This window comes from Cohnella cellulosilytica (genome assembly GCF_042431195.1).
In the GTDB taxonomy this organism is placed as follows: Bacteria; Bacillota; Bacilli; order Paenibacillales; family Paenibacillaceae; genus Cohnella; species Cohnella cellulosilytica.
The window spans coordinates 288,358-346,028 of record NZ_JBHMDN010000010.1; the positions used below are offsets into that span (position 1 = coordinate 288,358).

Consider the following 57,671-nt stretch of genomic DNA (forward strand, 5'->3'; position numbering starts at 1 on the left):
GAACCTGTTCATTCCCTTTCGGGAGCCGCCCCTTCCTCCTCTTATTCCGGGCCACGATGTTCTACAAAATCGGTTATCTCCGCGCGAATAGCCCCGTTCCGGGCCGCGATGTTCTACAAAATCGATTATCTCCGCGCGAAAAGCCCCTTTCCGGGCCGCGATGTTCTACAAAATCGGTTATCTCCGCGCGAAAAGCCCCTTTCTGAGCCGCGATGTTCTACAAAATCGGTTATCTCCGCGCGAAGAACCCCTTTCCGGGCCGCAATGTTCTACAAAATCGGTTATCTCCGCGCGAAAAGTCCCTTTCTGAGCCGCGATGTTCTACGGGTTACTCATCGGCTATCGGCTATATGCTCTAGATCGTTCATCGCCGGCGTCACAATCTTTCCTTGCTCCATTTGCTGAATGGACTGCTTTAACCGTTTGAGGTTGGCCGGATTGTAGAATGGATCGGTTTGAGTCGTGATTTCAAAGGGAATTCCACCCTGACGCAACGATTGTCGAACAAAGATATTGAACGCAGTCGTCCTATTTAAACCTAACTCCGAAAAATGCGATTCCGCTTCTTTCTTCAGATCCTCGTCCATTCGAGTATTGATATTCACAAAGGAATACAAAGTGCGCACCATTCAGAAGTTAATGTCCGGCAAGCCGATCGTACAATTCCGGTCTCCGGTCATAGAAAGGAGCGACGGCGCCGCGAGCGCGGTTCTCGTGCAGCTGGTGGTAATTCAGCTCCACGAGAATCGTCGAATCGACGTTCTTCTTCCCCGTCTCCAGAATGCCGTCCGGGTCGAACGGGAAGTCGCACGGCGCGAAGGCGCCCGCCTGACAGTAGCCCGTATCGACCTGCGGACGGTCCTCGGACAGCGCCCCGACGAGTCCGCTCAGCACGACGAACACTTGATTCTCGACCGCGCGCGCCTGGGCGCAGAACCGTACCCGGTGATACCCGTACGCGCTGTCGGTGTAAGACGGGCACAGGATCGTCTCCACGCCCCGGAGCGCAGCGGCTCTCCCCAGCTCCGGGAATTCGATGTCGTAGCAGGTCAGAATCGCCATCTTGCCCCACTGCGTATCGAACACGTTTAAGCTCTCGCCCGGCACGAGCGGCCAGCGAATCTGCTCCTCCGGCGTGAGGTGGACTTTGCGCTGCCTCTCCAGCCTCCCGTCGGGGAAAAACAGAAACGCCTCGTTGACGTACTCCGCGCCCGAACCCGAAGCTTCCCTCCGACTCGAATTCGAGCTCGAAACCGGGACCGCTCCCGATTTTTTCCCCGTACTCGCTTCGTCGCTCCCTTCGTCCCCGATTCCAGCGCCCGTACGGGCGCCCTCTTCCCACGTCCTGTCCGCCCGGCAGATATGCGTCCCCGCCAAAATCGCGATCCCCGCCTCGCCGCTCAGCTCGCGAAAAAACCGCTCGTATTGTTCGGACTGCCCGTCCAGGTAGGCGCAAGCCTCATCGTGCAGCATCTGCGGCCTCAGGCTGAGCAGATGCGCCGTCACGTATTCGGGGAACAAGATCATCTCCGCTCCCTCGGCGGCCGCTTTCCGGACTTTGTCCGCGATGCCGGCCCAGAACTGCTCTTCGGACGTAATGTCCTTCAACCCGTATTGGGTCGTGGCGATGGTCAGCTTTTTCATGGATGCTCTTGGATGCTCCTTTGCGGGTCTATGTTCGAATTTTCAAGGAATAGAGGTCCGTCCTGCGATCCTGGAACGACAGCGTGTCCTGCGACTTCCGGTATCGTTCCAGCACTTCCATGTCGACTTCGGCCATGATGACCGTCTCCGTGTTCTCGCTGCATTCCCCGGCGATTCCGTCCCGCGGGAACGAGAAGTCCGCCGGCGCGTAGATGCCCGATTGGGCGTACTGGATGTCCACGTTGTCCACATGCGTCAGATTCCCGACCGTCCCCGCCGTCACGACGAACGCCTGGTTCTCGATCGCCCGGGCTTGCGCGCAATATTTGACCTTCAGGAACGTCTGCCTGTCCTCTGTGCAGAAAGGCACGAAAATAATCTGCGCCCCCTGCTCGGCCATGATCCGGGAAAGCTCCGGATACTCGATGTCGCCGCTGAGCTGGATGGACACCTTGCCGCAATCCGTATTGAATACGCCGATGGAGGACCCTCCGTTAATGCCCCACCATTTGCGCTCGTTCGGGGAGATGTGCAGCTTGTACTGCTGTTCAATCGTGCCATCCCGGCGAAACAGATGCGCGACGTTGTACATCCGGTTGTTGTTCTCGATAAAATGCGAACCGCCGACGATGTTGACGTTGTACTTGACCGCCAGATCGGAGAACAGCTCCATGTATTGAGACGTAAACGTGCTCAGCTTGCGGATCGCCAGGCTCGGAGACCGCTCCTCCAGGAAGGAGAGCAGCTGCATGGTGAAGTTTTCCGGAAAGACGGCGAAGTCGGATTTATAGTCCGAGGCCACGTCCACGTAGTGCTCGCATTGGGTCGCGAACTCTTCGAAAGAATCGATCTTCTTCATCATGTACTGGACGACGCAGATGCGGACCGGGAACGACATCTTATAGTGCAGCTTGTCGATGCTCGGCTTGTATTCGATATTGTTCCATTCCAGCAGCGCGGCATAGTTCTTGGAATCGGCGTCGTCGGACAAGTAGCCGGTAATGATCCGCTTCAGCGTAAATCCGTTCATCATCTGGAACGTCAGCACCGGATCGTAGATGTTCTGCTGCAGCACCTCTTCGGCGTACTCCTTGGGCGTCATGCGGTCGCTGTAATGGTGGTAGCCGGGAATGCGCCCGCCGACGATGATGCTCTTCAGGTTCAGATGCTCGGCCAGCCGCTTGCGCGCCTCATAGAGCCTTCTGCCGATCTTCATGCGCCTGTAGTCGGGGTGCACCATAACCTCCATCCCGTACAGGTTGCCCCCGCGCGGATTATGATTGCGAATATAGCCCTTGTCCGTAATCTCGGTATACGTATGCTGCTCGAAATAATCGTCGAAGTTCACGATCAGGCTGGAACAGGAGCCGATGATCTCTCCGTCGAGCTCGACGCAGATTTGCCCCTCCGGAAAAATGCGCACGTGACTCTCCAGCTGCTCCGGCAGCCAAGGCGACATATTCGGAAAACAGCTGCTCTGAAGCTCGATGATTTTGGCGAAGTCCCGGCGCTCGATAGTACGGATAATGACCTTTTTCTCGAATTGAGAGAGTGGATCGGTTGCCATGAGGTTGTGCCTCCAAATCGAACGTTTGCCTCTATTGTACCATGACATCGCCGCTCATATAATCCGGCCCCTTCGCGATTTTGCACTTTGTTTGACGAATGGCCACTACCTTTGTCGTGCCCGCAGGGGGACGGAAACGAATCTCGAATAGGGTAAAAAAGAATGCCGCGATTGGAGTGAATGGTGATGCGCAACCTGAAAACGAAAGAGGCCGCGGAACGGCTCGGCGTCAGCCAGACGACCGTCAAACGCTGGGCTTCCCATTATCCCGCATCCTTCCGCAAAGACCCGTTGGGACACTATGTGTTCTCCCAACGCGAGTTCGGCCTGCTGCAGTCGATTCAAGCCGAGATCGAACGAGGCCGTACGCTGGAACAGATCGTCCTGCCCGCCGCGTCGACTCCGGACGAGCCGGCGAGCCGGCCGGCCGACGAAGCCGCCGCGGAGCGCCGGAGAGAGCTGCAGCTGCGCCTCTGCGAGATCGAGCGCTCTCTCGACCAGAAAGCCGACGAGGTCGTCTCCGTGCAGGTGCGCCAGCACCGCGACGAGCTGGACGAGCTGCGCCGCGTCGTCGCCCAGCTGGCCGCCGCCGTCGAGACGTTGGAGAGCCGGGCGACGGCGATGGTCGAGACGGCGAAGAACGAGGAGATTCGCCTGCCGACCGCCCAGCCCCTCGCCCTGCCGGAGCGAAAAAGAAAGCTGTTCCGCACCTTCTTCTGACCGGAAACGTTAAGACCGGGCCTCCGACAAAAAGATTTAAAATCCTTGTCGAATTCCTCTAACTTTTTCCCCGCTCTTACGTCTAATAGGATAACCAAAGAGAACGGATTGCAAAATCGGTCCGGGCGGTCGGGGATGGGGATCCCGGCCGCGCGGATTCTCCCCAGGCGCCTCTCTTTTCTGGTTGGGAAGAGGAGATTTGGAGGATAAGGCTATGCGGGGAAAACGAAATCGATTCGGGCGGGCCGTACTCGGCGCGCTTGGTATTGCGATGCTGTCGGCGGCGCTGACCGGGTGTTCTCTGATCCGGGAATGGCAGCTCGTCGGCATGACGGGAGGCGGTTCGGCCGATGCGGCGACGAGCTTTCCCGTCGAGGAATCCGATGTGGAGACGGCTGTGCACGCGGACGCCGGTCCGAATGACGGGCTGCCGGACGCGAAGACGACCGACCTGCCTCCGACGCAGGCAGTCAAGCCTCCTCCGACTCCCGGGAAGCCGAAGGAAGAGGTCAAGCCGCGACATCTCGTCGCTTTGACCTTCGACGACGGTCCGGACAACAAGTACACGGAGCAAATTCTGGATGTTCTGAAGGAATACGACGTCCAAGCAACCTTCTTCCTCGTGGGCACCCAGGTCAAGAAATATCCGGACATGGCCAAGCGCATTGTCGAGGAAGGCCATGCCATCGGCAACCATACGTGGTCCCACGGCGATCTGACGAAGCTGTCGGTCGAGCAAAGGGCCGAACAGATCGACAAAGCCCGGCAAATCATCGAGCAAGCGACCGGCGTGACTCCGCGCTTGATGCGTGCCCCTTACGGCGCGCTGTCCGAGGACGTGCTGGCGACGATTCACGACGACGAGATGAAGCATGTCGCCTGGACCGTGGATACGAGAGATTGGGCGGGCAGTTCCGTAGCGGACATGTACAAGAACGTCATGGCCAACACCCGTGACGGCGGAATTATTCTGATGCATTCCTTCGGCGGACGCAAGAACGCGCTTGAGCATACGGTCAAGCTGCTGCCGAAGATTATCGAAGACTTGAGAGCCAAAGGCTATGAGCTCGTCACTGTGGAAGAGATGATCGATTCCGGCGAATACAAAGCCTCGGTAATTAAATAATAGCGCAAGGAGCCGTCCCAAGGTCGACGCAGACTGACCTGCAGGGCGGCTCCTTTGCGCTATTTTCCGTACACGTATACCCGCGTCCGATACAGGTCTCCGCACGTGACGACCCGCTCCGGCCGCCAATCCGGAATCGCGAAGCATACGCTGACGACGCGGGCGCCGGGGGCGAGCTGCTCCTTCAGCAGCGGAGCGAGACGCTTCATCGCGCCCGGATACAGATAACAGACGACGGCTCGCGCTTCCCGGTAGGAGACGCTGTAGATATTCCCCTTGCGGAACGATACGGATGATGACTCTCCGAACGCGCGCGCCTTCCGCCGCTTCCCGAAGACCAGCCAAGCCGCGAGCCTGGACACGGCCAGCGGCAGCGGCGAATTCTCCACGCCTTCTATCGTCCAGCCTTCGCAGTTCTTTCCGAGATGGATGCCGAGCGTCCCCCATCCGGCCCCCGCTTCCACGAGCAGCCCTTTGCTTTCCAGACGATTGATCTCCCCGGCTACGGCCTTTCGCACCAGGGCCGACGACGGCATCGGCGAGATGCCGTTCCGCCAGCTTGTCCACACAATGGAGCAGGCGGCCAGAAGGGCCGCTGCCGCCACGGCAAGCGAGATCGCCGCATTTACGCTTAATTCCATAGGGCCTCCTTGCGCTCGTCCATTCGTCGATAACGTTACCTTACACGCCTTCGCGATTTCGCGCAAGAACACCGGGCCCTCTCGCTCCTTCTACCTCGTATGCGGCTTTAATGGCCTCCACGTCCGTTTCGCTCGGCAATCCCTCCGGAAGGAAGATGCCGGCATTGTTGACCAGAATGTCCAGCCTCCCGAACTTGGACGCGATGCGCTCCCTGGCAAGGTCAACCGTTTCCTGGACGGTTACGTCCAGCTCGACGGCATGGGCCTCGATTCCTTCGGCGGCAAGCTTGTCCGCCGCTTGCCCGCCCTTGCCGCCGTTCCTGGCTCCTACGATTATCGTGATTCCGCGCTCTCCCAGCTGCCGGCATATTTCGAACCCGATGCCTTGATTGCCGCCGGTCACGAGCGCGATTCTTGCATGGTCCATCGTTCCCCATCTCTCCCTTGCCCTGAAATGATGCCGCCTCCCCATTATATTTTCAGTTTTTCAACGTTTATAGTGATTGCGGTCATGACTTCGGTCATATAAAAAATGACATCGCTCATAGAACCAACCGCAAACGAAGCTGCCGCCCGCGCCCCCGCAGACTTCGCGACCCGTCCGACGGGCGCGCAGCACAACCGAACGATTGCCTCTTTACATTGACGTTGGGACAACGTTTAGAATAGAAGCGGAAGGAGGGAATCGGCGTGAACATTAAAGAGGCGGCCGACAGGCTGGGCATTACGCCGCGGGCTATTCGCTTTTACGAGAAAAAAGGGCTGCTGTCGCCCGCCAAGCAGGAGTCCAACCGTTATCGCTCGTTCTCGGATCAGGATATCTGGCGGCTGCAGACGATCGTGTCGCTGCGCGAAGCCGGCATGTCGTTGTCCGACATCAAGCTGGCGCTTGAAAAATGGGAGGTCGACGGCATGGGGGAGCTTCAGTATTATTTGGAGCTTCAGAGGTCGATCCTGATGTCCGAATGGCTGCAGCTGCGGCAAATTCTCGACATGACCGATCGCATGATCGGGCTGCTGAAGGACGAACGCGGGCTGCCGATCGAGCATATTTTCGGCCTGGCTGCCGCTTCGAAACGGCTCAGGGAGCAGCGCGGAAATTGGCAGGACCGCTGGAACTTCAACCGCTTGGCGCCGACCCATGACGAACGGGTAGCCGCCGGATCGGGGAATTACGCGGATTACGCGGAAGCGCTGGAGAAAATCGTCCGGCTGGTCGTCCCGGCAAAAGGAGAGCGCGGGCTTGACATCGGAACGGGAACGGGCAATCTGGCGGGCAAATTTCTGGAACGGGGATGCGTCATGTCCGGGGTCGACCAGTCCCGCGAGATGCTCCGGCTGTGCCAGACGAAGCATCCGGGCATGGAGACGAGGCTCGGCAACTTCCTTGCGCTCCCCTATTTGCGAGAGCAGTTCGACTTCGTCGTCTCCAGCTTCGCGTTCCATCATCTGTCCGGAGACCAGCAGCGGCTGGCGCTGGAGGAGATGGACCGAGTGCTGAAGCCGTCGGGGCGCGTCGCCATCGCCGATCTGATGGTCCCCGCGGCGGACGACGAGGCCCACGCGGGTTTTCCCTCCGCCAGCAGCCTGGTCCGTTGGTTTCTGGAACACGGATATACCGCCGAACTCCGCCGTCTGAACGAACGCCTGCACATTCTATATGCCCGCAAGGAGGAATGAAAGATGCCGAATCACGAAGCCATCTACGCAAATGAAGCCGCGCAATACGATGAATTGATTGCCAGACAGCCGAGTCTGCTGCCCGTGATCGAGGAGCTTGTCTCCGTTCGGGGATTGGATATCGTCGATATGGGAGCGGGAACGGGAAGATTGTCGGCCGTGCTCGCCCCCGCTGCCGGCTCCCTGGTCGCCATGGATGCCGCGGAGGCGATGCTCCGCCTAACGGCCGAACGGCTGCGGGAGACGGGGCTCGATCACTGGTCCGTCCGGGTCGCCGATCATCGCGAGCTCCCGCTGCCCGACGCCAGCGCCGACCTGGTCGTCTCGGGCTGGAGCGTCTGTTATCTCGCCGCCGCCAACGTCCCGCAGTGGGAGCGCAACCTGGAGCGGGTCATGGGCGAGGTCGAGCGCGTCCTTCGCCCGGGCGGCACGGCGATCTTGTTCGAGACGATGGGCACCGGCTGCGAAACGCCGTCCCCGCCGGATTTCCTGCTTCCGTACTATCGCCAGCTGACGGAACGCTACGGTTTCGCTCATCGCTGGATTCGCGCCGACTATGAATTCGACAACGCCGAACAGGCGGAACGGCTGACACGCTTCTTCTTCGGGGACGAGCTGGGAGACCGGGTCGCCGCCGGCAGGCTTGTCCGCGTGCCCGAATGCGCCGGCGTCTGGTGGCGGAAGCGCCCGGGCGGAGGCTAAATCATTCTCTCCAGCGCGATCGACCCTTCCGCGCTCAGATCGATATATTGTCCGTCCACCTCGACGACGGGGCGGACGGGATCGGCGGCGCTCGCCATCACAATCCTGCCCTCGCGCCCGTCCGTCAGCACGACCCGGTTGCCGATCAGCATATCCATGATCCGCTTCAGGAACGCGAGCGTGATTCCCGGTTCGAGCGATCCGTAGACGTTGTCCGCCAGCTCCTTCAGCACCTGACAGAGCGGGAGCGGACTTTTGTATACCCGTTTGGACATCATCGCATGGAACACGTCGGCCACGGCGACGATTTTGCTGAACTGATCGATCCCGTCTCCTTTGAGCCCCAGCGGATAACCGCTGCCGTCCTCGCGTTCGTGATGCTGCAGCGCTACGTAAGCGTGACGATCGGGCACCCCCTCCGAGCGTTTCAGAATTTCATAGCCGAACACCGTATGCTCCTTCACGATGCGGAACTCTTCTTCCGTCAATCTTCCGGGCTTGTTCAGAATGGCTCCGGGAACTTTGGATTTGCCGATGTCGTGAAGGAAACCCGCGATCGTCAGCTCCGTCAGCTGCGCCTCGTCGAATCCCTTGACCTTGCCGATCAGCCTCGACAAGAGCGCCACGGCTACGCTGTGGCGATAGACATATTCGTCATAGGTTTCCAGATAACGAAAGGTCTGGTTCAGATCCGGATGATTGCTAAGCTCCAGAATCAGCGGAACCACCTTGTCGCGAACCCGCGCGAACGGGATTCGGTCGGTCTGCTTCGCGAATTCGAACAGCTCCCGCACTTCCCGGATCGCGGACTCGATCAGATAAACGATCGACACCGCCTCCACGTCCTGCTCGCACAGGGTAACGCCTTGTCTCGCGAGCAGCCGAATATCGCGATCCGTCAGCACGCGCGAGACGGGAACGATCAACGTTCCGCTCTCGTTGTAGATGTTGCGGTTGACTCTTTTTCCGATGTAGGCCTTCATTTGACTCCCCAGCATGTTTATCCCACCATCTGCTTATCTTTAGGTTTGCCTCGCGTCATCCGATCCGTTATGTCTCTTCAAAGCCGGAATGTCGAACACCGTCTGCCCGATCGGTTCGAAAATATCCTTGCAATACCTTCCGACGCACACCCGCCCGGAATACATCTTCTCCACCTGCACTTTGCGCCTGGCCTTAAGCACCGATATCGCTCCGGTCTGGCCTCCGACGGTGATCGCCCGGATGCTGTCGCCGGCGTCGAGCCGCGATCCGCGGCAGATCGCCTGAGTCGCGAGGAACACGATGTTCCGGGCCGAGTACAGCTCGCAGAGCAGCACGCCGTCCCGATGAATGACGATGTCGCCGTTGGATTTCAGCTCGCTTCCCTGACATTGGTTGATGCTGATCTCCACCTGCTCCTCCTGCATTCGCGCCACCTCTCCGTGGGTGTCCTGCAGCAGCGCGAGAAAGCCTTGCACGAACTCCCGGGTCGCCGACTCGATCAGCTGCGTCGGCTTCGTGAAGATTTCCGAAATCTCTTTCAGCTTCTCGTATTCCGTCTGCCGAATGTTGCGTATGTTCGAGATGACGGATTGCAGCTCCTTGATCGCCGGAAGAATGTCCTTCATCTTCGTCTCCAGCAGCAGCTGCACGATCTGGCCGAAGCGGACCGGCTGACGCTTCGCTTCAAGCGCGCCCTCCAGCAGCCTGGACGCCTCGAGCAGCTTCTCGATCGAATCGCACAGCTGCTTCGACGTATGGTAGAGGCGATTGAACAGCACGCCGAAGTAACCCGAATACAGCCGGCTCGAAATGACGTTGCCCCGTACGTTAATGCTGCCCGTCGCCGTAATCGTGGAATTGAACACATTCCCGTATACATAGACGTTGCCCAGCGACTCGACGATCATATTGTCGGTAACGTCCCCGCAGACGATCACGTCTCCGGAGAAAACGATGTTGCCCGTCGAGATGTCCACGTTGCCCGATACGACGTACGAGGTCGAGACGTCGAACGTCTTGATTTTCCCGCCCGTAATTCGGGGCCGTCCCTGCTTGCGCGCGATCACCTGGCCTTCCGGAGTGAGCTCCACGTTCGGCTTGGCCAGAATAAACAAGTCCTTGGGAGGCGTCGGCAGCGTCACGTTGCCCAGAACGTCGTACCCGGCGGTGCCGTCCACCATCGGAATTTTGCGGGCCATCAGATCGCCCTTCTGCACGGTCGGAATCCGCAGGTGATTGCGGAAATCGATCGCGCCCTCGACCTCGAAAAACTCGCTCCGCACCTGCTGGTCGAAGTAAATTTCCAGCCTGGCGTCTTCCCCATCCGCGGGAGCTTTGCCGCTGGCCACGACGATCGGCTCGAACGTGGGCCGGAGCAGCTCCTGCTGGATGGCGGCGAACTCGATCCGCGATTTGATCGACATCGCCTCCAGCTTCGCCACCACGTCGGCGAGCTGGACGGTCTTCAGCACGATGCTCTCGTCGTCCTCCGCCCGGACGGTCACCCTCCGCTCGGGGCCGTCGTCGACAATTCTGGCCGCGTATCGCTCCGTCGCGAACAGCCGCAGATAAGCAAACAGCTTGTCCTCCGAGACGGTAATCTCGAACAGCGGCTGCTCTTCCACTTTCCAGACGATTTTGTCCGAGGCCCGTACGGGAGCTTCCCATACGACTTCCTCGTCGTTAACGAACAGCCGGACGGGGCTCATCGGATAAATGACAGCGTATTCTCCGCCGGCAGCGGGGTCCTGAACGTAGATTTGCTGGTTGCGAATCCGTATCGTTCCGTCCCGCGCGGGGCCCTGCCCGTTCCCGTCCGGCTCGCCGGACACCGACAAGGCGTCATCGTCCGCTTCCCTGCCTTCGCTGTCGATGTCCAATTGATGGATCAGCTTCTTCAGCTCGGCTTCGGATATTTGCCTCTTCAAGCTCAACACCTCTCGACAACAAAAAAGACACCTCCCGAATGGGAAGGTGCCTTAACGCTCCATTCGGCGGCCTGGCAGCCATTGAACTGGGGAGTTCTTTAGGCCCATAGCTTTGCGTCCCCTTCTTTCGAAGGGTTTGCCTTTTCGTGTGTGCGTCTCCTCGATGTATATTTAACTAGAACAAATGAATATCTCCGCCTATTTACGTCACGCTTCGATATCAATTATAAGTCTATAGTCGCAACAATTTCAAGAGATTTATCGCGTGCCGGCCTATTCCAGCTTCACGACCCACCCGAACGGATCCTCGATCGCGCCTCTTTGGATGCCGGTCATGAAGTCGTACACTCTGGCCGACAGAGGCCCCGTCCGTCCCCCGTTCAGCGTCAGCTTGTCGCCCTGCCAGTTCAGTTCCCCGATCGGAGAAATGACGGCGGCCGTTCCGGTGCCGAACGCTTCCTCCAATGTCCCTTTCCGATACGCCTCGACCAGCTCGTCGATCGAAATCGTTCTCTCCTCGACTTCCACGCCCCAATGCTTCAGCACCTGGATAACGGAATCCCGCGTAACGCCGTCCAGAATGCTTCCGTTCAGCGCCGGCGTGACGACCTTGCCGGCGACTTTGAAGAAGACGTTCATGCTGCCGACCTCTTCGATATATTTGCGGTGCACGCCGTCCAGCCAGAGCACTTGGGAATAGCCTTTGCCGGAGGCTTCCTCCTGAGCTTTAAGTCCCGCCGCATAGTTGCCGCCGGTCTTGGCGTTCCCCACCCCGCCGGTAACCGCGCGCACATATTCCGACTCCACGTAGATGGTGACCGGGTTGATGCCTTCCGCGTAATACGAGCCTACCGGGGACAGAATGATCATGAAATAGTAGCTTTCCGACGGGGATACGCCCAGCGTCGCCTGCGTCGAGACGACGAAGGGACGAATGTACAGCGACGTGCCTTCGTCGGTCGGAATCCAGTCCTCGTCGACCTTGAGCAGCTGCTTCAGAGCGGCCATCGCCAGATCCTCGTCGATCGGCGGAATGCTCAGACGGGCGTTGGAGCGGTTAAGCCGCTGCAGATTTTTGAAGGGACGGAAGAGCAGCACCGGTCCTCCCGGCGTCTTGTAAGCCTTCATGCCCTCGAAGACGGTCTGGCCGTAATGGAACACCTTGGCGGCCGGGTCCAGCGAGATCGGCTGATAAGGAACGACGCGGGGATCGTGCCATCCTTGGCCCGAATTGTACTCCATAATAAACATGTGGTCCGTAAAATGCTTGCCGAAAACGAGCGTCGAAGCGTCCGGCTTCGCCTTGGATGCGGTCGTCCGTTCTACCGGGATTGCGTGTGCCATGTCCGAATAGTCTCCTCCTTGATTGAACGCGCTTTATAATTGAATGATACCAGAGTGCGATGTATATTGATAATATCTGTTTTATCGGTGATGCATACCTTTAGAGTATGGGAGGAATCGAGATGGACATGCGGCAGCTCCGGTATTTTCTGGCGATCGCGCACGAGGGTCAGATTACCCGCGCGGCCAAGCAGCTGAACATGGAACAGCCCCCGCTCAGCCGCCAGCTCAAGCTGATCGAGCAGGAGCTCGGCGTCGTGCTGTTCGACCGCAACGGCAAGCGGCTGCAGCTCACCCAGGCGGGCGAAATGTTAAGGGACAGAGCGCTGGTCCTGATGAAGCAATTCGAGGATACGATAACCTACGTGCAGGAGCTGGGAGAAGGCGTGCAGGGCGTTCTGTCAATCGGAGCCGTCGTCTCCTGCGTCTCCCTGCTCCCTCCTGTTCTGCGCAAATTTACCGAGAAATATCCGCAGGTGACCTTCAAAATCCAGGAAGGAGACCACTTCCTGCTCGGAGAGCTGCTGGAGAACCGCGATCTCGAATTTATCGTCACCCGTCTCCCGTTCCAATCCGATTTTCAGTCGCAGCATTATTCCGTTCTCCCGCTGCCCTCCGACCCGTTCGTCGCCCTGCTTCCGAGCGAATGGTGTCCTCCCGGCCAACGTGCGATGACGATGGAGGAGCTGGCGGGCTTCCCTTTTCTAACCTTGAAAACGGACCGGACCACGGGGATGCACCTGCAGGTGTTCCACGAATTCAAGCGATTCGGCCTGGAGCCCCGGATCGTCAGCGAGTGCTCCAGCGTGGCCATCGCCATTTCGCTCGTCGCCGCCGGAATCGGCGCGGCCGTCCTGCCGAATTCGGTCATGCGCTCGTTCGCGCCCCCGAGCATTGCGAAAGTCGCGATCGCGGACGCCCATTTCCACAGCGAGATCGGCGTAGTGTGGCTCCGCGACCGCCATCTCTCGAAGAGCGCGAGGCATTTGATGGAAATGCTGGTGGAGCAGATCTGATCGGCAAGCGCAGAGAAAGGATGCCCCGACCTTCCCGGTCTGGCGGACACCCCCTCTAGCGCTTCGTTTATTTGGCTACGAATTGCTGCGTCCAGCAAGGCTGGCCGTTATTCGCGGTATACCCGACGCCCATATGCGTATAGGACGAATTCATAATATTGGCGCGGTGTCCCGGCGAATCCATCCAGGCCTGGACGACCTGCTGGGGCGTCGGCTGCCCTTTGGCGATATTTTCTCCCGCGGACTGGTACTGCACGCCGAAATTGCGCATCATGGCGAACGGATCTCCGTAAGTCGGGGAAGTGTGCGAGAAGTAATTGTTTTTCGCCATGTCTTCCGACTTGGCTCTCGCCGAGCGGTTCAAGCTCGTGTAATCGCCGGAGAACGGCTGCAGTCCGGCCTTCTGACGCTCCGCGTTGGTCAGGTTCAGCACGTCGAGCTCGTAACCGGTCATCGATTCGTTGGAAGGGATCGTCACTTCCTTGTCGTTCGGAAGCGGTTCGTTCACCCCGCCCCCCGGGGAGCCCGTCCCGTTCTGAGGGTCGGCCGTCCGGCCTCGATCGGGATTCTGCGCCTCTTGGCCCTGCCCGCCCGGAGCCGGGTTTCCTCCGCCGTACCCGCCGCCAATGAGCCTGGACAAGTCGGGATTCTCCCGCAGAAGATCTCCGATGCTCACATGGTAACGATCGGCGATCTCCTGTGCCGACTCGTTGTTCTTCACGACGTATTTGTTGCCCGGAACCTCCGTATCGGTCGCGCTCACCTGAAGCTTCGTCTGCTTCCTGGCCTGCTGCTTCATCTGCTGCTGCTTTCCTTCGGAAGCGTGGTTGCCGCATGCGGCGAGCAGGGCGATGCATACGAGGATAACCCATCTTTTCATCCCGATTAAGACCTCCTTTATATCGCTTGTCCCTTTTACGGTTCCCGAAGCGCGGGCAAACCATCCGACCGCTTTTTCTGTTGACCAAACAAACATTATAACGTTATATTGTCTATGACGACTTTACTTCCAAACAGAAATCGGGTGATCGCTTTGCAGAGGCTGGTATGGCGAAATCTCAGACGGCCGGACGAATCGCTGGTCGATATTGCCGTGGAGAACGGCATCATCGCGGAGATTTCGCCGGCTGGAACGCGCGGGGAGCCCGGAGAAGGGACCGACTGCGAAGGTCGGCTGTACGTCTCGAGCGGCTGGATCGACCTGCACGTCCATGCCTTCCCGGAATTCGAGCCTTACGGCGACGAGATCGACGAGATCGGCGTCAAACAGGGTGTCGCCGTCGTCGTGGATGCCGGGAGCTGCGGAGCCGACCGGATCGGAGAGCTGCTCTCCGCCGGGAAGAACGCCGCTACCCGTCTGTTCGCGTTCCTGAACATTTCGCGAATCGGCTTATCCAGAATCGACGAGCTGTCAAGGCTGGAATGGATCGATCCGGCTCTGGCCGCCCGCGCCGCTTCCGAGCATCCGGACTCTATCGTCGGCTTTAAGGCGAGAATCAGCCGCAGCGTCGTCGGGAGCAGCGGACTGATCCCGTTGCAGATGGCGCGCAAGCTGTCCGACGATACGGGATTGCCGCTCATGGTGCACATCGGCTCGGGACCGCCGGACATTCGGGAGATCGTTCCCCTCCTGTCGGACGGGGACGTCCTTACGCATTGTTTTCACGGGAAGAAGAACGGACTGTTCGACGAAGCCGGACAGCCGCTCGGCGTGCTGCGGGACGCGCTGAAGCGGGGCGTGCGTCTGGACGTCGGGCACGGCACGGCCAGCTTCTCGTTCCGGACGGCCGAGGCCGCAGGAAGAGCCGGAATTCGTCCGCATACGATCAGCACCGATATCTATCGCGGCAATCGGAGCAACGGGCCGGTCTACAGTCTGGCGAACGTGATGACGAAATTCCTTCATTTGGGCTATTCGCTGGAGGAGGTGGTCTCCTCCGTCACGGATCGCGCCGCGAGCTGGCTCGGGAAGCCCGAGCTGGGGAGAATCCGGGTCGGCGATCCGGCGAATCTGACTCTGTTCTCGATCGAGAACGGCCGAACGACGCTGATCGATTCCGAAGGAGAAGAGCGAATCGCGCATACGAGAATCGAACCAAGAGGAGTGGTGACAGGTGGGCAGTTCCTTAAATGCGAAGTACGGACTTAAAAGAGTCATTAACGCCAGCGGGCGAATGAGCATTCTCGGCGTATCCGCGCCGACCGACACGGTGATGGAGGCGATGAAGCGCGGCGGCCAGCAGTATGTGGAGATCGCCGATCTCGTCGACAAAGCCGGGGACTATATTGCGGGCCTGCTCGGCTCCGAAGCGGCCGTCGTCGTCAACTCGGCCTCCAGCGGCATCGCGCTGTCCGTCGCCGCTCTCGTGACGAAGGGCAACCGCCGTTTAAGCGAGCAGCTGCACCGGGAACCGATCGCCGCCAACGAAATTATTATGCTGAAAGGCCACAACGTGCAGTACGGCGCTCCGGTCGAGACGATGGTGTATTTGGGCGGAGGCAGGGTGATCGAGGCCGGGTATGCCAACGAAGGCAAGCCGCATCATATCGAGGAGGCGATCGGTCCGAATACCGCGGCCATTCTGTACGTGAAATCGCACCACTGCGTGCAAAAAAACATGATCTCCGCGGAGGAGGCCTGGGAGGTCGCGCAGCGCCGCGGCGTTCCGCTGATCGTGGACGCGGCGGCCGAGGAGGATCTGCAGAGGTACGTCCGCTGCTCGGATCTGGCCATCTACAGCGGCTCCAAGGCGATCGAAGGCCCGACCTCCGGCATCGTGGCCGGCAAGCGCGAATACGTCGAATGGCTGAAGACGCAGCTGCACGGCATCGGCCGAAGCATGAAGGTCGGCAAGGAGTCGACGTTCGGGCTGCTGCAGGCGCTGGACGAATACGCGGACCGGAAAGACAATAGCGAGCGGGAGAAAGCGGCGCTGCAAGCGCTGATGCCGCTAAACGACGTTTCGGGCGTGCAGGTGTCGATCGTGCAGGACGAGGCCGGACGGAAAATTTACCGCGCGCGCGTGAAGATCGATCCCGCCGCGTCGGGAATGAGCGCCGAACAGGTTGCCGCGGGATTGCAAGGCGGCGACATTGCCGTCTACACCCGGGATTACGGCGTAAAGCAGGGTTACTTCGATATCGATCCCCGCCCGCTTCAAGGCGACGATATCGAAGTGATCGCATCGAAAATTCGCGCTCTTGCGGGAGGACGCTAACATGATGAACTTATCCAGGCGCTTGTACAAAAACCGTGTCGCGCTGAACGTCTTGGCCAAAGATATCGAAAATGCCAAGGAGGTGTTCGAGGCGGCTGAAGGACACGTTCTCGTCGGCGTTCTGTCCAAAGCTTATCCGAACGCGGAAGAGGCGGCCGCCGCGATGAAGCGTTACGGCGAGGCGATCGACGACGCCGTATCGATCGGTCTCGGCGCGGGCGACAATCGTCAAGCGGCCGTCGTCGCGGAGATCGCCAGGAGCTATCCGGGCAGCCACATCAACCAGGTGTTTCCGGCCGTAGCGGCGACCCGGGCCAATCTCGCCGGGCGCGAGAGCTGGATTAACGCGCTTGTCTCGCCGACCGGGCGGCCGGGCTTCGTCGACCTCTCCACCGGGCCGTTCAGCGCCGCTCATACGGAGCATGCGATCGTGCCGGTAAAGGCCGCAATCGCTCTCGTGCGGGATATGGGCGGCAACGCGCTCAAATATTTTCCGATGAAAGGGCTAAGCCGGGCGGACGAACTGCAAGCCGTCGCCCTCGCTTGCGGAGAGGAAGGCTTTGCTCTGGAGCCGACCGGCGGCATCGAGATGGACAACTTCGAGCGGGTGCTGCAAATCTGCCTGGATGCCGGAGTGCCGCAAGTGATTCCGCACGTCTACTCCTCGATTATCGACAAGGAGACGGGCAGGACGAACGCCGCCGACGTGAAGAAGCTGCTGTCCATCGTGAAAAAGTTGACGGAGCAGGCCAATGGGTAAACGGGTCGCGGCTTTCGGGGAAGTGATGATGCGCCTGCAGGCGCCGGGATACGATCTGCTGTCCCAGGCAAGCACGCTCGGCTATTCGTTCTCGGGTACGGGCGTGAACGTGATCTCGGCGCTGGCCCGCTTCGGACACGACGGCTATCTGGTCACCCGTCTGCCGGACAATCCGCTGGGCGACGCTGCGGCGGCGAATCTGCGCAAGCTGGGCATCGCCCAGCGACTCGTCGTTCGAGGCGGCAGCTCTATCGGCATGTATTTTCTGGAGAACGGCTTCGGCGCGCGCCCGAGCCGCGTCACCTACACGAACCGGCTGGAGAGCAGCTTTAACACCGCTCCCGAGGACGCCTACGACTTCGACGGGATTGCCGAACAGCTGGATGCCGTCCACTTCTGCGGCATTACGCTGGCGATGAACGACATGACGAGAAGCCATATGCTGCGCTTCGCGGAGGCGATGAAGGCTCGTGGCGGCCTCGTCGCGTTCGATTGCAATTACCGCCCCTCCCTCTGGGGCGAGGACGGGTACGGCAGAGCCAAGCCTTACTACGAGCAAATGCTGAAGCTGGCCGATATCGTGATGCTGAACGAGAAGGACGCGCTGCATATCCTCGGGATGCCCGCCAGAAGAACGACGCGGGAGGAACAGCTGGAGGAACTGGTGCCGGAGGTGGCCAGCCGATATGGCATCTCCGCGGCGGCGGGAACGCATCGCTCCGTGAACGGGGACAACACGCATGGTCTGCGCGGCTACTTGTACAAGGACGGAAGCTTCCGCTATTCCGATACGCTGACCTTCGCCGTTTATGATAGAATTGGGGCTGGAGACGCCTACGCGAGCGGCATTCTGCACGGCGAGCTGTCCGGCTTCGAGCCGGAGCGGACGGTCCGTTACGCGGCCGCCGCGGCCATGCTGGCGCATACGACCGCAGGCGATACGCCGATGGCCTCGGAGCGCGAAATCGTGCGGGCCATGACGCAAACGTCGGGCGACGTAGAGAGGTAGGATTCATTCGCGATGACCTTATCCCGGAACCGGAAGCCGCTTTACCTGCAAATTAAAAACAGAATCAAAGACCGCATCCTGCACGGCGTCTATCCGCTCGGAGAGCTTATTCCGTCGGAGCCGCAGCTGGAGCGGGAATTCAAGGTCAGCAAAATTACGGTCAGGAACGCGGTTCAGGAGCTCGTTCAGGAGGGTTACCTGGAGAAGGGCAGCGGCAGAGGCACGAGGGTGCTGCGCAACACGGCCACCTCCAAGCTGTCGAAGCAGAAGAGCTTCACCGAAATTCTCGTCGAGGACGGCCACCGCATTCGCAAGCGGCTGCTTCGGGCGGAGACAATCCGCCCCGAAGCGGGCAGCGAGCCGTTTCGTCTGTTCGGGGAGCGGTGCGTATGCATCGAACGCCTGTATTACCTGGACGACGCGCCCTATATCCATTACACGCATTATTTGACCCCGCGCATGGGCGACGCGGCGGCCTTCGACTTCGGCGAGCAGTCGCTGTACGGCTTGCTGGAGGAGCAGGAGATCGTGCTGGCGCATTTCCGCGACCATTTCGAAATCGCCCCTGCGACCGCCCGCGTCGCCGGGCTGCTGGAGCTGGAGCCGGGCGCGCACCTGCTGCGGCGCTCGCGCTATTCCCGCGAGCCGTCCGGCGACGTCGCCGAATACAGCGTCGGCTGCTACAATACGGCGCTTCAGCCGTATCTCGTCAATTACGAGGCTTGATTCCGGGCGGCCTTCATTCCTTCACGCCCCCCAGCTGCAAGCCGGAGACAAAATGCCGCTGCAGGAACGGGTATACGAACAGAATCGGCACGGATGCCACAATCGTGATGGCGGCCCGCATCGACAGCGGAGTAATCATCGTCGCGGTGTCCTTGGCCGCCGTCGACGACAGGCTCGGGTTGGCATTGGAGTTCACCGTCGAAGACAGCATCTTCATGAGCTCGTATTGCAGCGTGCTGAGCTCCTGTCTCGACGAGGCGAAGATGAACGTGTCAAACCACGAGTTCCACTGCCCGACAGCCGTAAACAGGGAGATCGTCGCCAGCACGGGCATGCACAGAGGCAGGATGATGCTCATGAATACCCGGAAATCGCTCGCCCCGTCTATCTTGGCCGATTCGATCAGGCTCTCCGGCAGCGTGCGAATGTAAGTGCGGACGACGAGCATATTAAACGCGCTGATCAGGCCCGCTCCGGCTCCCGGAAACAGAATATAGACGAGAAACGTGTTTAACAGATTCAAATCCTTAATCAGAAAATACGAAGGAATAAGGCCGGCGCTGAAGTACATCGTGAGCACGAAAATGAGCGTCACCGGCTTGCGGAAGATATACTCCTTGCGGCTGATCGTATACGCCAGCATGGCCGTCAGGAACACGCTGGATACGGTGCCGAGCACGGTCCGGGCGACGGACACCCAGAATGCGTGGTACACCTTCCCGCTTGCGAAGACCGCATCGTAGTTTTTGAAGGTCCACTCTCGCGGCCACACGTAGATACCGCCTCGCGTCGTGTCGACGCCGGAATTGAAGGAGATCGCCAGCGTGTTAAGGAACGGGTACAGCGTGACGGTCGCGACGAAAAGCATGATCAGAACGTTAAACGTATGGAACAGGAACGGCTCCGTCTTGAATTTTCCGATGGCCGTTTGCATGCGGAGCCCCCCTTAGATCAGTCGTTCTTCGCCAAGGCGCTTGGCGATGAGATTGGCGCAGTAGAGTAGGATGATGCTGACAACCGTCTTGAATATGCCGGCCGCGACGCCGAGCGAGTAGTTCCCGAGTCTGAGGCCGTATTTCAGAACGAAAATATCGATCGTCTCCGACCAGTCGAGCACTTGTCCGTTGCCGAGAAAATACTGAATATCGAAGCCGCCGCCGTTCAGAATCCAGCCGACGTTCATGATGAGCAGAATGACGATAACCGGCCTGATGCCGGGCAGCGTAATGTTCCATATTTTGCGGTAGCGCCCCGCCCCGTCTACTTCCGCCGCTTCGTACAACGACGGGTCCACGGATGCGATGGCAGCCAAGTAAATAATCGTGTTCCACCCGACTTCCTTCCAGACGTTGGTCAGCCCCACAATCCCCCAGAAATACTTGCCCTCGCCCAACCATAGAATCGGCTCTTTGATGAGATGGAGCTTCACCAGAACGATGTTCACGATGCCGCCTTCGGTGGACAAAGACATGGAGACGAGTCCGGTTACGATAACCCAGGACAGGAAGTGCGGAAGATAGGAGATGGTCTGGATCAATCTCTTGAAGCCCGTTTTTTTGATTTCGTTCAGCAGCAGCGCCAGGCCGATCGCCGTGGCAAACCCCAGGATGAGCGAGATGAAGCTCATCGCGATCGTATTGCGAAGAACCCGCGTAAAGCCTTCATCCAGGAACAGAAACCGGAATTGATCCAGTCCGACCCACGTCTGATCGGTGATGGAGAAACCCGGCTTGTAGTTCTGGAATGCCATCAACCAGCCCCAGATGGGAGCGTAAGCAAAAAGAATGACGTAGAACAACATCGGGAAGGACATAAAAACAAGCTGCCGTTGGCGGATCAAGCGGTTCCAGAAAGATTCGATCCGCCGTACCGGCCGAGGTGCGATATCAACCATAGGGACCGTATGCTGCGGCATCGGTTCCGCCTCCTGTCTCTAACGAGCGGAAGGCCGGAACATTCGCTCCAACCTCCCGCCCTTCTCGCTTTATTTGCTGGTCCAATTTTCTACTCGCCATTGGAGCTGTTCGTTGATGCGTTCCAAATAGGCCTTCGTATCCACTTTGTCCATCTGCGCGACATATTCGGACCACACACCCTCGAAATCTTCCGGCTTGCTCAAGATCGCTTTCGGCAGGTACTTGAAATCCAGATCCTTCATCTTCTGGTTGGCGACTTTGGCCGCCGAGCCTTCGAGGAGGTCGATGTTCCATGCCGGGTACGACACGCGGTTCTCCGGCGGCGTCGAGAAGAAGTCGGTCCACGTTTTGTATCCGTAGGCGGTTAACAGCTCCTTGTCGATGTCCTTCAGGTTCGAGAAGAATTCATCCGGCTGGTTGCCCGGACCGTCGGCATTGCCGTCCGGATAATTGCCTTCCAGTTTGGGGAGATAACCCCAGAGCGATTCCGCTTTGTACTTTTGCTTCCAGGTAACGTCCTCTTGCTGCGTGCGCATCTCCGGCGTCCGATAGTAGAGGCCGTTGTCGCCGACGAGATAATCGACGCCTTCCTCGCCCCAGTTGAGACGTTTCTGCCACTTCTCCGTCAGGATCGTGTCGATGAACTTGATGATCTTAACCGGATCCTCGGCATTGACCGTGATGCCGAATCCGTTGCCCAGGTTCAGCGGCGGACGGTCCAGATAGTAGTCTCTCGTGTTCACGTCGTAGACAAGCGGAAAGCCGACGTAAGTGCGTTCGAACTTGCCTTGAGAGACGAGCGAATCATGGGCTTGCCCGAAGTTCCAGCGTTGGTCGAACATGCCGAGCACGCGGCCGCTGGACAGCTTCGCCAGATACTGGTCGTAGTTTTGCGCGAACGCTTCTTTATCCATCAATCCTTTGGCGCTGATCTCATTCAGTTTCTTATAGTACGGCTTCGCCGTATCCGTGGCGGCGAACAGCGTCGCGACGTTCGTGTTCGCATCGACGAGGACGCCGCCGTCGTTCGGATGGCCGGCCAAATGCTGCGGCGCGTTGCGCAGCCCCCAATCGCGCCAGTCGAACGCGAGCGACGAGAAGCCGATCGTCGGTTGACCGTCTATCTCCGGATACTTGGCCGCATAATCTTCAATCAGCTTGAAGTATTCGTCCAGCGTCTTGAATTTCGGATAGCCGTATTCTTTGAGAACCGCCTTTTGGATATAGAATGCCGGTCCTTGATACTCCGTCGGCTTGTAGTCGCCTTGATAGACCCCGTAATTCGGCAGCCAGTAGATGTGGCCGTCCTCCGGATCTTTCAATTGCTCCCATACTTTTGCGAAATGCGTCTTCAGGTTCGGCGCGTTCTGCTCGATCAGGTCTTCCAGCGGAATAACCGCTTTCGCCGCCGTCAGCTTCGTGTTCGCCGTAATCATGTCCGGATAATCGCCGCCGGCGATCATAACGCCGAGCTTCTGCTCGATATCGCCGACCAAATACTCTTCCTTCAGCGTGACGCCGAGCTGTTCCTTGATTTCCTGGTAAATCTTGTTGTCGTCCGTCGGGATCGGTCCTGTTGCAGCGGTAAATAAGGAGATGGTAAACGGCTCCACCGTCTCTTCGGGCGTGCTTGCCTCGGGCGAGGAAGCGCCGGAGCTCGGCGACGCGGGCGAAGACGAGCCTCCTTCGTTGTTGCCGTTCTTGGCGCAGCCCGCCGCAACGATACTGAACGTCAGAATCAGCATAAGCAGCATAAAGGCCGCTTTCCTGGCAGAAACCCCCATGTCTAATCCTCCTTAGCGGATATGGCGCAAGACGGCGCGCTTTCATCTTGCTTTACCTATGTTAGCGCTTTCTAAAGCGGGGTTTCAATTCACGGATTAAATGGGGAACCCCCTTAAAAATCGGTTTCGCGCGCCGGTTGATTGCCTGCCTCCCGCCCTCCGGCCGCCCGGTATTCCGCAGGCTTCCTGCCCATCCGCCGTTCGAAATGCTGCAGGAAATGACGGTAATGCGCATAGCCGACCCCTTCGGCGATCGCGCCGATCGGTTCCGCCGCGCTTCTAAGCCGCTCGCACGCCTCGGCGATCCGCAAATCGTGCATCCGCTCCAGCAAACCGCGGCCGAACTTATCGTGATAGGCCTTCCCCAAATATACGGGATTCAGATAGAACAGCGCCGCTACGCCGCGGACGGACAGCGGGCTGCGATAATGCTCGCGCACGTACCGGTCGACCTCCGCCACCGTGCTGCCGGGTCCTCGCCCGCGAATCGCTTGCACAGCGCCAATCGCCTGCTCCGCATAAGCCAGAACACGCATCCGTGCGGACAACGGCCCGGCGGAATCCGCATCCGTGCCGAAGGTATCCGCGCCTTGGCGAAGACGCGGCAGCACAGCCGGGTCCTCGCCCAATTCGCGAATCAGCTTGCTGCACTGAACGGCCAGAGCGCCCGCGAACAGTCCGGTCCACGCCGCCGAACGGCCCTGCATTTCCAGAAACAGACGATCGATCACGTCCTCCGCCCGATCCCGGTCGGCATCTTCGATCGCCTGCAGCACGTCCTTCATCCGCTGCGCCGCCTCTGCCGGCAGCGACGCCTCTTCGCCGCCCTCGTCCGCCGTCCGCCGGGACGCCTGACGGGCATCCAGCCGCATGCGGATCTGCTGCAGCACCTCGGCCGCTTCTTCTTCGACAACCGGCTTCATCAGGTAGTGCTGGACGCCGAGCTGCATCGCGCGCTTGGCGAACGCGAATTCGCCGTAGGCGCTGAGCAGAACGACTTCGGCCGGACTCCTCTCGTCCCGCTCCCCGTTTAATTGCTTGATCATCTCCAGGCCGTCCATCTCCGGCATCCGGATATCCGTCACGATCACGTCCGGCATCGCTTCGCGCGCCGCCGACAGTGCCTCTTCTCCGTTCTCGCAGACGCCGCAGACGCGGAAGCCGAGCGTCTCCCAATCGACGAACATGCGCAGCCCTTCGATCGCCCAGGGCTCGTCATCCACCAGCAGCACCGTATACATCTCTTCTCCCCCTTTCATCCGCCAAGCATAAACGGCTTACGCCGTCCTTGGGATCGGCGGGATAACGTTTATGTCGGAGACGATACAGACAAGGATAAGGGTGAAACTTATAAATTCTGTATCGTGGACAAAGCGGGAATGCGAAATCCGATTCGCGTCCCTTCGTTCGGACGGCTGTCGATGTAGAAATCGACGCGCTCCCCGTAATGAAGCCTTAACCGCTTATAGACGTTGCGCATGCCCACATTGTCGTCCGAATCGAGACTTCCGTTCATCAGGCCGCGGATTTCGTTCAAGCGGTCCTCGTCCATCCCCTTGCCGTTATCTTCGACCTGCACATGCAGGTACGCGTCCGTTCGCCGGGCCTCGATGCGAATGACGCGCTGCCCTTTAACCGTCTGCAGTCCGTGCTTGCACGCATTCTCGACCAGCGGTTGAATGCACATTTTCGGAACCAGACAGCTTCCCGCTTCCTCTTCGATCTCGAAGCGATAGTCGAACCGGTCGGCAAACCGGAACTTTTCGATCCGCAAATACATCTCCGTAAAATGCAGCTCGTCCCGCAGCGCGACCGCGGCGTCGGACCAACTGAGCATCCGGCGAAGCAGCTGGGACAAGTTGCGGATAATGTCGCTCACCTCCGTATAGCCGTTCTTCACGCTGACGACGAGCAGGGCGTTTAACGTATTGAACAGAAAATGCGGATTAACCTGACTCTGCAGCAGCTTCATCTCGGCGCGAATGCGCTCCAGCTCCATGTCCTTCTGCTGGATTTCGAGCTTGTAGACGTCGTTGATGAGCAGCTCGATCTGGGCGACCATCCGGTTATAGCTGCGGATCAGTCCGCCGATCTCGTCTTGGCCTTCGCGCATCACGATCAAGTCGAACTTCTCGTTCTTCGCCTTCTCCATATGGCGCGACAGCCGGCGAATCCGGTAATTGTACGAACGCAGCATGACGAAAATAAGCGTCGTCGGCAGCAGCGTGCTGACGGCGGCCAGCATCCAGATGAACCGGTTCGAGCTCTGGATCGCCGTGTTGAAGCGGTGCTCCTCGGCGAGACCGACGAGCGTCCAGCCTTGAATATACGACGGGTTGCCCAGCGGGCTTCTGAACACCAGCCGGTCGTCCTTGCCGCCTTCCGCCGCGGCGGCCGGCTTCTTGTGCTGGGAGGAGGGAAACAGCACCCGGCCTTGCGCGTCCAGCATGCTGAGCGACAGGTAGGGCTTCTCATCCTCGAGAATCTCGTCGAAGCTGCTAAGCTTAAGATCGATCCGCAAGTATTTGGCATATCGTCCGTACATCTGGTAATCGTTCAGCTTGCGCACGATGCTGAAATACTCCTTGTCGGCTTTCGCGTTCATGGGGTCGGGGTTGGCGTACATAAGAACTTGAACGGCCGACGCGGACCGCGAGGCCGCCTCGTACCAGGGACTGCGCTTCTCCTCCTCGTCCAGAACGAAGAAATTGCCGCCGCTTACGACCGTCTCGTTTTCCGTAAATACCGAAATATTCTCGACGTACGTGTAAGCGGACATAAACGGCCTCATCTTGCCGGCCAGCACCTCGTTAAAGCTTTCGTAATAATCGACGATACCGGCGTATTCCTTGTCCAGCACCTCGTACAAGGCGCGGTCCGTCGCGACGGAGTGGCTGAGCGTAACGCCGCCTTCGATTTTGTCCATCGCCTCCCTGGCCGCCCGCTCGATGGCCAGTTGAAGGTTGTTCTGCTCCTGGGACTGAATGTTCCCCGACAGCTGCCGGTAGAAGAGAACGTTGATCGTCACAATCGGCAGCAGCACGCAAAGCAGGTAAATAAGCGTAAACTTCCATTTGAGCGGAATATTGTTGACGAAACTCATCCAGCCGATCGGCTTGCGCATGCCGGACGCCTCCTTCGGCTTATCCGTTCTTGTATTGGGACGGGGTCATCTCCATCCATTGCTTGAACTTCGCCGCGAACAGCTCGGGGTCCTCGTAACCGACCTCCCGGGCGACGTCGGCGATTCTCAGGTTCGTGCGGCGCAGAAGCTTGCGGGCCGCCTCGACCCGCGTCCGGTGAACGTAATCGAGGAAAGAGATTCCCAGCTGCTTCTTGAACAGCTGCCCCAGGTACGCCGGCTGAAAATGGAGCATTCGCGCGATGGTCTGCAGCTGAAGCGGCTCGCGATAGCGCTCCCGGACGAAGCGGGCCGTCTCCCATGCAGGCCCGGTCGCGGAGCGCTGACGCGCCAGCTGCTCGGACGCTTGTCGGGCGAACGACGCCATGACCGCGGGCCAGCGGTCCGCCCTGTTCGGCAGAATCGGAAGCGAAAGAGGATGCTCGACTTCCCCGTCCGGGTTCGCCGTCTCTCCCTCGATCACCTTCCAGATCAATTCCAGCAGGGCGTTCGACAAGAAGGCCTTGGCCGCTTCCCCGTCGCCGCCGAACGAAATCTCCAGCTGCCGGCACAGCCGTTCGGCCGCCTCTCCGATCCCCTCCGCGTCGTCCGCCTGGATCGCCTGCATCAAACGATCTTCCGCATCGAACAGCGGATCTCCGGCTTCCGGAACCGCCCGCTCCTCTTCCTGTGCCGAGGTCGCAAGCAGCGGTTCCGCATCATAGTCTTCGTCCGGACGCGGCCAATGCCCATGAATTTCCCGAAGCGCGGCATGAATCTCCTCGGCGTCGATCGGCTTCAGCCAATAATCGAGAACGCCGCACGCAAGCGCCTGCCGGGCGAAGGCGAAGTCGTCGTGCCCGCTCAGAATCACGAATCGGCACGGAGCGTTCAGCTCCTTCGTACAGTGCTCGATCAGCTGCAGCCCGTCCATGACGGGCATGCGGATATCCGTCACGACCAGGTCGGGATTCAGCGTCTGAATCCGCTCCAGCGCTTCCTCCCCGTCGCAGGCTTCGCCGCAGACGCGGAAGCCGTGGCCTTCCCAATCGATCATGAACGTCAAGCCCTCCAGAACGAGCGGTTCATCGTCTACAAGCAGCACGGTGAAGATCGGAATCCTCTCCCCTTCCTAAATTATCCTTATTATACCACTCGTCATGAATGCGGTTTCATGAAAATATTTGCAAATGCGCGGCGGCGGCTCCGGGATTGCTCCCCGAAGCCGCCGCTTTTTCTTGCACGGAGGGTTAAACCTCCCGTATAGAGCCGGAGCTTGCCTCCGCGCCAGCCGGTTGCATTAAGCTTTAATGTTCTCGAGCTCCTCGATCCGGGAAGCGATCGCTTCGGTGAGCTTCTGAGCCGTCTTCGGCACGAACGACTTGAGAACGGAGTTGACCATGGCGCCCGCCCATCGCGCCTTTGGCCGTAATGTCCAGGCAGCCGGTCATTGTCGTCGTATTGCCGCCCGCGGTCTCCGCCTCGAAATATCCGCTGCCTCCGAAGTTGTCGGAAAATCCGGTTAGATCGAACGTCACCTTCGTCGGCTCGATCCATTCCCGGATGTCGATCCTCAGCTTGATCGTCTTCTTCACAAAGCCGAGATCGCCGAACGGAATCGGAATCTCCCCCGCGGAACGGGTACTGCCGGCTCTAGGTCGTCAGAATCTCCGGATGGTAGCCGATGAACAGGCCGGACTCGATTACGCCCGGAATCGATTTGATTTCTTTCTCGTAGCCGTCCTCGATTTTGTTAAAGCGTACGTCCAGAATCAGGTTGCCCGTCTCGGTAATGACCGGGCCGTCCTTGGCCACCGCCATCCGCAGTTGCGCCTCCTTGACGCCCAGCTTGGCCAGCTCCGTCTCGACGAGATTGATCGCGCGAGGATCGACCTCGATCGGCGCCGCGAATTTCTCTCCCAGCTGGGAGACGAACTTCGAGGAATCGACGAGGATATAGCTCTCGGGAGCGCTCCTCATGACCAGCTTCTCCGCGAACATCGCGCCTCCGCGTCCCTTGATCAGGTTTTTGTTCGGATCGACCTCGTCCGCGCCGTCGAAATACCAATCCGGTCTCGCGTTCAGCAGAGTCGAAGTCGGCAGCCCCATGATGGAACAGGTCAGCGACACTTCATGGGACGTCGGGATCGCCGTCACGTTCAGCTTTTGCTCCTTTACCTTCTTGCTGATGGCCAGCAGCGCCAAGTACGACGTCGAGCCCGAACCGACGCCGATGACGTCCCCGTCCCGCACGCGCTCGGCGATCTTCGCCGCAACCGCTTCCTTCTGCTCCCTGTTGGAAATTTCCTTCGTCCACTGCAGAGTAGTCGCGATTTTATTTTCCCAGATCATGAACAAACCTCGCTTCGATTAGTATAAATGGAGCGTCTCCATTGCCTGTCCTTTATTATAGCATGATTTATCTTCGGACAAGATTGTATCCCATCCCGCCGCAACTGATATAATGGACAGAAAAAGAACGGAAGACCCCTCATGGGGCATCCGCTCCGTATGGCGCGAAGGAGAATGAACGATCATGATTCTGCATAAAGGAGAGACTCTGTTTCGGCAAGGGGAGTCGGGAGCTCTGTATCGTCTCGTCAGCGGGCTGCTGAAAATCGTCAGGCTTCACGAGGACGGAACGCCGACGCTCGTCAACATCATCGCTCCAAACGAAATTATCCCGCATCATTCGTTAATCAGCCCGAATCCGAATTACGGCACGGCCATCGCGCTCGTCACTTGCAAAGTGGACGTTCTCCCCGCGTCGGAGTGGTATCGCGACCTGGAGACGAACCCCGTCAGATGCCGCGAGATCGCCCTCCTCCTTCAGGAGAGGCTGAACATGATGCAGCGGCGAATCGACCAATTGACGGAAACCTCGCCCGCGGACAAGCTGCGCAAGCTTCAGATTTGGTTCTCCTCGTATTTCAAGGACGTTCCGCTTACGGAGCTGCTTACCCAGGACGAGATCGCGCAGTTCGTCGGACTAAGACGGGAGACGGTCAACCGGGCACTCCGGTCTCTGGGGGAAGCCAGGCAGCATCCCGGGCCGAAAAAATCGTAGTACGAGCATCCCCGTCGGCCCCGCTCGACCGGAGAGCGACGAGAAGAAGAAGCGCTTGATGGCGAGGGGGGCTTGACGGAATCGTTTCGATGATATATCTTAAAATTAAGATTTATAAATTTGAGATTTAACTTGGGAGAGGAGAGATTTATTATGACAGCTTACCGCAGCATCCAAGGCACGTATCGGGGGGCTCCCTTCCACATGGTCGGAGACGGCTTCCGGGTGTCCAACTATTTCCCTTCGGGCCAGGACTTCGGAGCGAAGTTCAGTCCTTTTCTCTTGATGGATTATAACGCGCCTTACGAGTTCCCGCCCTCGGATTCGGTCAAAGGCGTCGGCGCCCACCCGCACCGCGGCTTCGAGACCGTGACGATCGCATACGAAGGCCATATCGAGCATCACGACAATCACGGCAGCCATGGCGTTATCGGGCCCGGCGACGTGCAATGGATGACCGCGGGCTCCGGCCTGCTTCACAAGGAATATCACGAGAAGGAATTCTCGAAACGCGGCGGCTTGTTCCAGATGATCCAGCTGTGGGTCAACCTGCCTCGCGAACATAAAATGCACCCGCCGAAATACCAGGAGCTGACGAAGGACAAAATGGGCTATGTCGATCTTCCCGACGGCGGAGGAATCGTACGCGTCATCGCCGGCGAGTACGAAGGCACGGCAGGCCCGGCGAGCACGTTCACGCCGATCCATCTGTTCGACATCGCGCTGAAGCAAGGCGGCCAAGCCGGCTTCGAGCTTCCGTCCTCCTTCAATACGGGGGCGCTGGTGCTGCGCGGAACGGTGAAAATCAACGAAGATACGACGGCGGCGGAAGGGGACTTCGTGCTGTTCCGGAACGAGTCCGGCGGCATTTCCGTCGAGGGCTTAAGCGACGACGCGCTGATTATTTTCCTGAGCGGGGAGCCGATCGACGAGCCCATCTTCATGCACGGTCCGTTCGTCATGAACAGCCGCGAGGAACTGGTGCAGGCGTTTAAGGATTTCCAATCGGGGAAAATGGGACGCCCCAACTTTTAACTCACCGATCCGCAGGCGCGCAAAACGCAAGAACGGGACCCCATCAGGCCACTCGCCTACCGGTCCCGTTCTGTTCGGTTTATCCCGCTTTGATCTCAAGCAGCTCGTACTTGACGATGCCGACCGGCGCTTCCACGCTGACGACGTCTCCTACTCGCTTGCCGATCAGCTCCTTGCCAAGCGGACTTTCGTACGAAATCTTGCTCTCGTTAACGTCCGCCTCGGCCGGGCCGACGATCCGGTATTCGATCCTTTCGTCGAACTCGATGTCGTTCAGAACCACGGTCGAACCGACATGGACATGCGTCGTATCCATGTCTCCCTCGTCGACGACGCGAGCGTTGCGCAGCATTTTCTCCAGCACAAGAATTCTCGTCTCCATGAACGCCTGGTCGTCTTTGGCCGAGTGGTATTCGCTGTTCTCCTTCAGATCGCCGTAGCTGATCGCCAGCTTGATGCGGGCGGCCAACTCCTTGCGCTTTACGTATTTAAGATCATCAAGCTCGGCTTGTAATTTATCCATTCCCTCTTGGGTCAGAATCACTTCCGCGTCCGCCATCGTTCACAGCTCCAATCTGCTTTCTTATCTCCATTCTACCGTATATCCAACGCCGTTGCACTTTAGACTCTTCTTTTGCGATCCGGCTCCCTCCCCTTGTCGGGCAATGGATGAACGGGATCGGCCTTCACGCATGCCGCGTTCGGTATCGCACGCTCGGGATCATGAGGCGTTCCTGACGGCTTTCTTCATATTCTCGTAGCTGAACGCCCCCAGATAACGCCCCTTCACGAGGCCGGCCGGATCGATCACGTAGGTGGTCGGATACGCCGTCACCCCGTAATCACCAAGCGCCTCGCCCCGATCGTCCAGCACAATCGGGAAGCTCAGCTCTCGCTTGTCCGCATAATCCCGGACGAGTCCGGGATTGCTCTCCTGCGTCGTCGCATTGACGGATAGCACGACGACCTCTTGATCCTTATGCTCCTGATAGAACTTCTCCACCTGCGGCATCTCCGCCCGACAAACCCGGCACCAGGTCGCCCAGAAATTCAGGACGACCGTCCGGCCGCGAAAATCCGACAGCTTAACGGCGTTGCCGTCCAGATCCGTCAGCTCGAATTCGGGAGCCGCTTGATCGATGCGGACGCCTCCCTTGCCCTCGATCGGGATGAGCGCCGTATAGCCGATCATCGCCGCCACAAGCATGACGCCTCCCCAGCTGGCCGCCAGCTTGATCGCTTCCCCGCTCCCCACCCTCCGATAATTGCGCATGAAGAGATACGCCAGCGCGGCGAGCGAAGCGATCCAGATTCCTCTCGTTCCTCCACTGAAGAACAGCAACGAGAGCGGCTGCGCAATCACGCCCGCCGGATCGAACAGGAACAGGCTGCCCTTCCATACGAGCAGCCACAGGAACACGGCGTTCCATGCATCGCCTATCTGACGCTCGCGGTCCGGATGCCGCCTCTGCCGGTAACGAACGGCGTACACGCCGATCATTCCCGCGACCAGATAGACGAGCAGCTCGATATTCAATACGGTCGTGCCCAATTGCAAATTCGGCAAAGTCATCGTCCGTCTCCCCCGTTCTTAAGCGATCGGCGTACCGTTATCCACTTCGCGATCGGGCCGCAGCAGCACGACGTCGCCTTCCTCGGGCACCGCTCCCAGCACCAGCACCTCGGACTTGAAGCCCGCGATCCTGCGGGGAGGAAAGTTGACGATGGCCGCCACTTGCCTGCCGACGAGTTCCTCGGGCGAGTAGCGCCTCGTAATTTGCGCGGACGAAAACTTGACCCCCAGCGAACCGAAATCGATGGAAAGCTTGATCGCCGGTTTCCGAGCTTCGGGAAACGGCTCGGCGGTCACAATCGTGCCGATTCGAACGTCCAATGCGGTAAAATCCTCTATCGTTGCCATCTTGATTGCCTCCCGCTCTATCCGGAATGCACTGCGCGCATATATAATAGTTAAAAGTAAAATGCCCGTCTTCGAACCTCATTTACGAATGGAGAGATCCGCTTTGATCAAATCCTCCGCATGGCCCGCGTTAATCGCGCTAACCGGATTGCTGTATATTTTCGTCATACCCCCGGAGCCCGAAGCCGTCAAGCTGTTGTTCAAGGTCCTTCCGATGGCTCTGATTATCGCGTACGCCTACCGTTTGTCTTCCGGCTCTCGCAAGCGTTACCATTGGCTTGTATTGGCCGGGTTGATCTTCTGCGCCATAGGCGACGGCACGCTCCGTTGGTTTGTCGTCGGCTTGTCCGCGTTCCTCGTCGGACATCTCTTCTATTTGTCCGCCTTCCTGGGCAGATGGCGCTTCTCCAAGCTCAGGCTCGCTGCCGCGCTGCCCATTGCCGTTTTTGCCTGCATCATGGGCAGCCGGCTAGTGCAAGCCCTGAACGCCGACGGCCAATCCGGGCTGATCGTTCCCGTAATCGCTTATGTCGCCGTCATCTCGACGATGGGCTGGTCCGCGATCATGACGGGAAGCCGCACGGCTATCGCCGGCAGCCTGCTGTTCATGGCCTCGGATTCGATCCTGTCCTGGAACATGTTCGTCGCCGATATCCCCTATTCGGGGCCGCTCATCATGCTCACGTATTACTCGGCGCAATTTCTGATTGCAGGCAGCCTGCGGGAAAAGCCCGCGGCCGCCGCCGGGGCTTCCCTCTCCACTTAAGAGGCCGTTCCAAAAGGCCGCTGGCGGCAAACGTCCCCGGCGTCAAGGAAGCCGATAAAGAGCGAACGGCTCCCCATATCGGAACGAGGCGCTGATCTCGTCCAGCTTCCCGATCGTCTCGGCGTCCAGCTCCAGCTCTACGCTGCGCAGATTGTCCGCGAGCTGATCGACACGCGTGGCGCCGACGATGACGGTCGCGACCGCCGGCCGGGCCATCAGCCAGGCCAGCGACAGCGCGCTTGGCGTGCAGCCAAGCTCCGCCGCCAATCTGCCGACCCGATCGGCCAGCTCCAGGTTGCGGTCCGCCATAAAACGCGCGAAGCTCGGGTCCGTCTGCGCCCGCGAGCCGGCAGGCGCCTTGTCGGCCAAGCTGTACTTGCCGCTCAGGATGCCTCCCGCAAGCGGAAAATACGGAATAATCCCGACGCCCTGGTCCAGGCATAACGGAACCAGCTCGTTCTCCGGCGTGCGATCGGCCAGCGAATAGCAGTGCTGCGTCGATACGAAGCGTTCGCAGCCTCTCTGTCCGCTAACCGCGAGCGCCTTCATCAGCTCCCACGCCGCATAGTTGGACGCTCCGATATAACGCACCTTGCCGGAGCCGACGAAGTCGTCCAGCGTGCGAAGCGTCTCCTCCAGCGGCGTATGGGGGTCGAACGTATGGATCTGATACAGGTCGACGTAATCGGTGTTCAGCCGCTTCAGGCTGGCTTCGAGCTCCCGCTGCAGATGGTAGCGCGAGGAGCCGCGCCCGTTCGGGCCTTGATCCTTGACCAGGCCGGCCTTCGTCGCCAGCACGGCCTCCTGCCTTCTTCCCGTCAACGCCTGCCCGATGATGCGTTCCGACTCCGTGTCCGCATAGATATTGGCCGTATCGATGAAGTTGATTCCGCGATCCAGCGCCTCGTGCACGATCCGGGTGGACGTATCGCTGTCGGCCCGCTTGCCGAACGCGTTCGTGCCCAGCCCGAGCGCCGACACCTTAAGTCCGCTGCTGCCCAAACGCCGATATTGCATTCGCGTTTCCCCCTTTTTGCGACGCTGCCGTTAGTTCGCGACCGCTTCCTTCTTAATCTGCTTGCTGCGCAGCTGTCCGCATGCGGCGTCGATATCCGTCCCATGCTCCAACCGCACGCTGACGCTGACTCCCTGCTTCTTCAGCACATCGAAAAACTCGCTCACGACATGCCGCTCCGTCCGCTGATACTGGCTGTGCTCGTCGACCGGATTGTACGGGATCAGGTTGACGTTCACGAGCGATCTGCGGTCCCCGATCAGCTCGGCCAGCTCCAGCGCATGCTCCCGCTGATCGTTCACGTCCTTCAGCAGAATGTATTCGAGCGTCACTCTCCGCCTTGATTGCTCCAGGTAGTAGTCGAGCGCCTTCAGCAGCTTCTCGAGCGGAATCCCCTTGTTGATCTTCATGATTCTCGTCCGCAGCTCATCGTTCGGAGCGTGCAAGGAAATCGCCAGATTCACCTTCAGATCGTCGTCCGTGAACTTGTAAATCTTGTCGGCCAGACCGCTCGTCGAGACCGTGATATGGCGTCCGGCGATGGCCAGCCCTTTCTGATGCTTGATCACGTCCAGGAATTTCACCAAATTGTCGTAGTTGTCGAACGGCTCGCCGATGCCCATCACGACGAGATGGCTGACCGCTTCCCCCTGCCCTCTGCCGTCCAGAAAACGCTGCGCCTTCATCACCTGCTCGACGATCTCGCCGCTGGACAAATCCCGGCTCTTGCGGAGCAGGCCGCTCGCGCAGAAGCTGCAGCCGATGTTGCAGCCGACCTGCGTCGTGACGCAGACGGACAAGCCGAATTTGTGGCGCATGAGCACCGTCTCGATCAGGTTGCCGTCCTTCAGACGGAACAGGAATTTAACCGTTCCGTCCTTGGACTCCTGCCGCGAATGCTCGCTCATCGACTCGATATGGAAATGCTCCTCCAGCGCCTTCAGGCAGTCCGGGTGCACGCCGTTCATCGCGGCGAAATCGGTCGCCCGCTCGCGGTACAGCCACTCCCATACGAGCGTCGCCCGCGACTTCTTGTGCCCGCGCTCGGCAAGCCATTCGGTCAAACCTTCGAAAGTCATATCGTGAACGGATGTTGTCGTCATTTCGTAACCTCTTTTCGCGTAATAGCCGAACCTCGCGACTCCCTCCTATTTTCCCAGAAAAGCCTTGGTTTCACAAGCCGTCGGCGTTTCTTCCGAACGAAGTCCTTCCCGATCCGTTTCGTCATTCCCGGTCGCCGCTATGGCCCGCCGCACTCGGTCCGCATACCGATCCCCGACGCGATAGGCATGATGGGAAAAGTGTACCGAAACTCATTAAAATAGTAGACCCTTTTCCTTCTATAATGGGGCTGTGAACGCCAGAAGCAAGAGACCCATTTTACACAGAAAGAGCGTGACAGCACACATGAAATCCATCTGCGTGATCGGAAGCTTGAACTTGGATATGGTCGCGGCCGTGGAACGATTCCCGCAGCCGGGCGAAACGCTGACCGCGGACGGTTATTCCGTCTTCTTCGGCGGCAAGGGAGGCAATCAGGCGGTCGCTCTGGGGAGGCTGGGAGCCAGGGTGAAAATGGCGGGCAAGGTCGGGGACGACATTCACGGGCACGATTACATTCGGCACCTGCGCATGAACGGAGTCGATGTCGGCGGAATCGGCGTGGAAAAGGGAGCGGCGACGGGAACGGCGATGATCTGGGTCGACCGGCAAGGGGAAAACCAGATCGTCGTCTCACCGGGGGCCAACGGCCATATGCAGCCTTCCGATATCGACGCCATGTGGGGGGAGCTTGTCCAGTCGGACCTTTTTCTGTTTCAGTTGGAGATTCCGATCGGCACGGTCGCCTACGCGGCCAAACGTCTGAAGCAGGCCGGAAAAACGATCATTCTCGATCCGGCTCCCGCCTCGCAGTTGCCGGACGCCATCTTCCGTTACATCGACTACATGACGCCCAACGAAACGGAGGTCCGATACTATGCCGGCAGACAGGAGCGCTATGTCTATCAGCTGAAGGAGGCCGCCGGCTCCCTGCTGCGCAGAGGGGTCGGAACGGTCGTCGCCAAGGCCGGGGAGGAAGGCGCCTACTGGATTCGCGAAGCGGAAATGACGCGTATCGAGGCCTTTCCGGTGCAGGCGGTCGATACGACGGGAGCCGGAGATTCCTTTAACGCCGGGTTCGCTTATGCGCTGGCTTCGGGACTCGAAGCCGAGGACGCCGTGCGGGTCGGCAACGCCGTCGGCGCGCTCTCCGTCCGACAAGTGGGCGCTCAGTCGGCCATGCCTACGCGCGAGGAATTGGAACGGTTTCTGGAAACTCACCCGGGGAGGATCACGATATGAGCGAGATAAGCAGCGATCAGGGGAGAACGGACTACCGCCCTTCCGAAAAACCCGTTCCGATCGTGCTGGACACCGACATCGGTCCCGATTGCGACGACGCGGGAGCGGTGGCCGTCCTTCATGCGCTGGAAAAGTCGGGCCGGGCCCGCATCGTCGGCATGACGCACTGCACGGCCAGCCGCTGGGGAGCCGGATGCCTCGACGCGCTTAACGCGTATTACGGACGCGAGGACATTCCGGTCGGCACGCTGCGGCGCCTGCCCGGCTTTCTGGACGACGACGCCGTCTACGGCAAATACAACAAGCTTGTCGCGCAGCAGTACCCGAACCGCTACGGGCAAGGGCAGCCGGCTCCCGACGCGACCGAGCTGACCCGGGAGCTTCTCGCCGCGGCGGAGGACGATTCGATCGTGCTCGCGGCGATCGGACCGCTGGTCAACTTCATGCATTTGCTGCAATCCGGGCCCGATCGGCATTCGGACTTGGACGGGAGAGCGCTGGTCGCGCGCAAGGCCAAACATCTTGTCGTCATGGGAGGGCTGTTCCCCGAGGGCAAGGAGTGGAATTTCGAGATGCACCCCGAGGCGGCGGCCTACGTAACGAAGCATTGGCCGACCGGCATTACGTTTACCGGCTACGAGATCGGCGCGGAAATCCGGACGGGCCGCCGCCTTCACATCGACGCGCCGGCCGACCATCCCGTGCGGAGGAGCTACAATGCCTGGTACGGAGGCGAGGGCGGCATTCGCGAGAGCTGGGATCTGACGGCCGTACTGTACGCTGCGGAAGGAGCAGGCGACTACTGGGACCTCGTTCGCGGCACGATCGAGGTGGACGGCGAGACCGGCGCCAATCGCTGGCTGCCGCAAGCGGACGGACGGCATGCTTATCTGGCCCGCAAGATGGACCCGGAGAAGCTGACCGAGCTTCTGGACGAGCTCCTCGTACGCTATTAAGAGCGTGAAGCAAGCAAGGACGGCCGATACGGCCGTCCTTGCTTTGCTTGGGAGGAAGGGTCTCACCCGCCGAGCTGCCGCTGTCTGAAGTCGGCCGGGGTGAAGCCGGTCTCCTTCTTGAACACCTTGTAGAAATACTTCGTGTTCTCGTACCCGATCATCACGGAGATTCTGTCGATCCGGTACTTGGTCGTCAGCAGCAGCTGCTTGGCCCGCTCCATGCGAATCCGGCGCAAGTAGTCCTGGAACGTCTCCCCGGTCTTCTCCTTGAACATGACGCTTAAGTAGACGGGATGGAGGAAGAAGCGGTCGGCCACCTCCTCCAGCGTAAGCTGCTGGGCGAAATGGCGATCGATATAGTGTCTGATCTGCTGCGACAGCTCCGCTCCCTTGGCCGTTCGGCTCGGTACTTGGGCGACCGTGTCGCGCACGAATTGCAGGAAATGCCGCTCCAGCGCCCCGGCGTCCGGTTCGTAGCCGAGCAGCTGCAGCGTCTCCAGCCCGGCATCCGGGGAAATCCGGTGAACCGCGCCCAGATGCTCGACGACCCGGTGGTACAATGTCCGGCAAATCTTCCTGACCCGCTGCATCGTGAAGCTCTCGGAGCCGCGGAATTCGGCGAACAGCTCCTCCGCAAGCCGCACCGCCCGCGCTTCGCTGCCCTCCTCCAGCTCGTACAGGAAATCCTCGATGCGAGGCCAACGCCATTCCGCCCCGGCGTCCTGATCCTTTCCGGCCTCGGCGCGATCGGCCGTTGCGCGGTGAAGGCCCGCCATTCTCCCGAACGGCAAGCTCTCCAGCAGCGACAGCGCGTCGCGATACGCGGCGGGCAGGCCCTGGACGGACGCGCATTCGCCGCTCACTGCGGCAAAGCCGCCCGCTTCTCCCGCCAGGCAGGCATACAGCTTCGAAGAAGCCGCCTGCCTTCCGGCGGCAGCGTCCGAACAGACGAGCACGGTCGTCCCCCGCATGTCCGGATGGGCGAATCGCACGCAGCCATCCGGCAGCTTTACAGCGTCCGCGGCGGGCCCGACCCGCACGGCAACGGCATAGGAGGCCGCCGACAGCAGGCTGCGCATCGGCTCGGACGAATAAGCCTCCGTCCGAAGCGCCGCCTCGTCGTCGGAGCTCCGGCACAGCCAGGCAGCGAAGCGAACGAGGTCGAGCTCCAATTCGATGCCCGTCGCGTTCCTCCGGTTCAAGCGGGTTTGCTCGATTCGCTCGATCGCCTTGGCCAGCGCCTGACGCAGCTCGGCGTCGTCGAACGGCTTCAGAATATAACCCGCCGCGCTGGAGACGATCGCCTCGCGCGTATACTCGAAGTCCGAGTAGCCGCTAATGACGATAAGCTGCGCCTCCGAGCGCTTCTCGGTAACCGCCTGAAGAAACTGAACGCCGTCCATTACCGGCATCCGCATATCGGTCAGCACGATGTCCGGCTTTTCTCGCTCGACCAACATCAAACCCTCTTCGCCGTCATCGGCTTCCCCCACCCAAGCCAGAGGCAGCTCGAGGGAGGATATCTTCTTAATGATCGCTTTGCGAATGAGCGCCTCGTCGTCGATTACCACATATCTGTACATGCCTATGACGCCCCTTTCGAGAGATGATCGGGCGAGCCGACTCGCCGGGCAAGAGAATCCCCTTGGTCGGGAGCCGCTTTGGGCAGCCGGAGCAGGACGGCCGTCCCCCGATGCTCCTCGCTGTCCACCTCCAACCCGTAGTCCGGCCCGTAATACAGCGCGATGCGCGCATGAACGTTATACATTCCGATGGACCGGGCATCGTTCGTGGCGGGATTCAGCTCCTCGAACTCGGCCGTCCGGCCGAGCATGGCCCGCACCTCTTCCAGCCTGGCCGCCGGAATGCCGACCCCGTCGTCCCGTACCTCCACGCGTATGCCGTCCTCCTGTTCCCAGGCTCGGATGCTTACCGTGCCATACCCTTTCTTTTTCTCGATTCCGTGATATACGGCGTTCTCCACGATCGGCTGAAGAACCAGCTTCAGCACCTTGAAGTCCTCCAGCTCTTCGGGAATGTCCGTCTCCAGGCGTATCTTGTCCCCGTAGCGGAACGATTGAATCGTCATATAATTATGGACGTGGCCAAGCTCTTCGCTCAGCATGACCAGATCGCGGTTGATCTTGATGCTGTAGCGGAACATATCGCCGAGCGCCTTGGACATGACGGACAGGCTCCGCACCTCCTCCAGCACCGCGATGCTGTTCATCGTCGCCAGCGTATTGAACAGGAAATGGGAGTTGATCTGGGCCTCAAGCGCTTTCATTTTGGAGGACATGGCGATAAATTGATTGTGATATTTTTCCCGGATGAGCGTATCGATCTCCTCCAGCATCGTAAAATAACGATTGTACAAAATGCCGATCTCGTCCGTCCTCCGCTCGTATCGCTCCTGGCGCGGCGGCAGATGGCCGGTCGGGTACCGCTTCATCATCTGGGCGATGCGATTGACCGGCTTGGAGAACGCGTTCGCGATCCACAGCGACAGGCCGACGGCCAGAACCGCCCAGATGACGCCCAGCCACAGGGCAAAGCGCGAGGTCGCGCGAAGCTCTCCCGTCACCGCATCGAGCGAGACGGCGATAATCATATGCCAGTCGTATTCCGAGAACGTATTGTGAAGGACGAGCGTATTGCTCTTGGAATCGATCCGGCTTCCGATCCCGATGACCGACGACGCCCACTCCTCGTCGAATTCGCCCTCCCCGTACAGGCGATTGCCGATGCCGTTGAGCAGGTAGATCCGCTGCTCCGCCAGCATGCCCTCGCTCAATTCGTCGAACAGGCTCAGGCTGCAGTTGATGAGCAGCACGCCGATCCGCCGGTTCGTCGCCGGCTCATATAACGCCCGCGAGAAGGCGATGGAGGGGCTGCCGGACAGCAGGAAGTCCTGGCGCTGCACTTCCCCGACGATCATCTTGCCTTGGGCGCGGATCGTATCCCGATACCAGGCCGAGGATAGCGGCGCGTAGTCGGACTTAAGCTCGGAGCCCTTCGTATTGGCGAACACCGTCCCGTCCTCGGCGAAAACGTACAGCCCTTCGATATAATCGTGGTTCAGCAGCAGGCTCTCCGTCGCCTTCTTGAACTCGCGCGTATGGCTCAGCCGATCGTAAGGAGCGACGCCGCCATTGTCCGCATGCTGCCCGAGAAACGACAGGATCGTGTCCGTATCGGACATTTGCTGATAGGCCAGATAAGCGGATACGCGTCCGACCTCCTCCAGCCGGTTCGCCATCCTTAAGGAGGAGCGATCCAGCAGATTCAAGGAAACTTCCCGCACCTGATTCTCCACAAGCGCGCCGTAGTTCCGGTTCGTCACGGCGACGACAATCGCGATCGGGATCAGGGACAGCAGCAGGAGCGCGACGAGCAGACGGTTTTTGAGTCCCCAGGCAAACTTCATTCGCATCTTCTCCGGGATCGCGTTTTTATTTATAATATTAGCATACTTCAATTGGACGAGGTGACACGATGAAGCGAACACGGCCGGCTCGTCTTTCCTTGCTTCTGGCGCTGCTCGTCGTCGCGGGCTGCGCGCGGCCTCCCGCCGCCGTGCAGCCGAAGGCCGACCCCGTCACGCTGAAATATATGCATATGGGCGTTGCCTCCGATGGCAGAGACCGCAACCGCTACGTTATGCAAGCGTTTCCAAATTTGGTCGAGGAGCGTTATCCGGACATCCGCATCAAGACGGAAATGCTGCCCGAGGACGCGTATACGAAGTCGCTGCTCATGCAGCTATCCGCGGGCGAAGGACCGGATTTCTTCGAATGGTGGCCGATGCGGCAGCTCGAGGAGCTTGCCGGGGCGGGCTACCTGCAGGATCTGACCGGAATGGATATTCTCCAGGCCTTCTCTCCCGAGGCTCTCCGAGGGTTCACCGTAGACGGCCGGGTGTACGGTCTTCCCAAGGGCTTCAGCATGATGGGGGCGTGGTACAACAAGGATTTGCTGCAGCGGCACGGCTATCGGGAATGGCCGGGGGATTGGGACTCGTTCCTGGAGCTATGCGAAACGCTGAAGCGCGAAGGGATTACGCCGATCGTCATGCCGGGCAAGGATTGGTGGTTTCTCCAGTTCGGACTGTATCCGCTGGCGGGGTCGGTCATCTATCCCGAGGAGCCCGATTTCGATCAGCAGCTTCTGACGGGAAACGCAACGTTCGCCGACTCGAAATGGCGTGATGTGCTGCACATGTTCAAGCTGCTGTACGATCGCGGCTACATTGCCCCCGGTTCTCTGGAGACCGGGGCGGCCCAGGCCGCCGCATGGTTTAACGAGGGGCGGGCGGCTATCGTCTTCGGAGGCAATTGGGATTACGACAGCTTGACCGTATCGGAAGGCTCGGACTCGGAACCGGGCCTGGGCTCCGACTCCGACTCCGACCCCGTCGCTCCTGCCGGCTCCGCTTCGTCCGCCGCCGCGTTCGAACGAGGCTTCATGCCCCTGCCCGGCAACGCTCCGGGCAAGCCTTTGTACCTGTCGGTCGGCCCGGCCGGAGGAACCGTCATCAGCAAGAACACCCGCAATCTGCCGGAAGTGCTGGACGCGCTGGCCTACCAATTCGAAGCCGAGTCCCCGCTGCGCGGCGAATTCAGGCGGCAGTACCGCGCGTTCCCGATGTCGCCGGGCGAAGACCTGGGCATAGCCGAGTTCGCCGGTTATGCGGATCTCATGCGGAGCGGCCGATTCGTGGCGTTCAGCAATCAGGCCTGGCCGGTCGGTGTGGCGGAGGCGATGTGCGCCGGCTTTCAGGACTGGCTTGCCGGAGAGGGCGACGCCGACGCGATTCTCGCGGCGATGGATCGCGAGCTGCTGAGGGCTCGCTGAGCGGTACCTTTGGAAAGTATACTTCAACTCCTTAAAAGAATAGACTCCCCGCCTTCTATAATGATGACCATAAACACTTCGAGTGTTTACGGTCATCTTTCGTTAGACGGGGTCGCAGCCAGACCAAAAAACATGATGGAGGTAACGGTATGAAAGAACAAAAGATTCGCGGAACGGCGATGGCATGCCTGGCATTCCTGCTCGTATTCTCGACCGCTTGCTCGCAGAAGGACAACGGTTCGTCCGCCGAGCCGTCCGCGGCGGCCCAAACGGGAAGCGCTTCCCCAAGCGCGGAGCAATCGCAGCAGACAGCAAGCAGCGAGGACCCGTTCGGCAAATACGATCCCCCGATCGAAGTCTCGGTCGTCAGCTCGACGGGCACGAACATCCTGTTCGCGGACGGCGAGAGCATTAACGACAACATTATGACCCGGACCTACAAGGATATCCTTGGCATTCAATTCGTGAACAAATGGGTGTCCGACGCTTCCCAGACCGTGGAGAAGATGAACCTGTCCATCAACACGAACAATCTCCCCGACATCTCCAAGGTCGATCTCAACCAACTGCACCGCATGATCAAGCAGGAGCAGTTGGCCGACTTGACCGAGGTGTACGAGAAGTACGCTTCTCCCCTGCTGCGCAAAGCGATGGAGTACGGCGGAGGAGAAGGCTTCGAGGCCGCGAGCCTGAACGGCAAAATCTACGGCATGCCCGTACCGGTCGACTACTTCGAGAACGTGGCGATCATGTACATCCGTCAGGATTGGCTGGATAAGCTGCAGCTGCAGCCGCCGAAGACGATCGACGAGCTGACGGCCGTCGCCAACGCCTTCGCGCAGCAGGACCCGGACGGCAACGGCAAGCCCGACACGTACGGGATCGCGCTGGACAACGCGCTGGGCATGGGCTTCGACGGCGTATCGGCCGCATACCGGGCGTACAGGGGCATGTGGATCAAGAACAGCGACGGCTCGCTGGTGTACGGCAGCGTTCAACCGGAAATGAAGGAAGCGCTGGCCAAGCTCCAAGAGCTGTACAAGACGAAGGCGCTCGATCAGGAATTCGGAGCCAAGGATTGGGGCAAGGCGGCCGACGATATCGGCGCCGGCAAGGGCGGCATCTACTTCGGGGCGTTCTGGCAGCCGCTGTATCCGCTGTCCACGACCTTGACGCATACGCCGGATTCCGATTGGAAGGCTTATCCGATTCCGGCGGGCCTGGACGGAATCGTCGCGCCGAAACGGCCGACGAACGTTCTCACCTGGATGGTCGCCCGCAAGGATATGGAGCAACCGGAAGCGCTGATCAAGTCGATGAATCTGTGGGCGGAAATGTGGATCGAAGGTGGCAAATACAACGATCTGTTTTACAAAGAAATCCAGGGCAGCGAGAAATATAAAGGCAAGGAAATCCATCAATACGCCAAGCCGTACTTCTTCGACGATCCGGGCAAAAACATGATCATCGGCAAGCAGTTCAGAGCGGCGATGGAGAAGGACGATGGCTCGCTGGTCACCCACCCGGACGGACAGTGGAAATGGGACGCGTACAAAAACAATGAACCGAACGGCTGGGCGTTCATGAAGTACCTGACCGAATCGGAATCGGTGCTGGAGCAGTACGGCGACAATTTCGTCAACCAGGCGTTCCTGGGCGCGCCGACGGATACGATGGTCAAACGGCTTGCCAACCTGAACAAGATCGAATCGGAGACGTTCACGAAGATCATTATGGGCAATGCGGGCGTCGACGAATTCGACAAGTTCGTCAAGCAGTGGAATCAACTCGGCGGAGAGGCTATCACGGAGGAAGTCAACGCCTGGGCGTCGTCCAAGTAAAAGGGTCAAAGCGCGGAGCTTCGCCTCGAAGGCAAGTTCCGCGCCTCTCTAGCGGAGGTATGGAATCATGAAGATAACGAGAAAAGACCGGACGTTCTTCCATCTGCTGCTGGCGCCGGGCATGTTGATCCTGCTCTTGTTCGCCTACCTGCCGATGATCGGCATCGTCATCGCCTTTCAGGAGTTTAATCCGACGCAAGGCTTCTTCAAGTCCGAATGGGTCGGCCTGGAGCATGTGCGGTTCCTGTTCGAGCTTCCGGATACGATGCAGACCGTGCGCAATACGGTCGAAATCTCGCTGATGAAAATCGCGGCCGGGCTGGTCGTGCCGATCGCGTTCGCCCTGCTGCTCAACGAGGCCAGAATCGTGTGGTTCAAACGCACGGTGCAGAGCCTCGTCTATTTGCCTCATTTTCTGTCATGGGTCATTCTGGGCGGCATTCTGATCGACGTGCTTTCCATTAACGGAGGGGTGTTCAATCAGATTCTGGCCTCCTTCGGCCTCGAACCGATTTTCTTCTTCGGGCACGAAGCGTGGTTCCGGGTCATGCTGATCGCAACCGACGTCTGGAAGGAATTCGGCTTCTCGACGATCGTGTATTTGGCCGCGCTGACGGGAATCAATCCGGCGCTGTACGAGGCGGCCTCGATCGACGGAGCGAGCCGCTGGCAGCGGGTCGTCTATATTACGCTTCCCGGCATTCTGCCCGTCGTCGTGCTGATGTCCACTTTAAGCCTCGGCAACGTGCTCAACGCCGGCTTCGACCAGATTTTCAACCTTTACAATCCGATGGTCATCGGCACCGCGGACATTATCGACACTTACATTTATCGCATGGGTCTTATTCAAGCGCAGTACGGGCTGGCCACCGCCATCGGACTGATGAAATCGCTGATCGGCTTCGCGCTGATCGTGACTTCTTACCGGCTGGCTTACCGCTACGCGAATTACCGCATTTTCTAAAGGACGGAGCGACGCCATATGAGAATACGCCTGCACCGCTTCCAGGCTTTCGACCTCTTGAATTACGTCTTGCTGGCCGCCGTCTCCCTGCTCTGTCTCGTCCCGATCTGGCATATCGCCATGGTCTCCTTGAGCGGGGAGGGCCCGGCCAACCAGTATATCGTCGGCCTGCTCCCGATCGAGCTTAACTTTAACGCCTACGCCAACATTTTGCGGCTGGACAAATTCTGGGACGCTTTCGGCGTATCTGCGACTCGGGTGCTGCTGGGCGGTCTGATCAACTTCCTGCTGACCGTCATGATGGCTTATCCGTTGTCCAAGGAGAGCAGCTATTTCCGCAGCCGCAACATCTACATTTGGGCGCTTGTCTTTACGATGCTGTTCAGCGGAGGGCTTATTCCGGCCTATATGGTCATCAACGAGCTGCACCTTATCGATACGATCTGGGCGCTTGTCCTGCCGGGGGCCGTTCCCGTGTTCAACGTCATTCTGATGATCAACTTCATGCGCCAGCTTCCCAAAGAGCTGGAGGAAGCCTGTCTCGTCGACGGAGCGTCGCAATGGGCGATCATGACGCGAATTTACGTGCCGCTGTCGCTGCCGGTCATCGCGACCGTCACGCTGTTCAGCGTGGTCGGCCATTGGAATTCCTGGTTCGACGGGTTGATCTACATGAACCAGACGTCGAATTATCCGCTGCAGACGTACCTGCACGTCGTACTCGCTTCCCGCAACCTCGTGAACGCCGACCAGAATTCCGTCATGGCTTCGCTGACGAATCGCTCGGCGATTTCGGCGCAGATCATTTTGGCTTCGCTGCCGATTCTGATCGTGTACCCGTTCCTTCAACGCTTTTTCATCCACGGCATCGTGATGGGGTCGGTGAAAGAGTAGACTCGCCAGCCGGTTCGGCGCGATTGCCGCGTTCGGACCGGCGGCGTATCCGGGGGGCAAGACGATTGCCGTCCGCATGCCGCGGGCAAGCTTATATCCCTGTGCATCCTACCGAGCTTCCTGCTGCTGGCTCGACCCGGTCCGGTCGCTTTTAGCCGTAATGACGTGGGACGTTCCGCTCTTCTCCTCATGTATTAACCGGCGGTCCCGATTAAACAGGCACCGCAGGAAATGAATGGCGATCGCCATATCGAAAATGAACAGAACAAGCGCGAACAGCAGCATGAGAATCGGCGATATCCCATGGGCGCCCGACCGAATAAACGCCACGTTCGCTCCTCCCGCCAGCAAATAGAGAAGGCCGTACCTGGCGATCAGCTCGCGCAGGGAAAGCCGGTCCCCTTGTCCCTTCAGACGAATTCGCACCAGCCACTTGCCCGCCGTTAATCCGTTGGTCATATACGGAAGCGCGATAAAGTAGGCGATAATGATCCAGACATAGGAATACGGAACCCGCGCCACGGACAGCACCACAAAGAACGGCAGCAGAACGGCCCAGTCGAACAGAAAAGCGATCCCCCTCTGCGTATAGGAGACGCGTTTCTTGGACAAATCCGTTCGCTCGTCCAGCTTGTCGATCCGGGGCAGCCATCTGCCGAGCCATTCGGCGAACACGAAGCCGATCATTCCCCCCGCCGCGTTCATCATCAGATCGTCCACATCGAACAACCGGTACGGATAATCGTAGATGCCGTAAATGCCGGTAACCTGCGTAAGCTCGAAAAACAGCGACAGTCCCAAGGCGCACAGCAAACAGATCGCCCACCGCGTCCGAAAATAATGGCGCATGAACATCCCGAACGGAACCATAAGCAGCACGTTAAACTCGACCTGAAGGAAAGCCCGCTCCGTCAGAAGCCGAACATAGGTCGACGGACTGTCCAGTCTTGCTCCGGTCTCTCGGACAATATCCGTGACAAAATGAAACGGAACCCACTGCGCGTACGATTCCGCCTTCGGCGGCGAATTATGGATCGAATCCGGAAGCGGAAGAATAATCAGGTAAAAAGCGTTCATCAGATAGAGCAAAAATAAGTAGAGGATCAGCGCCCTATATTTATGAATATACCCGTGCCTGCGATACTGCACGACCAGAAAAGGCAGCGTAAACAGCGCCGCCGCAATCGGAAACGTATAGAAGGCATAGGAAATCGGAAACAAATAGAAATCGAGCATCGGTACAGCCCCTGCCGCGTAGAATCGGAAAGCTACTCTATTAATCTACCTTTACCAAATTATGCGATGGATATGCGAGCTTTGCAAATTCATCTTCAGCAGTTGGAAAACCGTGCAAAAAAACAACCGCCGACGACCGGAAACAGTCGGCGACGGTTGTTGGCAACCGAAATTCAATAGGTTTTACTTGTCGATCAATTCCGTCGTCTTCAGCAATCTCGCGATCAGCGCCGTTACTTCCGCGCGCGTCATGTTCGCTTTCGGCTTCAGCGTGTCCGCGCCGTTGCCTTGCACGATGCCCGCCGCGATCAGCTGCGCCACATCCGCTCTGGCCCAAGCCGCTACGTTCGCCGCGTCGTCATACTTCGCCAGCAATTCGTTAATCCGAGCTTCGCTCGGCGCCGCCTGCGGATTGACCAGATTCAGCGCCCGCGCCACCAGCGCAAAGCCCTGCTCTCTCGTAATCTGGCGGTTGCCGTAGAAGTTGCCGTCGTTATAACCGCGCACAATATCGAACTGGCTGGCAATCGCTACCGAAGTCCGGTACCAGGCCAACGTCGGCACGTCCGGATACGAGTTCTCCGGCCCGTTCTGACGCATCAGGCCCAGACCCAGAACGACGATCTCCGAGAACTCGGAGCGCGTGACGTTGCGATCGGGAGAGAACGTGTTATCTCCGTTGCCTGCGAGGCTCAGTCTGGCCGCGATGTTGTTCACGTCCGCTTGACCCCAATGGTTCTTCACGTCGTCGAAATCCTGCGGATTCCAGATAACCGAGTACGAACCGCTGCTGCGCAGATCGTTAATCCACGCGTAATAACGATTGTCGATCCTCGTCACCACAGTCGGCACGTGGAATACGCTGCCGTCCGGATTAACGATGACGCCTGTCGTAATTTTGTTCGGATCGATGCCTTCCGGCAGCGCGATGAACTTCGACGCGTAGCCGTTCAGCTGCTCCGCGCTTGCCGTCTGGCCGTTGTTCGAGAACGTCAGCGTCAGATCGACCGGAGGCACGAGCAGCTCGTAGCCCTTCTCCTGCGCCTTGCCGTTGGCACTGCCGATCAGCGCCTCGGAGGAGCGCTTGATGTCGATATGCACCGCGATGTCGTTCAGCGCTGCGTTGCCCAGTTGCCTGGACACGCCGTCCAGATCCATTTTGCCGCCCGGCACCGGGTAGATGGCCAGTGGATTATCGATCTCCAGGCTTGCGCCTTTGTCGGCGATCGCTTTGAGATCGGCTGCCGTCAGGCCGTCGACCTTCACGTCTCCTTCGTTCGGAGAGTGAATTTTCAGCTTCTGTCCGCTGCCTTCGGCCAGTTTTTCCAGCAGCTTGTCGCGATCTACCTGAGCCGTAGTTACGGCTCCCGCTCCCGTGCCGGTCGTCGTGCCGGTCGCGAATCCGCCGTCCTTGTCGTCAACGGAGGTTTGAATGCCCGAGTTGTCCTCCGGCTGTGCAGGCGTCCCGCCGCCAGAGCCGCCGCCATTGGAGCCGGAGCTGCCGCTGCCTGCTCTCGTAACGGTAATCTCGTATTCGGTTTCGTTGCCTTTATTGTCGGTCACTTTCACGATAAGGGTGTTCCTGCCGACATTCAGCGGCAGCAGGTCGCTCAACGTGCCGCTGTCGACCGTCTGCGGCGTGCCTCCGTTCACGGACACCTGGATCGTCGCTCCCGGATAGAGCGCCAGCGACTCCAGAGTTACGCCGTACACGCTGTTCGTAACGGATGCCGAATACTTGTACGTATCGCTGCTGAAGCCCGGAGTCATACCAACCGGCGTTCCGTTCCAGCTGTTCAGTTGTAGCGTCGACAGACCGGGGCGTTCCGTCGTGTCGACCACCAACGGCTTGGAGACCGTAAAGCTCTGATCGCCCTTCGTGGCCGTGGCTTCAATTGTATAGCCGCCATCGGCCAGATCCTCGCGAGGCGTGAACGACCAGCGGCCATCCGTATCCGCAGTTACGACAGTGGACAATTCATAACCGGCTCCGTCCTTGATGACAACCGTCACTGTCGAGCCTGCTTCCGCCGTACCCGCAATTGCCGGTCTTGGAACAGAAACCGTTGCCGCGCTCGGCGTCATAATTCTGAGTGCCGAAGCGAACGGGTCAAGTGCCGTTCTCTCGAAGTTAACGACAGGCACATGGTCTACACTCGCCAGGTTGCCGTTGCCATCGTATTTGACTTTGACCGTTTTATCCGCCACATCCGTTGCCGGAGGCAGCGTTAGCACAAGTTTCTTCTGATCCGAAGGGTCAATCGACCACCCGGATGGCGTAACGACAACGTCATCAACGGTTACCGTAAAGTCGGTCAAATCTGTCAGCTCGATTTCCTGATCGAACAGCAAAACCAGCTGATTCCCGTCCGTTTCCGATTGAATCAAGGTCACCGTTGTCGGAGCAGGCGTCCGCAGTGCCGCGACCTTGGCGATCAAATCATTCAGTGCCTGATCCACTTCCGACTGCGTCGCATTTCCGTTGGTCAACGTGCCTTGCGCGAGAAGCAATTCGTCCTGAAGCGCCTCCCACGTTTCCGATGTATAATCGGCTGGAGACAGTGTGCCGTTGATTTCCGCGACTTTTGCTTCCAGATCGGATTTATCCACTACAGTGACGGATCTGATCTCCGGTCCTGCAGAGACTGTGCCATCGGATGCCGTTACCCTTAGCGTATAGTTTCCGGAAGTTAGCGATGATGAAGGTGTAAACTCCCAGACTCCTTCAGCCGAAACGGTTACCGTCTGTTGGAGAGTGTCAGACGGATTTGCTGCGTTAATCAGCGTTACGTTTACCTCGGCTCCCGGAGTGCCCGTTCCGCTGATTATCGGCTGAGTTCCGACAATTTGCCCATCTATAGGCTCGTTGAGGTGAAGCTCTATGGGATTGCTATACTCCAACACGATTTTCGGAGGCGTTTCGTTTGCATAATTAACTACTGCAGTCGTATTGATATCGGCTGAGAAGTAGACCACATCCGTCACTGACGCCTGATATCCGCCTCCTCCTCTTGCAATCTCAATTGTTGGATACGTAACTTCATCTGGCATAATGCCGGCATAAACCCCTACCTTCGCTCCAGCTTCCATCTGGCGGGTCAGGGTTAGATAAGCAGCTTGGTAAGCTCCGTTATCGGCCTTGTTTTTCAAATATACATTACGCTGATTTCCTTGCGCATTCAGATTATTGTATACATAGGCCGTTCCGCCGAAGTCAAAGCGAGCTTGATCCGCACGGCCTCGCATATAAACCGCCACGTTACCTATTGTGTTATCATTCTCGTCCAATTCCGTACCTAAGAGCTTATTGTCTGTTATATATCCTCCTGTCATTTCAAAACGCGGGGTTTGATAGAGTCCAATTCCAACAATAACACCGTTGCTTCCGGTAATGACCTCATTTTCTGTAATCAAACCGCCTTCGATAGCGAGAACACCTCTAGTTCCTGCCCCCATTACCGATGGTGGATTATCTTTAAGATACCCTCTGACCTCATTGTTTCGAACCAGCGAGTCTTCTCTTATCGTGACTTTTGTAGAGCTTCCGTAAACCATTAATACCGCCGCGGTAGAACCGCTGCTAGCAGTAACAATATGGTTGCGAATCTCCACGCGATCCAGAAGAAGATTCGTTCCTCCCTGTGCATAGATACCGTATCTTGCGGCGTCTATCGCGACATTATTACCGTCAATGATTAAACTATCAAAGGTAACACTTCCGCCGTCAACAACGATCAGGTTAGCCGTCGTAAAGCTCTCGTCTCTTTTAATCGAATACTTGTGACCCGATGCAGACTGAACCGTTACCGTCTTTCCTGTCGCCGTAAAAGCTAACGTTCCCGTTAAAGTAATATCGCTCAAAAGGACGATCGTTCCGGTAGTGTCCACTTCAGCCAGCGCCTTGCTCAAAGTCGCAAACGGGCTTGCTTCGCTCCCGTCATTGTTAAAATCGTCCCCGCTTGCGGAAACGAAGATTTCGTCCCCTCCAGCCGCCAAAGAAGGCAAGGGGACAAGCAAAGATGACATTACAAGAAGCAACGCCAATAAAGACACTTGCATCTTCTTGATCGTTTTCAAGTCCAATCCTCCCGATAATTCGATTTTTTGCCCGGGAATCTACGCAAATTCCCGTTTTTCTGCAGTGACGAGTAAAAGTTTAACACCCCGCCCTAGACAAACCCTAGACAGCCCGCCGTGCGCAAAAAAGCCGCTCCCGAAAGGAGGACCATTCTCCCTTCAAGAGCAGCTTTATTATCCGTTTGTATCCGAGTCCGCGCCTCCTCAGCGATTCGGCGCGGGCGCAGCTTCCTCTCTCGTCTTCCAGCGTTCATACCAATCGGCGATCTCGGCGCTGACCGGCAGGTCCAGCTCACGCCCCATTTTCTCCTTCAGAAGCCAGTACTGCTCCTCGACGCCGGCTTGATCGCCCAGCACATCGTACAGCTTCATCAGCGAGAAATACGTGTCTTCCAAATCGGGGCATCTCTGCTGGATTTTCCGGTTGATCCCCACGGCCCTTTCCGGCATTCCTTGCCTTTCGTAGAATTCGCCCAGCTTGTTCATCTGAAGCTGCCACAGCAGTCTCAGACGTTCCCGTTCGTGCTCCGCCCACAAGTATTCATAGCCTTCGAGATAATCGCCCGAATACTTGTCCAGCACGCTTTCATATCGCTCGGCGCTATTCCCGTCCAGAGCGCCCAGGCGTCTGACTTCGTCTTCCCAAACCTCCGCGTCTACCCCGGCATCCCCAAGGTCCAGCTTGTAGCCGTTCTCAGGCTCTCCGGTATGGATAGAGATTCCGTCCATCCCGCAAGCCTTCAGGGTTTTGCGAATATGATAGATCGCGGTGTAGAGATGCTGAACCCCCTTGGACTCCTCGATCTCGGGCCACAGCAGCTCCAGCAGAACGCTCCTGCCGATCGGACGATTCCGATGATGAAGCAAGTATGCGAACAGCTCCTGCACCTTGTTGGTGCGCCACTTGGGAACCTGCTCCTCCGCACCGGGATGCTGGAAACGAAGTTGGCCAAAACAGCGGACGCAGGACGCGTTCGCCGCCGGAGCTTGCCGAGCGCGCTTGACCGCCAGCTTCTCGCCGACCCTCTCCATCGTCTGGCGCAATCTCTGCGCGTTCACGGGCTTTAGAACGTAATCCAGAGCATACAGCTCGAACGCCTTCACCGCATATTGATCATATCCGGTCACAAACACGATTTCGATGCCCGGCAGGATCGCCTGAATTTGTTTTCCGAGCTTTAATCCATCTATTCGGGGCATTTGGATATCCAGAAAAACCACGTCCGGGCGATGCTCCAGTATGCCGGAGAGAGCTTCGTACGGATTGGAATACTCGGCTGCGATCGTCAGCTCGTTCAGCTCGTTCAGCAGCACCTTTCTCAACCTTTTTAAGGCTAACGGCTCGTCGTCTACCAGGACAACTCTCACTCGCTCATCCTCCCCGGTCCGCCATATGGGTGATTTGCGCCGGCTGAATATCAACATAGCTTGGCTATCTCCTATCGGAAATATCGCTCTCGGCTCTTATTTCCCACACTATACCCCACTCCAAGAAACGTTGCAATCCTGCAAAAGAAACAGCCACTACCGACGGAGACCGTGGGTAATGGCTATTAAGGGCGCTGCTATTTACTTGTCTATCAGTTCCGTCGTCTTCAATAATCTTGCAGTCGATTACTCTACATTCGCAGTTTCTCTATCGCTTTCGGGCGACTACCGCCAGCCTGCCGTTTTCCGTTGAATACTCGCAGGTAGACAGAACAAGAAGCTGATCGCCGTACTGGGCGGTCACGCCCGTATCGTAGAGAGAGAATTTTTTTATGTTTTGGACATAGTCGTCGAATTCGGCGGGCGATCCTGCCTTCTCAACCTGATAATACTTAAAGACGTCGTCCGATTTGCGATACACCTCCGAGAGAATAACGGCTACAATCTCGTATTCCGCCTTCTCGTAGAGGGTGTCGAACCGGATCGCAGGATGCTCTTTGTAGTAGCTTTCCTTCTTGTAATTCAGCAGGTCCGCAAACATCATGCCGCTTTTCATGTTATGGCCGTGAAGCAGCAAAATGTCCGAATCGTCTATCCGGTTGTGAGCGTCCAAAAAGGGAAGTCCGTTTATGCTTTCCTGCTTATCGAAATCATGATTCAGATAATACTCCCCGTCCTGCGGATTCTGCATGACCGGATAATCGATGCGGGTGTTGTCGATGGCCAGCCAGCCGATGATGTCCGGGTTTCGTTCGTAGAGCTCCCGAAACTCGGGAAGCATGCTCGGCTCGTTCGCCTGCTTGAGAGAAAGCGGGAGCGTTCGCACCGTCCCGCTTGTGTCCGACTTTGACTTTTCCACCTGCCGCGCCAGCTCTTCGATTTGCCTCTGAGCCTGATAATCCCGCAGGAGATTCCGTCCAATGCCGATCAAAGAAAAGGCAAGCAGGAGAATGGAAAAGGCGATAAGTATTTTTTTCGTTTTGTTCATTTCCTTATCGCCCCTCCGTCATTAATTGGGTTTCTTCCTTCTGAACGGCATAGCGATTCTGAGCATGACCAAAGCGATCAGAGCCAGTGCCGTATAGACCATCGAAGATGTGCCGCCGTCTCCGGTTTGCGGAACGTCGTCCAAATCGTCGTCTTTAGGCGGTCGAGCATTAATTCCGTTGTTGCCGCCAGGCGGGTTACCGTTGTCATTGCCATCCGGCGGGTTGCCGTTATCGGTTCCATTGCCGCTGCCGTCAGGAGGATTGCCGTTGTCCGTTCCGTTGCCGCTGCCGTCGGGCGGATTGCCGTTATCGGTTCCGTTGCCGCTGCCTTCCGGCGGGTTGCCGTTATCGGGTCCATTGCCGCTGCCGTCAGGAGGATTGCCGTTGTCCGTTCCATTTTCACCGTCGGGAGGATTGCCGTTGTCCGTTCCGTTGCCGTCGTCCCCGGGGGTGCTGCCTCCGGAGCTGCTCGGTCTCATCGGCACATCGTATCTGACGATGTCCCAATCGACGCTGATCGTATCGCTTCTGTGCGTTACGTATCCGCTCTTCTTTACAATCAGATAGTAATCCGCTTCAGGAAACACCATGTACGCATAGAAACCATTTGCGTCGCTATCCTGCTCCGGGCTCTTGTTTTCGTTCGGCGGGAACGGAAACGGAACCGGAGGAAGACTTACTTTCGTATTCGGAGTACGCCCATTATCTCTATTTCGCTGCGTATCCGCATAATACAAAGTAACTGTGGCTCCTTTAATTTTCTTGCCAGTGCTTGCATTTCCTGTCGTCACATCATAAACCGTACCGTAAGGATCGACCAATTCCTCGGAAATATTCAGCTCTCCGTTTGCCTTCACGTCCAGTGGCGCCACTTTGAAGAGCAGCTCCTGACCGTTCTCGGCTTTATAGCGAACTTCCATTGTGTACTTCTGCTCGCTTAGTCCTTCTACGGTGAAGGTGCCTTGCGAAGCCATCGGGAACGCTTTGGGATGCCCGTTCTCCTGAATATAGTTGCCGTCCTTGTCCTTCAAATAGATATACATATCGCTGATAAAGGAATCGTTGAATACCTCTGTTGTCCCATCCAACTGCTTGAACAGAACGATCCCTACTGCTGTAATATCTGCCGGAACGGTCTCGTCCGTTACGCCGCTGTCCACATTAGCCTTCTGGGTGAACGGAACAGAAACATCCTTCCCGCCTACATGGTATACCTTCGTATACGTGATCGTATAGTCGGTATCCGCTTCTGCAGGAATCGAATATTCTCCCTTCCCATCCGTCCAAATCTCCTGCTGTGTGTCGGTCTTCTTGTTCGTTACGATGATTTTCACATTCGGAATGACCTCTCCCGTGTTGTTGTCACGCAGCACGCCTTCCAGATACGGGCGAGTATTGACAAAGTGTGCCTCGGAAGCTGCTTTCACGGGAATGGTACCTGTGTGAACGAGACTTCCGGGCTCCGTCACAAAGCCGTCGCTCGTATAGTCTTCCTGGGCCACCGTATACTGAAGGTGCGCCAGAAGTCCTTGCACAATGAACGTCTGATCATCCGTAAGCTCGAAGGCATCACCGCTCTTGATCGTACCCGTGCTGCCGTCCGATTTCTCATAGGAGTAGGATTCGTCCGCTCCCTCGCCTGTGAAGGTAACCGTGTACTTGAACTTCTTCTGCTTGTCGTCGTCTTTGCCTTTAACCGTGTTGCTGATGAGAAGTCCGCCCATCAAGATTCGAACGTTCGTGAAAGGAGCAACTTCATCCTTGTCTTCCATCACTCCGGTACGTATCCAATTCGCAGGATTGGTCACGTATTCCTCAAGTGTGTAGGACTTCTGAGTCACTGTGTATTTCAGGTCCTTGGGCAGACCCGAAATCTCCATAGTCTGACCATCTTTGAGCTTGAAAGAATCGCCGGATTTGATCGTGCCCGTGCTTCCGCCCAGTATCGCAGACGGGTAATTTCCGTCCTTGCCCGTATCTTCAAAGACAATCGTGTACTCAAATTCCTTCGTCGTGTCTCCGCCATTGCCCATGACCGTATTGGTGATCGTCAGCTTGTTGACGGTCCGTTCATTAATAAAATCCGCCTTATAGTCGCCATTATTTTCAACAGTGCCCGAATACGTCCTGGATGTCGGGCTGGTGGTGTAGCCGCCATCGACAGTATAATCCGTCTGGGTAACCGTATAGACCAAACCCGCCGGCAGAGCCGGGAGCTCGGCAGCTTCTCCATGCTTGAGGAAAATCTTATCTCCGCTCTTGATCGTGGAGAATACACCGTTCGGGCCCTTATACGGGTACGTTCCATCCTTGTCCGCACCGTCGAAAGTCACCGTATATTCAAAGGACTTGTCAAGATCTCCGCCGTTACCTTGAACGGTATTGCTGATCGTCAGTTTGCCTTGGGCAGGAGTCGGTACAATCAGCGGATTGCCGGAATCGACCTTCTGCCCGTCAACAAGAACGGGCTTGCCCGGCGCATCAATGACACGTACGCGGTAGATCGTAGTCGTAGGCAGGTAAGTGTAGGGATCGATATACGTCTGCTTGAGCAGATAATCCCCCGGCTTCTGAATAATGAAGTCCGTCTTACCGTCCGCGCCCGTCGTTTTTTCCGCCATTACGTTGTTGTCTTTGTCTTTTGCCGGTGTACCGTCAGGGTTGAACAACTGGAACTTTACGTCCTTCAGCGGTGTTATGCCGTCAGGACCAATCTTCTTGAGGAAGAGCAGGCCATTCTCGTTTGCGCTTCCCGCCACATCGTTCGCATCCAGCGAAATACTGCTATGCGCTTCGATTGGCGGAAGGGTAATGTCGCCCATCAGCTGAATGGAGTTCCCCGCCGTTCCCGGTTGCATTCCCTGGGATTCCGTCTGGTAGACGATCTGATAGAGCTTGTTCGGGTCGGCAAAGTCAAACCTGAGCGTCGCTCCCCCTGTTGTCGAATCGGTGTCAGCGGTAACCTTGACTTCGCTGTTGGGATCCGCGAGATCCAACGGCTGTCCGATCCGCTGCAGAGTGCCGTCCGCTTTCATCTCCCCGGGATAGACGGCGATGTCGGAAGGAGCCAGCGAAAGGCCTCCAGCCGCATCCTTGCGCAGCTTAAGTCCTGCAGCAAGGGTATCCAGCAAATAGACGCCTTGCTTCATCTCGAACGGAGGCGTATAATTCACCGTCCATTCCTGCACGCCGGAAACCGGCTTTGTCGCTGTCTTGCCCAGAGACTTCAAGGGGACAATAATTCTGTGCTTTTCGGTGGCGCTGTAAGGCTTGCTCCCCCATTTCATGGAGAATTCAGCCTGATTCTCACCGGCCGGATTGTTGCCCAACTGAAAGGTCGCCATCTTGGCAGGGGTCGGACGCGCCTTCAGCAGAATGACATAGGGACTCTCCAGCTTGGAGAAGGTGAAGGTGCCGATATTGCCGTTCTCAGCGAAGCTCACCACATGCTTGGGATCGTCCGGCTCAATAATCGCAGTTGCTTGTACGTATTGGCCGTAACCGCCTCCGCTTTGTTTTCCCAATCCGGCATTTGTATTATAGCCCGTAACACCTGCATAAAGCTTATAGCCCATGAATTCCCAGCCGTCAGGCAACGTATCCACCAGCTTGATGTCGCTGGCTACACGGGCACCTCCGTCCTTGGCCATCTCGTCCGTCTTGTAGCCCGGCATATTCACTGCAAGCCGGAATGTAACCGTATGATCCTTGCGGTTGTAGCCTGCCAGGATGTAGTTGTCACCACGGGAGTTGTCCATATACAAGTTCGGATCGTCGACGGCTATTTGCCGTGTCCACATGCTGCCGCTCCAGTTGCTATAGCTTCGATTCCAATCGGCCGCTATGTTTCCCAGTGCGTTCCCGTTCTCATCGACCGAGCTTGCATACAGCATCTCTTTATTCAGCATTCGCACACGGTTCTTGACGGTGGCGTCGTAGTATCCCTCATAGTCGTCGCCATCGAAGAACAAGGCGCGATTGCTCCAGTCGCCTCCGCTGTCTTGGCGGAACAGGTTGTCCGGGTTGGTCGTGACGGATTCGAAGGATACATCCCCCTTCACTCCTCCTTTATACCCGGTTACCTTGATAAGATCCGCCACATGCTCACCCTTCACCTTCAAGGGGATCACGTCGCCGGTCAAACCGTTACTTACCGTTAGCGAGCCTTCACGGTATTTTTGCCAAAGCTGCTTGTTGTCGATTCGGCTCTTAATAGCGGCTAAAACTGCCGGTGTTACTTCCGGGTCTTCCTCGACCTCATCCACCCCATCCAGCACGTCGAGAGAATCGCCGTGAACGAGCAAATCATAGACGACTGGATTCTCCAGATCGTACTGCAACGTCAAGCCAATCGCCCACTTGGCGCCGGCAACGTTATAAAGCGAGTAGGCGTAGCTTG

The 57,671-nt window shown here is 58.2% G+C and carries 48 protein-coding genes, 1 pseudogene and 1 riboswitch (1 of these 50 running past the window's edge); of the genes and pseudogenes, 19 read left to right on the forward strand and 30 right to left on the reverse strand.

The genetic code is table 11. The annotated features are described in order from the left end of the window. Nucleotides 1–332: 332 nt before the first annotated feature. Genes ACFFT4_RS07375 through ACFFT4_RS07385 form a run of 3 tightly spaced genes read right to left on the reverse strand, consistent with a single transcriptional unit; the run spans nt 333 to nt 3,211 of the window. Nucleotides 333–629: a type II toxin-antitoxin system RelB/DinJ family antitoxin gene (locus ACFFT4_RS07375; RefSeq protein WP_378046336.1), complete on the reverse strand. Its 297-nt coding sequence runs from the start codon at nt 627–629 to the stop codon at nt 333–335. 7 nt (nt 630–636) lie between these two features. Beyond that, complete coding sequence (locus tag ACFFT4_RS07380) at nt 637–1,644, reverse strand: nitrilase-related carbon-nitrogen hydrolase (RefSeq protein ID WP_378046338.1); 1,008 nt, start codon at nt 1,642–1,644, stop codon at nt 637–639. A 28-nt stretch (nt 1,645–1,672) separates the two neighbouring features. Then, nucleotides 1,673–3,211, reverse strand: a complete 1,539-nt coding sequence (locus ACFFT4_RS07385) for a GNAT family N-acetyltransferase (protein WP_378046340.1) — start codon at nt 3,209–3,211, stop codon at nt 1,673–1,675. A gap of 186 nt (nt 3,212–3,397) precedes the next feature. Between ACFFT4_RS07385 and ACFFT4_RS07390 the strand changes: the two genes are divergently transcribed. Together ACFFT4_RS07390 and ACFFT4_RS07395 are read left to right on the forward strand one after the other, a co-directional pair. Beyond that, the gene (locus ACFFT4_RS07390) at nt 3,398–3,931 is read left to right on the forward strand and encodes a MerR family transcriptional regulator (protein WP_378046341.1); all 534 of its coding nucleotides are present in this window, start codon (nt 3,398–3,400) and stop codon (nt 3,929–3,931) included. Nucleotides 3,932–4,145: 214 nt separating this feature from the next. Beyond that, on the forward strand, nt 4,146–5,057 hold the full coding sequence (locus ACFFT4_RS07395; protein WP_378046343.1) for a polysaccharide deacetylase family protein: 912 nt from the start codon (nt 4,146–4,148) through the stop codon (nt 5,055–5,057). Between the two features lie 59 nt (nt 5,058–5,116). Here ACFFT4_RS07395 and ACFFT4_RS07400 read toward each other — a convergent pair whose 3' ends face one another. Together ACFFT4_RS07400 and ACFFT4_RS07405 are read right to left on the reverse strand one after the other, a co-directional pair. Next, complete coding sequence (locus tag ACFFT4_RS07400; protein WP_378046344.1) at nt 5,117–5,698, reverse strand: class I SAM-dependent methyltransferase; 582 nt, start codon at nt 5,696–5,698, stop codon at nt 5,117–5,119. Between the two features lie 40 nt (nt 5,699–5,738). Beyond that, on the reverse strand, nt 5,739–6,125 hold the full coding sequence (locus tag ACFFT4_RS07405; RefSeq protein ID WP_378046346.1) for an SDR family NAD(P)-dependent oxidoreductase: 387 nt from the start codon (nt 6,123–6,125) through the stop codon (nt 5,739–5,741). Between the two features lie 263 nt (nt 6,126–6,388). On the opposite strand from ACFFT4_RS07405, the gene ACFFT4_RS07410 reads away from it, so the two are divergent. Further along, on the forward strand, nt 6,389–7,378 hold the full coding sequence (locus ACFFT4_RS07410) for a MerR family transcriptional regulator (protein WP_378046347.1): 990 nt from the start codon (nt 6,389–6,391) through the stop codon (nt 7,376–7,378). A gap of 3 nt (nt 7,379–7,381) precedes the next feature. Then, nucleotides 7,382–8,080, forward strand: a complete 699-nt coding sequence (locus ACFFT4_RS07415; RefSeq protein WP_378046348.1) for a class I SAM-dependent methyltransferase — start codon at nt 7,382–7,384, stop codon at nt 8,078–8,080. Here the strand turns inward: ACFFT4_RS07415 and ACFFT4_RS07420 are convergent. The 3 genes from ACFFT4_RS07420 to ACFFT4_RS07430 all read right to left on the reverse strand — a co-directional run bounded on the left by ACFFT4_RS07420 (nt 8,077) and on the right by ACFFT4_RS07430 (nt 12,336). Beyond that, on the reverse strand, nt 8,077–9,078 hold the full coding sequence (locus ACFFT4_RS07420; RefSeq protein ID WP_378046350.1) for an HD-GYP domain-containing protein: 1,002 nt from the start codon (nt 9,076–9,078) through the stop codon (nt 8,077–8,079). The genes ACFFT4_RS07415 and ACFFT4_RS07420 overlap by 4 nt on opposite strands. A gap of 24 nt (nt 9,079–9,102) precedes the next feature. Then, a complete protein-coding gene (locus ACFFT4_RS07425; RefSeq protein WP_378046352.1) occupies nt 9,103–10,992 on the reverse strand; it encodes a flagellar assembly protein A in 1,890 nt (629 codons plus the stop codon). Between the two features lie 62 nt (nt 10,993–11,054). Next, nucleotides 11,055–11,143: riboswitch (cyclic di-GMP riboswitch) on the reverse strand. A 122-nt stretch (nt 11,144–11,265) separates the two neighbouring features. Beyond that, nucleotides 11,266–12,336 (reverse strand): branched-chain amino acid aminotransferase, encoded by a 1,071-nt coding sequence (locus ACFFT4_RS07430; RefSeq protein ID WP_378046354.1) that lies wholly within the window; start codon nt 12,334–12,336, stop codon nt 11,266–11,268. 122 nt (nt 12,337–12,458) lie between these two features. Here ACFFT4_RS07430 and ACFFT4_RS07435 point away from each other — a divergent pair, with 122 nt between their 5' ends. Then, on the forward strand, nt 12,459–13,352 hold the full coding sequence (locus ACFFT4_RS07435; RefSeq protein ID WP_378046356.1) for a LysR family transcriptional regulator: 894 nt from the start codon (nt 12,459–12,461) through the stop codon (nt 13,350–13,352). Nucleotides 13,353–13,419: 67 nt separating this feature from the next. Here ACFFT4_RS07435 and ACFFT4_RS07440 read toward each other — a convergent pair whose 3' ends face one another. Continuing rightward, nucleotides 13,420–14,232: a CAP domain-containing protein gene (locus ACFFT4_RS07440; RefSeq protein ID WP_378046358.1), complete on the reverse strand. Its 813-nt coding sequence runs from the start codon at nt 14,230–14,232 to the stop codon at nt 13,420–13,422. 114 nt (nt 14,233–14,346) lie between these two features. Between ACFFT4_RS07440 and ACFFT4_RS07445 the strand changes: the two genes are divergently transcribed. From ACFFT4_RS07445 to ACFFT4_RS07465, 5 genes are read left to right on the forward strand one after another with little or no spacing between them, the layout of a single operon-like run. Then, nucleotides 14,347–15,501 carry an amidohydrolase/deacetylase family metallohydrolase gene (locus ACFFT4_RS07445; protein WP_378046360.1) on the forward strand — a complete coding sequence of 385 codons (1,155 nt, stop codon included), beginning with the start codon at nt 14,347–14,349 and terminating at the stop codon, nt 15,499–15,501. Further along, on the forward strand, nt 15,467–16,570 hold the full coding sequence (locus ACFFT4_RS07450; protein ID WP_378046362.1) for a DgaE family pyridoxal phosphate-dependent ammonia lyase: 1,104 nt from the start codon (nt 15,467–15,469) through the stop codon (nt 16,568–16,570). The genes ACFFT4_RS07445 and ACFFT4_RS07450 overlap by 35 nt, the downstream gene beginning before the upstream one ends. A gap of 1 nt (nt 16,571) precedes the next feature. Next, on the forward strand, nt 16,572–17,330 hold the full coding sequence (gene dagF / locus ACFFT4_RS07455; RefSeq protein ID WP_378046364.1) for a 2-dehydro-3-deoxy-phosphogluconate aldolase: 759 nt from the start codon (nt 16,572–16,574) through the stop codon (nt 17,328–17,330). Then, on the forward strand, nt 17,323–18,339 hold the full coding sequence (locus ACFFT4_RS07460) for a sugar kinase (RefSeq protein ID WP_378046366.1): 1,017 nt from the start codon (nt 17,323–17,325) through the stop codon (nt 18,337–18,339). The genes dagF and ACFFT4_RS07460 overlap by 8 nt, the downstream gene beginning before the upstream one ends. A 12-nt stretch (nt 18,340–18,351) precedes the next feature. Then, on the forward strand, nt 18,352–19,065 hold the full coding sequence (locus tag ACFFT4_RS07465; protein ID WP_378046368.1) for a GntR family transcriptional regulator: 714 nt from the start codon (nt 18,352–18,354) through the stop codon (nt 19,063–19,065). 13 nt (nt 19,066–19,078) lie between these two features. Here the strand turns inward: ACFFT4_RS07465 and ACFFT4_RS07470 are convergent, their stop codons facing one another. From ACFFT4_RS07470 to rpiA, 8 genes are all read right to left on the reverse strand, one after another. After that, the gene (locus ACFFT4_RS07470; RefSeq protein ID WP_378046370.1) at nt 19,079–19,999 is read right to left on the reverse strand and encodes a carbohydrate ABC transporter permease; all 921 of its coding nucleotides are present in this window, start codon (nt 19,997–19,999) and stop codon (nt 19,079–19,081) included. Between the two features lie 12 nt (nt 20,000–20,011). Next, entirely contained in the window at nt 20,012–20,959 is a 948-nt protein-coding gene (locus ACFFT4_RS07475) for an ABC transporter permease (RefSeq protein WP_378046448.1), read from the reverse strand. Nucleotides 20,960–21,049: 90 nt separating this feature from the next. Then, on the reverse strand, nt 21,050–22,765 hold the full coding sequence (locus ACFFT4_RS07480; protein ID WP_378046372.1) for an ABC transporter substrate-binding protein: 1,716 nt from the start codon (nt 22,763–22,765) through the stop codon (nt 21,050–21,052). A gap of 113 nt (nt 22,766–22,878) precedes the next feature. Then, complete coding sequence (locus ACFFT4_RS07485) at nt 22,879–24,006, reverse strand: response regulator transcription factor (RefSeq protein ID WP_378046374.1); 1,128 nt, start codon at nt 24,004–24,006, stop codon at nt 22,879–22,881. A gap of 107 nt (nt 24,007–24,113) precedes the next feature. Then, a complete protein-coding gene (locus tag ACFFT4_RS07490) occupies nt 24,114–25,889 on the reverse strand; it encodes a cache domain-containing sensor histidine kinase (RefSeq protein WP_378046375.1) in 1,776 nt (591 codons plus the stop codon). A 19-nt stretch (nt 25,890–25,908) separates the two neighbouring features. Then, nucleotides 25,909–26,991, reverse strand: coding sequence for a response regulator transcription factor (locus ACFFT4_RS07495; RefSeq protein WP_378046377.1), 1,083 nt, complete (start codon nt 26,989–26,991; stop codon nt 25,909–25,911). A gap of 202 nt (nt 26,992–27,193) precedes the next feature. Then, entirely contained in the window at nt 27,194–27,481 is a 288-nt protein-coding gene (locus ACFFT4_RS07500; protein WP_378046379.1) for a hypothetical protein, read from the reverse strand. Between the two features lie 58 nt (nt 27,482–27,539). Further along, the gene (gene rpiA, locus ACFFT4_RS07505) at nt 27,540–28,238 is read right to left on the reverse strand and encodes a ribose 5-phosphate isomerase A (protein WP_378046381.1); all 699 of its coding nucleotides are present in this window, start codon (nt 28,236–28,238) and stop codon (nt 27,540–27,542) included. A 184-nt stretch (nt 28,239–28,422) separates the two neighbouring features. On the opposite strand from rpiA, the gene ACFFT4_RS07510 reads away from it, so the two are divergent. Together ACFFT4_RS07510 and ACFFT4_RS07515 are read left to right on the forward strand one after the other, a co-directional pair. Continuing rightward, entirely contained in the window at nt 28,423–28,953 is a 531-nt protein-coding gene (locus tag ACFFT4_RS07510; RefSeq protein WP_378046383.1) for a Crp/Fnr family transcriptional regulator, read from the forward strand. A gap of 153 nt (nt 28,954–29,106) precedes the next feature. Further along, nucleotides 29,107–29,988, forward strand: a complete 882-nt coding sequence (locus ACFFT4_RS07515) for a pirin family protein (protein ID WP_378046385.1) — start codon at nt 29,107–29,109, stop codon at nt 29,986–29,988. Between the two features lie 79 nt (nt 29,989–30,067). Here ACFFT4_RS07515 and greA read toward each other — a convergent pair whose 3' ends face one another. From greA to csaA, 3 genes are all read right to left on the reverse strand, one after another. After that, nucleotides 30,068–30,547 (reverse strand): transcription elongation factor GreA, encoded by a 480-nt coding sequence (gene greA / locus ACFFT4_RS07520; RefSeq protein ID WP_378046386.1) that lies wholly within the window; start codon nt 30,545–30,547, stop codon nt 30,068–30,070. Nucleotides 30,548–30,709: 162 nt separating this feature from the next. Further along, the gene (locus tag ACFFT4_RS07525) at nt 30,710–31,561 is read right to left on the reverse strand and encodes a TlpA family protein disulfide reductase (protein ID WP_378046388.1); all 852 of its coding nucleotides are present in this window, start codon (nt 31,559–31,561) and stop codon (nt 30,710–30,712) included. 18 nt (nt 31,562–31,579) lie between these two features. Further along, the gene (gene csaA, locus ACFFT4_RS07530; RefSeq protein ID WP_378046389.1) at nt 31,580–31,909 is read right to left on the reverse strand and encodes a chaperone CsaA; all 330 of its coding nucleotides are present in this window, start codon (nt 31,907–31,909) and stop codon (nt 31,580–31,582) included. Nucleotides 31,910–32,012: 103 nt separating this feature from the next. Between csaA and ACFFT4_RS07535 the strand changes: the two genes are divergently transcribed. Further along, on the forward strand, nt 32,013–32,675 hold the full coding sequence (locus tag ACFFT4_RS07535; RefSeq protein ID WP_378046391.1) for a lysoplasmalogenase: 663 nt from the start codon (nt 32,013–32,015) through the stop codon (nt 32,673–32,675). Between the two features lie 42 nt (nt 32,676–32,717). Here the strand turns inward: ACFFT4_RS07535 and ACFFT4_RS07540 are convergent, their stop codons facing one another. Both ACFFT4_RS07540 and rlmN read right to left on the reverse strand, forming a co-directional pair. After that, the gene (locus tag ACFFT4_RS07540; protein ID WP_378046392.1) at nt 32,718–33,692 is read right to left on the reverse strand and encodes an aldo/keto reductase; all 975 of its coding nucleotides are present in this window, start codon (nt 33,690–33,692) and stop codon (nt 32,718–32,720) included. A gap of 30 nt (nt 33,693–33,722) precedes the next feature. Continuing rightward, on the reverse strand, nt 33,723–34,793 hold the full coding sequence (gene rlmN, locus ACFFT4_RS07545; protein ID WP_378046393.1) for a dual-specificity RNA methyltransferase RlmN: 1,071 nt from the start codon (nt 34,791–34,793) through the stop codon (nt 33,723–33,725). A gap of 304 nt (nt 34,794–35,097) precedes the next feature. Between rlmN and rbsK the strand changes: the two genes are divergently transcribed. Both rbsK and ACFFT4_RS07555 read left to right on the forward strand, forming a co-directional pair. Further along, nucleotides 35,098–36,033 (forward strand): ribokinase, encoded by a 936-nt coding sequence (gene rbsK / locus ACFFT4_RS07550; protein WP_378046395.1) that lies wholly within the window; start codon nt 35,098–35,100, stop codon nt 36,031–36,033. Further along, the gene (locus ACFFT4_RS07555) at nt 36,030–36,989 is read left to right on the forward strand and encodes a nucleoside hydrolase (RefSeq protein ID WP_378046397.1); all 960 of its coding nucleotides are present in this window, start codon (nt 36,030–36,032) and stop codon (nt 36,987–36,989) included. The genes rbsK and ACFFT4_RS07555 overlap by 4 nt, the downstream gene beginning before the upstream one ends. Nucleotides 36,990–37,051: 62 nt before the next feature. Here the strand turns inward: ACFFT4_RS07555 and ACFFT4_RS07560 are convergent, their stop codons facing one another. Together ACFFT4_RS07560 and ACFFT4_RS07565 are read right to left on the reverse strand one after the other, a co-directional pair. Further along, nucleotides 37,052–38,572 carry a response regulator transcription factor gene (locus ACFFT4_RS07560; protein WP_378046399.1) on the reverse strand — a complete coding sequence of 507 codons (1,521 nt, stop codon included), beginning with the start codon at nt 38,570–38,572 and terminating at the stop codon, nt 37,052–37,054. A gap of 2 nt (nt 38,573–38,574) precedes the next feature. Next, nucleotides 38,575–40,416: a cache domain-containing sensor histidine kinase gene (locus ACFFT4_RS07565; RefSeq protein WP_378046401.1), complete on the reverse strand. Its 1,842-nt coding sequence runs from the start codon at nt 40,414–40,416 to the stop codon at nt 38,575–38,577. Between the two features lie 68 nt (nt 40,417–40,484). On the opposite strand from ACFFT4_RS07565, the gene ACFFT4_RS07570 reads away from it, so the two are divergent. The 4 genes from ACFFT4_RS07570 to ACFFT4_RS07585 all read left to right on the forward strand — a co-directional run bounded on the left by ACFFT4_RS07570 (nt 40,485) and on the right by ACFFT4_RS07585 (nt 45,542). Then, nucleotides 40,485–41,843, forward strand: coding sequence for an ABC transporter substrate-binding protein (locus ACFFT4_RS07570; protein ID WP_378046403.1), 1,359 nt, complete (start codon nt 40,485–40,487; stop codon nt 41,841–41,843). 149 nt (nt 41,844–41,992) lie between these two features. Further along, complete coding sequence (locus ACFFT4_RS07575; RefSeq protein ID WP_378046404.1) at nt 41,993–43,684, forward strand: extracellular solute-binding protein; 1,692 nt, start codon at nt 41,993–41,995, stop codon at nt 43,682–43,684. Between the two features lie 67 nt (nt 43,685–43,751). After that, nucleotides 43,752–44,648 (forward strand): ABC transporter permease, encoded by an 897-nt coding sequence (locus tag ACFFT4_RS07580; protein WP_378046406.1) that lies wholly within the window; start codon nt 43,752–43,754, stop codon nt 44,646–44,648. An 18-nt stretch (nt 44,649–44,666) separates the two neighbouring features. Then, a complete protein-coding gene (locus ACFFT4_RS07585) occupies nt 44,667–45,542 on the forward strand; it encodes a carbohydrate ABC transporter permease (protein ID WP_378046408.1) in 876 nt (291 codons plus the stop codon). A 108-nt stretch (nt 45,543–45,650) separates the two neighbouring features. Here the strand turns inward: ACFFT4_RS07585 and ACFFT4_RS07590 are convergent, their stop codons facing one another. The 6 genes and pseudogenes from ACFFT4_RS07590 to ACFFT4_RS07615 form a co-directional block, all read right to left on the reverse strand. Continuing rightward, a complete protein-coding gene (locus tag ACFFT4_RS07590; protein WP_378046410.1) occupies nt 45,651–46,778 on the reverse strand; it encodes a VanZ family protein in 1,128 nt (375 codons plus the stop codon). A 183-nt stretch (nt 46,779–46,961) separates the two neighbouring features. Next, nucleotides 46,962–49,388: an S-layer homology domain-containing protein gene (locus ACFFT4_RS07595; RefSeq protein ID WP_378046450.1), complete on the reverse strand. Its 2,427-nt coding sequence runs from the start codon at nt 49,386–49,388 to the stop codon at nt 46,962–46,964. A gap of 51 nt (nt 49,389–49,439) precedes the next feature. Next, nucleotides 49,440–50,837 (reverse strand): annotated as a pseudogene (locus ACFFT4_RS07600) (Ig-like domain-containing protein); the annotation flags it as partial. Between the two features lie 222 nt (nt 50,838–51,059). After that, the gene (locus ACFFT4_RS07605; protein WP_378046412.1) at nt 51,060–52,223 is read right to left on the reverse strand and encodes a response regulator; all 1,164 of its coding nucleotides are present in this window, start codon (nt 52,221–52,223) and stop codon (nt 51,060–51,062) included. Between the two features lie 268 nt (nt 52,224–52,491). Next, nucleotides 52,492–53,271 (reverse strand): class B sortase, encoded by a 780-nt coding sequence (gene srtB / locus ACFFT4_RS07610; RefSeq protein ID WP_378046413.1) that lies wholly within the window; start codon nt 53,269–53,271, stop codon nt 52,492–52,494. Nucleotides 53,272–53,292: 21 nt separating this feature from the next. Beyond that, nucleotides 53,293–57,671, reverse strand: the 3' portion of a protein-coding gene (locus ACFFT4_RS07615) for a DUF7601 domain-containing protein (RefSeq protein ID WP_378046415.1). 1,705 nt of this gene lie beyond the right edge of the window; only the last 4,379 of its 6,084 coding nucleotides appear in the window; the start codon falls outside the window, past its right edge — the gene reads right to left on this strand; its stop codon occupies nt 53,293–53,295.

What these genes read in the sequence shown, in the direction of transcription:
- ACFFT4_RS07375 (WP_378046336.1), bottom strand. Translation starts at nt 629, where the DNA reads ATGGTGCGCACTTTGTATTCCTTTGTGAATATCAATACTCGAATGGAC.
- ACFFT4_RS07380 (WP_378046338.1), bottom strand. Translation starts at nt 1,644, where the DNA reads ATGAAAAAGCTGACCATCGCCACGACCCAATACGGGTTGAAGGACATT.
- ACFFT4_RS07385 (WP_378046340.1), bottom strand. Translation starts at nt 3,211, where the DNA reads ATGGCAACCGATCCACTCTCTCAATTCGAGAAAAAGGTCATTATCCGT.
- ACFFT4_RS07390 (WP_378046341.1), top strand. Translation starts at nt 3,398, where the DNA reads ATGCGCAACCTGAAAACGAAAGAGGCCGCGGAACGGCTCGGCGTCAGC.
- ACFFT4_RS07395 (WP_378046343.1), top strand. Translation starts at nt 4,146, where the DNA reads ATGCGGGGAAAACGAAATCGATTCGGGCGGGCCGTACTCGGCGCGCTT.
- ACFFT4_RS07400 (WP_378046344.1), bottom strand. Translation starts at nt 5,698, where the DNA reads ATGGAATTAAGCGTAAATGCGGCGATCTCGCTTGCCGTGGCGGCAGCG.
- ACFFT4_RS07405 (WP_378046346.1), bottom strand. Translation starts at nt 6,125, where the DNA reads ATGGACCATGCAAGAATCGCGCTCGTGACCGGCGGCAATCAAGGCATC.
- ACFFT4_RS07415 (WP_378046348.1), top strand. Translation starts at nt 7,382, where the DNA reads ATGCCGAATCACGAAGCCATCTACGCAAATGAAGCCGCGCAATACGAT.
- ACFFT4_RS07420 (WP_378046350.1), bottom strand. Translation starts at nt 9,078, where the DNA reads ATGCTGGGGAGTCAAATGAAGGCCTACATCGGAAAAAGAGTCAACCGC.
- ACFFT4_RS07430 (WP_378046354.1), bottom strand. Translation starts at nt 12,336, where the DNA reads ATGGCACACGCAATCCCGGTAGAACGGACGACCGCATCCAAGGCGAAG.
- ACFFT4_RS07435 (WP_378046356.1), top strand. Translation starts at nt 12,459, where the DNA reads ATGGACATGCGGCAGCTCCGGTATTTTCTGGCGATCGCGCACGAGGGT.
- ACFFT4_RS07440 (WP_378046358.1), bottom strand. Translation starts at nt 14,232, where the DNA reads ATGAAAAGATGGGTTATCCTCGTATGCATCGCCCTGCTCGCCGCATGC.
- ACFFT4_RS07445 (WP_378046360.1), top strand. Translation starts at nt 14,347, where the DNA reads ATGACGACTTTACTTCCAAACAGAAATCGGGTGATCGCTTTGCAGAGG.
- dagF (WP_378046364.1), top strand. Translation starts at nt 16,572, where the DNA reads ATGATGAACTTATCCAGGCGCTTGTACAAAAACCGTGTCGCGCTGAAC.
- ACFFT4_RS07460 (WP_378046366.1), top strand. Translation starts at nt 17,323, where the DNA reads ATGGGTAAACGGGTCGCGGCTTTCGGGGAAGTGATGATGCGCCTGCAG.
- ACFFT4_RS07465 (WP_378046368.1), top strand. Translation starts at nt 18,352, where the DNA reads ATGACCTTATCCCGGAACCGGAAGCCGCTTTACCTGCAAATTAAAAAC.
- ACFFT4_RS07470 (WP_378046370.1), bottom strand. Translation starts at nt 19,999, where the DNA reads ATGCAAACGGCCATCGGAAAATTCAAGACGGAGCCGTTCCTGTTCCAT.
- ACFFT4_RS07475 (WP_378046448.1), bottom strand. Translation starts at nt 20,959, where the DNA reads ATGGTTGATATCGCACCTCGGCCGGTACGGCGGATCGAATCTTTCTGG.
- ACFFT4_RS07480 (WP_378046372.1), bottom strand. Translation starts at nt 22,765, where the DNA reads ATGGGGGTTTCTGCCAGGAAAGCGGCCTTTATGCTGCTTATGCTGATT.
- ACFFT4_RS07485 (WP_378046374.1), bottom strand. Translation starts at nt 24,006, where the DNA reads ATGTATACGGTGCTGCTGGTGGATGACGAGCCCTGGGCGATCGAAGGG.
- ACFFT4_RS07490 (WP_378046375.1), bottom strand. Translation starts at nt 25,889, where the DNA reads ATGCGCAAGCCGATCGGCTGGATGAGTTTCGTCAACAATATTCCGCTC.
- rpiA (WP_378046381.1), bottom strand. Translation starts at nt 28,238, where the DNA reads ATGATCTGGGAAAATAAAATCGCGACTACTCTGCAGTGGACGAAGGAA.
- ACFFT4_RS07510 (WP_378046383.1), top strand. Translation starts at nt 28,423, where the DNA reads ATGATTCTGCATAAAGGAGAGACTCTGTTTCGGCAAGGGGAGTCGGGA.
- ACFFT4_RS07515 (WP_378046385.1), top strand. Translation starts at nt 29,107, where the DNA reads ATGACAGCTTACCGCAGCATCCAAGGCACGTATCGGGGGGCTCCCTTC.
- greA (WP_378046386.1), bottom strand. Translation starts at nt 30,547, where the DNA reads ATGGCGGACGCGGAAGTGATTCTGACCCAAGAGGGAATGGATAAATTA.
- ACFFT4_RS07525 (WP_378046388.1), bottom strand. Translation starts at nt 31,561, where the DNA reads ATGACTTTGCCGAATTTGCAATTGGGCACGACCGTATTGAATATCGAG.
- csaA (WP_378046389.1), bottom strand. Translation starts at nt 31,909, where the DNA reads ATGGCAACGATAGAGGATTTTACCGCATTGGACGTTCGAATCGGCACG.
- ACFFT4_RS07540 (WP_378046392.1), bottom strand. Translation starts at nt 33,692, where the DNA reads ATGCAATATCGGCGTTTGGGCAGCAGCGGACTTAAGGTGTCGGCGCTC.
- rlmN (WP_378046393.1), bottom strand. Translation starts at nt 34,793, where the DNA reads ATGACGACAACATCCGTTCACGATATGACTTTCGAAGGTTTGACCGAA.
- rbsK (WP_378046395.1), top strand. Translation starts at nt 35,098, where the DNA reads ATGAAATCCATCTGCGTGATCGGAAGCTTGAACTTGGATATGGTCGCG.
- ACFFT4_RS07555 (WP_378046397.1), top strand. Translation starts at nt 36,030, where the DNA reads ATGAGCGAGATAAGCAGCGATCAGGGGAGAACGGACTACCGCCCTTCC.
- ACFFT4_RS07560 (WP_378046399.1), bottom strand. Translation starts at nt 38,572, where the DNA reads ATGTACAGATATGTGGTAATCGACGACGAGGCGCTCATTCGCAAAGCG.
- ACFFT4_RS07565 (WP_378046401.1), bottom strand. Translation starts at nt 40,416, where the DNA reads ATGAAGTTTGCCTGGGGACTCAAAAACCGTCTGCTCGTCGCGCTCCTG.
- ACFFT4_RS07570 (WP_378046403.1), top strand. Translation starts at nt 40,485, where the DNA reads ATGAAGCGAACACGGCCGGCTCGTCTTTCCTTGCTTCTGGCGCTGCTC.
- ACFFT4_RS07575 (WP_378046404.1), top strand. Translation starts at nt 41,993, where the DNA reads ATGAAAGAACAAAAGATTCGCGGAACGGCGATGGCATGCCTGGCATTC.
- ACFFT4_RS07580 (WP_378046406.1), top strand. Translation starts at nt 43,752, where the DNA reads ATGAAGATAACGAGAAAAGACCGGACGTTCTTCCATCTGCTGCTGGCG.
- ACFFT4_RS07585 (WP_378046408.1), top strand. Translation starts at nt 44,667, where the DNA reads ATGAGAATACGCCTGCACCGCTTCCAGGCTTTCGACCTCTTGAATTAC.
- ACFFT4_RS07590 (WP_378046410.1), bottom strand. Translation starts at nt 46,778, where the DNA reads ATGCTCGATTTCTATTTGTTTCCGATTTCCTATGCCTTCTATACGTTT.
- srtB (WP_378046413.1), bottom strand. Translation starts at nt 53,271, where the DNA reads ATGAACAAAACGAAAAAAATACTTATCGCCTTTTCCATTCTCCTGCTT.